Annotated in this window: 50 protein-coding genes and 1 riboswitch; of the genes, 17 read left to right on the top strand and 33 right to left on the bottom strand. The window is 60.2% G+C overall.

Going from position 1 to position 57,298, the window contains the following annotated elements; translation table 11 throughout:
• Together ACIQ1A_RS07640 and ACIQ1A_RS07635 are read left to right on the top strand one after the other, a co-directional pair.
• A partial coding sequence (locus ACIQ1A_RS07640) for a YceI family protein (RefSeq protein WP_395770471.1) occupies positions 1-342 on the top strand: 342 nt, incomplete at its 5' end.
• A gap of 103 nt (positions 343-445) precedes the next feature.
• Positions 446-634 carry a zinc-finger domain-containing protein gene (locus ACIQ1A_RS07635; RefSeq protein ID WP_395770470.1) on the top strand — a complete coding sequence of 63 codons (189 nt, stop codon included), beginning with the start codon at positions 446-448 and terminating at the stop codon, positions 632-634.
• A 1-nt stretch (position 635) separates the two neighbouring features.
• On the opposite strand, the gene ACIQ1A_RS07630 is transcribed toward ACIQ1A_RS07635, so the two are convergent.
• Positions 636-1,538, bottom strand: a complete 903-nt coding sequence (locus ACIQ1A_RS07630; RefSeq protein ID WP_395770469.1) for a lipid A biosynthesis lauroyl acyltransferase — start codon at positions 1,536-1,538, stop codon at positions 636-638.
• A gap of 29 nt (positions 1,539-1,567) precedes the next feature.
• On the opposite strand from ACIQ1A_RS07630, the gene waaA reads away from it, so the two are divergent.
• On the top strand, positions 1,568-2,863 hold the full coding sequence (gene waaA, locus ACIQ1A_RS07625; protein WP_395770468.1) for a lipid IV(A) 3-deoxy-D-manno-octulosonic acid transferase: 1,296 nt from the start codon (positions 1,568-1,570) through the stop codon (positions 2,861-2,863).
• Between the two features lie 10 nt (positions 2,864-2,873).
• Here waaA and ACIQ1A_RS07620 read toward each other — a convergent pair whose 3' ends face one another.
• The 3 genes from ACIQ1A_RS07620 to ACIQ1A_RS07610 all read right to left on the bottom strand — a co-directional run bounded on the left by ACIQ1A_RS07620 (position 2,874) and on the right by ACIQ1A_RS07610 (position 5,641).
• Positions 2,874-4,229, bottom strand: a complete 1,356-nt coding sequence (locus ACIQ1A_RS07620) for a TolC family outer membrane protein (protein ID WP_395770467.1) — start codon at positions 4,227-4,229, stop codon at positions 2,874-2,876.
• 14 nt (positions 4,230-4,243) lie between these two features.
• Positions 4,244-4,897, bottom strand: a complete 654-nt coding sequence (locus tag ACIQ1A_RS07615; protein ID WP_395770466.1) for a protein-L-isoaspartate O-methyltransferase — start codon at positions 4,895-4,897, stop codon at positions 4,244-4,246.
• Between the two features lie 105 nt (positions 4,898-5,002).
• On the bottom strand, positions 5,003-5,641 hold the full coding sequence (locus ACIQ1A_RS07610) for a TetR/AcrR family transcriptional regulator (RefSeq protein ID WP_395770465.1): 639 nt from the start codon (positions 5,639-5,641) through the stop codon (positions 5,003-5,005).
• A 69-nt stretch (positions 5,642-5,710) separates the two neighbouring features.
• Between ACIQ1A_RS07610 and ACIQ1A_RS07605 the strand changes: the two genes are divergently transcribed.
• From ACIQ1A_RS07605 to ACIQ1A_RS07580, 6 genes are all read left to right on the top strand, one after another.
• Positions 5,711-6,823 (top strand): efflux RND transporter periplasmic adaptor subunit, encoded by a 1,113-nt coding sequence (locus ACIQ1A_RS07605; protein ID WP_395770464.1) that lies wholly within the window; start codon positions 5,711-5,713, stop codon positions 6,821-6,823.
• Entirely contained in the window at positions 6,820-9,975 is a 3,156-nt protein-coding gene (locus tag ACIQ1A_RS07600; protein WP_395770463.1) for an efflux RND transporter permease subunit, read from the top strand. The genes ACIQ1A_RS07605 and ACIQ1A_RS07600 overlap by 4 nt, the downstream gene beginning before the upstream one ends.
• A 19-nt stretch (positions 9,976-9,994) precedes the next feature.
• Entirely contained in the window at positions 9,995-10,858 is an 864-nt protein-coding gene (locus ACIQ1A_RS07595) for an alpha/beta fold hydrolase (protein ID WP_395770462.1), read from the top strand.
• Between the two features lie 85 nt (positions 10,859-10,943).
• Entirely contained in the window at positions 10,944-11,651 is a 708-nt protein-coding gene (locus ACIQ1A_RS07590) for an SIMPL domain-containing protein (RefSeq protein ID WP_395770461.1), read from the top strand.
• 254 nt (positions 11,652-11,905) lie between these two features.
• The gene (locus tag ACIQ1A_RS07585; protein WP_395770460.1) at positions 11,906-13,096 is read left to right on the top strand and encodes an alginate export family protein; all 1,191 of its coding nucleotides are present in this window, start codon (positions 11,906-11,908) and stop codon (positions 13,094-13,096) included.
• Positions 13,097-13,184: 88 nt separating this feature from the next.
• Positions 13,185-13,628 (top strand): CopD family protein, encoded by a 444-nt coding sequence (locus tag ACIQ1A_RS07580; RefSeq protein ID WP_395770459.1) that lies wholly within the window; start codon positions 13,185-13,187, stop codon positions 13,626-13,628.
• Between the two features lie 72 nt (positions 13,629-13,700).
• On the opposite strand, the gene ACIQ1A_RS07575 is transcribed toward ACIQ1A_RS07580, so the two are convergent.
• Positions 13,701-15,809 carry a cytochrome D1 domain-containing protein gene (locus tag ACIQ1A_RS07575; RefSeq protein ID WP_395770458.1) on the bottom strand — a complete coding sequence of 703 codons (2,109 nt, stop codon included), beginning with the start codon at positions 15,807-15,809 and terminating at the stop codon, positions 13,701-13,703.
• 271 nt (positions 15,810-16,080) lie between these two features.
• On the opposite strand from ACIQ1A_RS07575, the gene ACIQ1A_RS07570 reads away from it, so the two are divergent.
• On the top strand, positions 16,081-18,195 hold the full coding sequence (locus tag ACIQ1A_RS07570) for a TonB-dependent hemoglobin/transferrin/lactoferrin family receptor (protein ID WP_395770457.1): 2,115 nt from the start codon (positions 16,081-16,083) through the stop codon (positions 18,193-18,195).
• 7 nt (positions 18,196-18,202) lie between these two features.
• Here ACIQ1A_RS07570 and ACIQ1A_RS07565 read toward each other — a convergent pair whose 3' ends face one another.
• From ACIQ1A_RS07565 to ACIQ1A_RS07525, 9 genes are all read right to left on the bottom strand, one after another.
• Positions 18,203-18,592 carry a SirB2 family protein gene (locus ACIQ1A_RS07565; RefSeq protein WP_395770456.1) on the bottom strand — a complete coding sequence of 130 codons (390 nt, stop codon included), beginning with the start codon at positions 18,590-18,592 and terminating at the stop codon, positions 18,203-18,205.
• A gap of 1 nt (position 18,593) precedes the next feature.
• Positions 18,594-19,826, bottom strand: a complete 1,233-nt coding sequence (locus ACIQ1A_RS07560; protein WP_395770455.1) for an NnrS family protein — start codon at positions 19,824-19,826, stop codon at positions 18,594-18,596.
• A gap of 80 nt (positions 19,827-19,906) precedes the next feature.
• Entirely contained in the window at positions 19,907-20,146 is a 240-nt protein-coding gene (locus ACIQ1A_RS07555; protein ID WP_395770454.1) for a hypothetical protein, read from the bottom strand.
• Between the two features lie 115 nt (positions 20,147-20,261).
• Entirely contained in the window at positions 20,262-20,981 is a 720-nt protein-coding gene (locus ACIQ1A_RS07550; RefSeq protein ID WP_395770453.1) for an ABC transporter ATP-binding protein, read from the bottom strand.
• Positions 20,974-22,188 carry an ABC transporter permease gene (locus ACIQ1A_RS07545; protein ID WP_395770452.1) on the bottom strand — a complete coding sequence of 405 codons (1,215 nt, stop codon included), beginning with the start codon at positions 22,186-22,188 and terminating at the stop codon, positions 20,974-20,976. The genes ACIQ1A_RS07550 and ACIQ1A_RS07545 overlap by 8 nt, the downstream gene beginning before the upstream one ends.
• Positions 22,185-23,381 (bottom strand): efflux RND transporter periplasmic adaptor subunit, encoded by a 1,197-nt coding sequence (locus tag ACIQ1A_RS07540; RefSeq protein ID WP_395770451.1) that lies wholly within the window; start codon positions 23,379-23,381, stop codon positions 22,185-22,187. Before ACIQ1A_RS07540 ends, ACIQ1A_RS07545 begins: the two co-directional genes overlap by 4 nt.
• 1 nt (position 23,382) lies before the next feature.
• On the bottom strand, positions 23,383-23,985 hold the full coding sequence (locus ACIQ1A_RS07535; RefSeq protein WP_395770450.1) for a TetR/AcrR family transcriptional regulator: 603 nt from the start codon (positions 23,983-23,985) through the stop codon (positions 23,383-23,385).
• 131 nt (positions 23,986-24,116) lie between these two features.
• Positions 24,117-26,354, bottom strand: a complete 2,238-nt coding sequence (locus ACIQ1A_RS07530) for a nitric-oxide reductase large subunit (RefSeq protein ID WP_395770449.1) — start codon at positions 26,352-26,354, stop codon at positions 24,117-24,119.
• A 78-nt stretch (positions 26,355-26,432) separates the two neighbouring features.
• Positions 26,433-27,179, bottom strand: coding sequence for a helix-turn-helix domain-containing protein (locus ACIQ1A_RS07525; protein ID WP_395770448.1), 747 nt, complete (start codon positions 27,177-27,179; stop codon positions 26,433-26,435).
• Between the two features lie 115 nt (positions 27,180-27,294).
• A riboswitch (TPP riboswitch) is annotated at positions 27,295-27,383 on the top strand.
• Positions 27,384-27,416: 33 nt separating this feature from the next.
• Here ACIQ1A_RS07525 and thiC point away from each other — a divergent pair.
• Complete coding sequence (gene thiC, locus ACIQ1A_RS07520; RefSeq protein ID WP_395770447.1) at positions 27,417-29,276, top strand: phosphomethylpyrimidine synthase ThiC; 1,860 nt, start codon at positions 27,417-27,419, stop codon at positions 29,274-29,276.
• Positions 29,277-29,279: 3 nt separating this feature from the next.
• On the opposite strand, the gene ACIQ1A_RS07515 is transcribed toward thiC, so the two are convergent.
• The 9 genes from ACIQ1A_RS07515 to ppa all read right to left on the bottom strand — a co-directional run bounded on the left by ACIQ1A_RS07515 (position 29,280) and on the right by ppa (position 43,293).
• Complete coding sequence (locus tag ACIQ1A_RS07515; protein WP_395770446.1) at positions 29,280-29,780, bottom strand: GNAT family N-acetyltransferase; 501 nt, start codon at positions 29,778-29,780, stop codon at positions 29,280-29,282.
• Entirely contained in the window at positions 29,780-31,300 is a 1,521-nt protein-coding gene (gene malQ, locus ACIQ1A_RS07510) for a 4-alpha-glucanotransferase (protein WP_395770445.1), read from the bottom strand. The genes ACIQ1A_RS07515 and malQ overlap by 1 nt, the downstream gene beginning before the upstream one ends.
• Positions 31,297-33,405, bottom strand: coding sequence for a glycogen debranching protein GlgX (glgX, locus tag ACIQ1A_RS07505; protein WP_395770444.1), 2,109 nt, complete (start codon positions 33,403-33,405; stop codon positions 31,297-31,299). The genes malQ and glgX overlap by 4 nt, the downstream gene beginning before the upstream one ends.
• Entirely contained in the window at positions 33,402-35,579 is a 2,178-nt protein-coding gene (glgB, locus tag ACIQ1A_RS07500; protein ID WP_395770443.1) for a 1,4-alpha-glucan branching protein GlgB, read from the bottom strand. The genes glgX and glgB overlap by 4 nt, the downstream gene beginning before the upstream one ends.
• Positions 35,572-38,082 (bottom strand): glycogen/starch/alpha-glucan phosphorylase, encoded by a 2,511-nt coding sequence (locus ACIQ1A_RS07495; protein WP_395770442.1) that lies wholly within the window; start codon positions 38,080-38,082, stop codon positions 35,572-35,574. The genes glgB and ACIQ1A_RS07495 overlap by 8 nt, the downstream gene beginning before the upstream one ends.
• 338 nt (positions 38,083-38,420) lie before the next feature.
• Entirely contained in the window at positions 38,421-38,960 is a 540-nt protein-coding gene (locus ACIQ1A_RS07490) for a hypothetical protein (protein ID WP_395770441.1), read from the bottom strand.
• A gap of 413 nt (positions 38,961-39,373) precedes the next feature.
• Positions 39,374-41,461, bottom strand: coding sequence for a molybdopterin-dependent oxidoreductase (locus ACIQ1A_RS07485; RefSeq protein WP_395770440.1), 2,088 nt, complete (start codon positions 41,459-41,461; stop codon positions 39,374-39,376).
• Between the two features lie 80 nt (positions 41,462-41,541).
• The gene (locus tag ACIQ1A_RS07480; protein WP_395770439.1) at positions 41,542-42,687 is read right to left on the bottom strand and encodes a calcium:proton antiporter; all 1,146 of its coding nucleotides are present in this window, start codon (positions 42,685-42,687) and stop codon (positions 41,542-41,544) included.
• Positions 42,688-42,744: 57 nt separating this feature from the next.
• Positions 42,745-43,293, bottom strand: a complete 549-nt coding sequence (gene ppa / locus ACIQ1A_RS07475; RefSeq protein ID WP_395770438.1) for an inorganic diphosphatase — start codon at positions 43,291-43,293, stop codon at positions 42,745-42,747.
• Positions 43,294-43,483: 190 nt separating this feature from the next.
• On the opposite strand from ppa, the gene ACIQ1A_RS07470 reads away from it, so the two are divergent.
• The gene (locus tag ACIQ1A_RS07470) at positions 43,484-43,729 is read left to right on the top strand and encodes a YdcH family protein (protein ID WP_395770437.1); all 246 of its coding nucleotides are present in this window, start codon (positions 43,484-43,486) and stop codon (positions 43,727-43,729) included.
• A gap of 61 nt (positions 43,730-43,790) precedes the next feature.
• Here ACIQ1A_RS07470 and ACIQ1A_RS07465 read toward each other — a convergent pair whose 3' ends face one another.
• From ACIQ1A_RS07465 to ACIQ1A_RS07450, 4 genes are all read right to left on the bottom strand, one after another.
• Complete coding sequence (locus tag ACIQ1A_RS07465; RefSeq protein WP_395770436.1) at positions 43,791-44,168, bottom strand: VOC family protein; 378 nt, start codon at positions 44,166-44,168, stop codon at positions 43,791-43,793.
• 57 nt (positions 44,169-44,225) lie between these two features.
• Positions 44,226-44,900: an exopolysaccharide biosynthesis protein gene (locus ACIQ1A_RS07460; protein WP_395770435.1), complete on the bottom strand. Its 675-nt coding sequence runs from the start codon at positions 44,898-44,900 to the stop codon at positions 44,226-44,228.
• A 70-nt stretch (positions 44,901-44,970) separates the two neighbouring features.
• Positions 44,971-47,016 carry a sodium-translocating pyrophosphatase gene (locus tag ACIQ1A_RS07455; RefSeq protein ID WP_395770434.1) on the bottom strand — a complete coding sequence of 682 codons (2,046 nt, stop codon included), beginning with the start codon at positions 47,014-47,016 and terminating at the stop codon, positions 44,971-44,973.
• 105 nt (positions 47,017-47,121) lie between these two features.
• On the bottom strand, positions 47,122-48,378 hold the full coding sequence (locus ACIQ1A_RS07450; RefSeq protein ID WP_395770433.1) for a 6-phosphofructokinase: 1,257 nt from the start codon (positions 48,376-48,378) through the stop codon (positions 47,122-47,124).
• Between the two features lie 125 nt (positions 48,379-48,503).
• On the opposite strand from ACIQ1A_RS07450, the gene ACIQ1A_RS07445 reads away from it, so the two are divergent.
• From ACIQ1A_RS07445 to ACIQ1A_RS07430, 4 genes are read left to right on the top strand one after another with little or no spacing between them, the layout of a single operon-like run.
• Complete coding sequence (locus tag ACIQ1A_RS07445) at positions 48,504-49,082, top strand: adenylate kinase (protein WP_395770432.1); 579 nt, start codon at positions 48,504-48,506, stop codon at positions 49,080-49,082.
• Positions 49,083-49,090: 8 nt separating this feature from the next.
• Entirely contained in the window at positions 49,091-50,449 is a 1,359-nt protein-coding gene (gene mpl, locus ACIQ1A_RS07440) for a UDP-N-acetylmuramate:L-alanyl-gamma-D-glutamyl-meso-diaminopimelate ligase (protein WP_395770431.1), read from the top strand.
• Between the two features lie 23 nt (positions 50,450-50,472).
• Positions 50,473-51,282: an SDR family oxidoreductase gene (locus ACIQ1A_RS07435; RefSeq protein ID WP_395770430.1), complete on the top strand. Its 810-nt coding sequence runs from the start codon at positions 50,473-50,475 to the stop codon at positions 51,280-51,282.
• 9 nt (positions 51,283-51,291) lie between these two features.
• Positions 51,292-51,711 (top strand): VOC family protein, encoded by a 420-nt coding sequence (locus ACIQ1A_RS07430; RefSeq protein WP_395770429.1) that lies wholly within the window; start codon positions 51,292-51,294, stop codon positions 51,709-51,711.
• A gap of 4 nt (positions 51,712-51,715) precedes the next feature.
• On the opposite strand, the gene ACIQ1A_RS07425 is transcribed toward ACIQ1A_RS07430, so the two are convergent.
• From ACIQ1A_RS07425 to thiE, 4 genes are read right to left on the bottom strand one after another with little or no spacing between them, the layout of a single operon-like run.
• Complete coding sequence (locus ACIQ1A_RS07425) at positions 51,716-52,834, bottom strand: trans-sulfuration enzyme family protein (RefSeq protein WP_395770428.1); 1,119 nt, start codon at positions 52,832-52,834, stop codon at positions 51,716-51,718.
• Positions 52,824-53,453: an HAD-IA family hydrolase gene (locus ACIQ1A_RS07420; RefSeq protein ID WP_395770427.1), complete on the bottom strand. Its 630-nt coding sequence runs from the start codon at positions 53,451-53,453 to the stop codon at positions 52,824-52,826. Before ACIQ1A_RS07420 ends, ACIQ1A_RS07425 begins: the two co-directional genes overlap by 11 nt.
• A complete protein-coding gene (gene hemL, locus ACIQ1A_RS07415; protein WP_395770426.1) occupies positions 53,453-54,745 on the bottom strand; it encodes a glutamate-1-semialdehyde 2,1-aminomutase in 1,293 nt (430 codons plus the stop codon). The genes ACIQ1A_RS07420 and hemL overlap by 1 nt, the downstream gene beginning before the upstream one ends.
• Positions 54,742-55,380, bottom strand: coding sequence for a thiamine phosphate synthase (gene thiE, locus ACIQ1A_RS07410; RefSeq protein WP_395770425.1), 639 nt, complete (start codon positions 55,378-55,380; stop codon positions 54,742-54,744). The genes hemL and thiE overlap by 4 nt, the downstream gene beginning before the upstream one ends.
• Before the next feature lie 45 nt (positions 55,381-55,425).
• Here thiE and ACIQ1A_RS07405 point away from each other — a divergent pair, with 45 nt between their 5' ends.
• Positions 55,426-55,608, top strand: coding sequence for a rubredoxin (locus ACIQ1A_RS07405; RefSeq protein WP_395770424.1), 183 nt, complete (start codon positions 55,426-55,428; stop codon positions 55,606-55,608).
• On the opposite strand, the gene ACIQ1A_RS07400 is transcribed toward ACIQ1A_RS07405, so the two are convergent.
• Both ACIQ1A_RS07400 and ACIQ1A_RS07395 read right to left on the bottom strand, forming a co-directional pair.
• Positions 55,605-56,450, bottom strand: coding sequence for a SirB1 family protein (locus ACIQ1A_RS07400; protein WP_395770423.1), 846 nt, complete (start codon positions 56,448-56,450; stop codon positions 55,605-55,607). The genes ACIQ1A_RS07405 and ACIQ1A_RS07400 overlap by 4 nt on opposite strands.
• Positions 56,451-56,469: 19 nt before the next feature.
• Positions 56,470-56,925 (bottom strand): DUF192 domain-containing protein, encoded by a 456-nt coding sequence (locus ACIQ1A_RS07395; RefSeq protein ID WP_395770422.1) that lies wholly within the window; start codon positions 56,923-56,925, stop codon positions 56,470-56,472.
• Positions 56,926-57,298 lie beyond the last annotated feature (373 nt).

Genomic DNA, 57,298 nt, shown 5'->3' with positions numbered 1-57,298 from the left:
TCCACCGGTGTGGCCAAACTCGACCAGCATCTGCTGGGCGCTGATTTCTTCGATGCCGCCAAATACCCGACGGCCAGCTTCAAGAGCAAGTCGGTGCATGTGGCCAGTGCCAAGGAACTGCATGTCAGCGGCGACCTGACCATCCATGGCGTCACCAAACCGGCCACGCTGACCGTGAAGGTCAACGGCATCGGCAATCATCCGATGAAGAAGATTCCGGCAGCCGGCTTTGATGCCAGCACCGTGATCAAGCGTTCCGATTTCGGCGTGGGCGCCTATGTGCCGGCGGTCAGCGATGAAGTCCGCATCAGCATCACCTTGGAAGCCACCGAGGCCAAGTAAGGCCCCGCGGTGTCGTGTTGCGACAAAACCCGCTTCGGCGGGTTTTGTTTTGCCGATTGCCGTGTGAACGGGTAAAATGGCCGCTCATACAGGAGTCCGCCGCATGACCGCCAACGCCGCCAATACGCCGAAAGAAACCGTGATTGAAGTGACGCGCGCGCAGTTGCCGTTGACCTGCCCGAGCGCCGACATGGCGCTGTGGAACCAGCATCCGAAAGTCGTCATTCCGATCGAGGCCAATGGCACGGCCAAGTGTCCTTACTGCGGCGCGGCCTACCGTTTGGCCGATTGATTCAGTACGGGCTTTGCCCGTCCGGCTGGCGCTTGAAGCGGGCGTGCAGCCACAGATACTGCTCCGGACAGCGGCGGATCATCGCCTCGAACAGCGCCATGACGCGTGCGGTGTCGGCCACCGCATCGTCGCTGGGAAAATCGTCGAGTGCGCGTCCGATTTCAATCTCATACCCGCCCTCGGAGGTGCGTCGGTGGAACAGCGGTACCACGGTAGCGCCGCTGAGTTTGGCCAGTTGATGGGTGGAGGTCAGACTCCAGGCCGGGTTGCCGAAGAAAGGAACAAATACGCTGTCGCCACGGCGTGTTTCCTGATCGGGGGCGAACCAGAGAACGCCGCCCGCTTTCAGATGGCGCAGCACGGCCCGCAATTCATCGCGGGTATACATGGCCGCGGTGTAGGCGCGTCGTCCTTCGCTGACGCTCCACTCGAAGGCGGCCGAATCGAAGGGACGGTACATGCCGCCGATGGCCGCATGCCGGGCGAGGATCTTGACGCAGTATTCCAAAGTCATCAGATGCGCCGAGACCAACAACACCCCTTTGCCGCGGGCTTGGGCGTCCTGAAGATGATTCAGGCCATGAATCGGGGTCAGCGCATCGGCCGGACGAAGATTTCCCCACCAGCCGCGCGCGAATTCAAACAGCGAGAAAGCCATGGAGTCGAAGCTGTCGCGCCAGAGTTTTTCCTGCGCCGCTTCGTCCAGTTCGGGAAAGCACAGGCGGATGTTGGTTCGGGCGATGTGCCCGCGCTCGCGCATCAGCAGGCGCATCAGCCGCGCCAGCAGCCAGGCCAGAGGCCGGTAACAGGCCCAAGGCAGGTGCGCGATCAGCCAACCGCACCCAATGCCGATCCAGGACGGCAGGTGCGCAAACAGGGCGGGGCGGGGAGAGGGCGGCGGCACGTGCAGTGTCCTGGGTTATGCTTATCCAAATGGCTTCCGTATCTTATCCCATCCTTTCGCGCCTGATGTATGCCGCCCTCTGGGTGCTGGCCCTTCCGGCCGTCATCCTGCTGCTGCTTTTCCGCAGTCTGGCGCAGCCGGCCTATCGGCGGCATCTGTCCGAACGTTTTTCAATCTATGCGTCCCCTTCTGGGGTCGCGCCGCTGTGGTGCCATGCCGCTTCCATGGGCGAAGTGCATGCCTTGAAACCCCTGCTGCTGGCCTTGCGCACGGACTTCCCGGAATTGCCGCTGTTGATTACCTGCCAGACGCCGGCCGGCCGTCATGCCGCGCAGGCGCTCGCGCTCGGGTCCTGCACCACGGTGTATCTGCCGATGGATCTACGTTGGCTCACGCACCGGTTTCTCGCCCATTTCCGGCCGCGCGCCGCATTGATCGTGGAAACCGAAATCTGGCCGAATCTTTTTCAGGCCACCCATCGCGCCGGCGTTCCCCTGATGATGGTCAACGCCCGTATCACCGAGCGTTCGTTACGTCGTTATCGCCGGTTCGGCGGTGTGTTCCGCGCTGCCTTGACGATCCCCGAGGCCATTCTTTGCCAAAGCGCTGCCGATGCCCGTCGATTTGTTGAGGCCGGTGCCCGCGCCGAGGCCGTGTCCGTCACCGGAAATTTGAAGTGGGATCTGGCCGTGGATGCCGAAATGATGGCCTCCGGCCTTCGCCGTCGCGCGGCTTGGGCACAAACACCGGTCTGGATGGCGGCCAGTACGCATCCCGATGAAGAAGCGGCGGTGCTGTCGGCGCATGCGGCGGTGCTGGCGCAGTGGCCGATGGCTTTGTTGGTCTGGGCGCCGCGGCATCCCGAACGTTTTGCCGCGGCTGTCGCGGCCGCACAAACGCGGGGCCTTCAGGTACAGCGCCGCAGTCTTCAGCCGGAACCTTCCGCCCAGGCGCAGGTGTTCGTGCTTGATACGCTCGGTGAACTGCGCAGCTTCATGCCCGGCATGGATCTGGTTTTCGTCGGTGGCAGTCTGCAGGCCATCGGCGGCCACAATGTGTTGGAGCCGGCGGCGGTGGGTGCTCCAGTGCTGGTCGGCCCGCATACGGCGCATTTCGCCGACAGTGTGGCGGCGCTCAGTGAAGCGGGCGGTTTGCTTCAGGTGGCCGATGCCGATGCGCTCGTGCAGCAGGTCACTGCGTTGTTGGCCGATCCGGCACGGCGTGAGCGGATGGCGGTTGCCAATAGCGCCTGCGTGGCAGCGAACCGCGGAGCGCTGGAAACAACAAAGGCACGGGTTTCCCCGTGCCTTGGTACTGCAGACTGATTAACCGGAATTACTGCAGTTTGGCTTCAGCGTCTTCGGTCAGGAAGCGGTTGACCGTTTCCACATCCGCCACTTCCAAGGTGCCGGCGGCTTGTTTCAGGCGCAGGGTGTTGACCAGATAGTTGTGACGGGCACGCGAGTATTCGCGGGCAGCGGTGAACAGCTGCTGTTGCGCCAGCAACACATCGACGATGGTGCGCGTGCCGACTTCAAGACCGACTTCGCCGGCTTCCAGCGCGGATTTCGCGGAAACCACCGCCAAGCGGCGGGCCTCCACTTCAGCCAGTCCGGACTCCAGGTTGCGGTCGGCATTGCGAACCTGACGCGCGATCTGGCGCTTGGTCTGTTCCAGCTGCTCGGCGGCGATATCGCGGTTGGCCACGGCCTGACGCACACGGGATTGGGTGGCACCACCGGTGAAAATCGGCACCACCAGCGCCACGTTCACGCCGGTCGAGGTGGAGTCCTTGGCCGAGAACGGTCCGGTATTGCCGTCTTTCAGAGTGCTGTCACTCCAGCTGGCGCTGGCATCGAGATAGGGCATGTGCCCGGAGCGGGCCAGACGGACATCGTCTTCGGCGGCTTTCAGGGCGTTTTCGCGGGCAATCACGTTGGGATTGTTGGCCAGCGCGTCATTGACCAGCTCTTCGGTGGCTTTGCGGGATTCACCGACGGGTTGGAAATCGTTCGGCAAGCCCTTGATGCGCGACTCCGGCAACGGGCCGGTGATTTCAAGCAAGGCTTCGCGTGCATCAATCAGCACGTTGCCGGCCAGAATGGTGTTGGCGCGCGAGGAATCGTAACGGGCACGGGCTTCATGCACGTCGGTGATCGGGGCGAGACCGACTTCCAGGCGCTTTTCGGCCTGATCGAGCTGACGCTTGACCGCGCGTTCTTCGGCACGCGATGCCGCCAGGCTGTCGATGGCAGTCAGCACATTGAAGTAGGCTTCCGAGACGCGGATGATCAAGCTGTCGTTGGCCGAATCCAGTTCCGAATCCGATTGCAGGGCGCGGGCTTTGCTGCCCGAAAGCCGGGCATAGTTGCCGTAGTTGTAAATGCTCTGGCTCAGGCTGGCGCTGTTCTGCTGCTGGGTGCTCGAACTGCTGAAGGTGGTGTTGTTGTTCAGTGTGCCATCGGTATCGTTCTTGTTCAGGCTCATGCGTCCGTTGATCTGCGGCAGCAGATTGGAACGCGACTGCACCACGCCCTCCTTGGAGATGGCGTTCTGCGATTCACTGATGGCCAGCGTCGGGTCGCCTTGGCGCGCCTGGGTGTATGACTGGACCAGATCAACGGCGAAGGCCGGCGAAGAACTCAGTGCCAGTGCGGTGGCCAAAGCCAGGGGGGTCGCTTTGAAACGCATGCGGAATTCCTTCATCAAAGGGAAAAGCGGTCAACCGGCTGGGCACCGGTGAGGTAGGGGATATCGGTTTCGAACAGGCTTTCGGTATCGAAGCCCTGCGCGGTGCGGGTCAGGCATACCGCTTCCTGCACCGGCGACTGGCCGCGGATGATGAACAGGCGGCCACCGGGGCGCAGCCAGTTCAGAAAGGATGGCGGCACCTCGGTGACGGCACCGGTTACGGCGATGGCATCGAACTGCTGGCCCGGATCGAAGGCCAAGGCATCGGCCTGCTCGAAACGGACGTTGTTCAAATCAAGTTCGGCCAAACGGGTTTTGGCGGCGGCAATGAAATCGGCATGCAGATCGACGGTGACCAGAGAGCGGCACAGACGGGCCAGGCAGGCGGTGATGAAACCGGTGCCCGTGCCGATTTCCAGCACTTCATCATTCGGCTGCAGTTTCAGGCCCTGCAACATGCGACCTTCCAGCACCGGCTTGAACATGGTTTCGCCGTGGCCGATCGGCAAGGCGGTATCGGCGAAGGCCAGGTCACGGTAGGCCGGCGGCACGAAATTCTCGCGTGGAATCGCCGACATCGCGGCCAGCACCTGCAGATCGACGATGTCCCAGGGGCGGACCTGTTGTTCGATCATGGCGTGGCGTGCGTGTTCAACATTCATCGTCATTGCGTATATCCTCCGGCAAGAGCGCATATTGTAAGGCTTTTGCCTGTGTGCAGAAAGTGATTATCCCTGTTCGCCGTGGCCTGAAAACGTGCCAAAAGTCATCTTTCAAGACGTTTGCGGACGATAGGCACGAAGGAAGAGAGAAACCACTTCCTTGACATGGGTTTCGCGTTCGGCTTTTTCCGGCGGCGGACACAGGCCCATCATGACCCGCATGTAGACCAGACCTTTGAGCAGGCAGAAAAAATGTTCGGCGGCCAGGCGCGGTTCCGCAATCGCCAAGGCGCCGCTGCGCGAGGCCTGCTCGAGGAAGCTGCGCATCTCCGACAGCATCCGGGCCGGGCCGGCGTTGAAGAACAGGCCGGCATGATCGCCGTCGGCACCGGATTGCTGGATGATCATCCGGTGCAGGGTCAGCGCCTTTTCGTCCATGATCAGGTCGAGAAAGCCGTTACCGATGGCGCGCAGGGCCTGCTCCAGATCGAGGCCGGGCGCGGGTTTGAAGCTGCTGGCCGGAAGCTGCTGCTCGCAGCAGTCAATCACCGACTGCGTGTACAGGTCTTCCTTGTCGACGAAGTGACTGTACAGGGTCAGTTTCGAGACGTTCGCCTTTTCAGCGATTTCCATCATGCTGACGCCGGAAAAACCTTTGGCCGGAAACAGCTCGGCCGCGGCCTGCAAAATGGCCTGGCGTTTTTCCGGATTTTTCGGGCGTCCGAGTTTTTGGGGATTTCGCAGATTCATCACATTAGTGTACCAATTAGTACAATATAATGATAGTATACCAATCAGTACAATAATTCGGATATCCCCATGCGCCGCTTCCCCCTCCGCCCTCTTGGCCTTGCCGCTGTCCTATTGCTGACCCTGAGCGCCTGTTCCAGCGGCCCGGAACCCGATTCCCGGCGCTTGGTGCTGGTCACCCAGGCGCAGCCCAGCGGTGCCGCCTCCCAGGTGTTTGCCGGTGAAGTCCGGGCCCGTGAGGAAGTCACTCTGTCGTTCCGGGTGGCTGGAAAAATCGCCAACCGTTACGCCGACGCCGGAACCCGGGTGCAGGCCGGCCAGATTCTGGCGCGTTTGGACGACGATGATCTTGCCTTGCAAAGCCAAGCCGCCGACGCCTCGGTGCAGGCCCTGCGCGCCGACCGCGATCTGGCGGCGGCCGAGTTAACCCGCTATCGCGAACTGGTCGGCAAACAGCTGGTGTCGCAATCCCTGTATGACAGTAAAAAAGCCCAGGCGCAGGCGGCGCAGTCCCGCTATCAGCAGGCGGTCGCACAATCCAAAGTCAACAGCAACCAGACCGGCTATGCCGTGATCCGTGCGCCTGCCAACGGGGTCATCAGTCAGCGCTTGGCTGAAGCCGGACAGGTGGTTTCCGCCGGCCAGCCGGTGTTCGCCTTTGCCGCCGATGGTGCCCGTGATGTTTCCATTACGGTTGCCGAACAGCACCTGCCGAATCTTCGTGTCGGGCAGCCGGTGAAGCTCGAACTGTGGACGCAGGAAGGTCAGGTTTACGAGGGTAAAATCCGCGAAATCGCCGCCGCCGCCGATGCCCTGACCCGCACGTATGCCGTGCGCGTGGCCTTCGATGATGCCGCTGCGGTGACCCAGCTCGGCCAGAGCGCGCGCGTGTACATGACGGAAACGACCGATCAGGGACTTTCGGTGCCCTTGTCGGCCTTGACTGAAAGCAATGGCAAACCGGCGGTCTGGGTCATCGCCCGGGATGGCCGCCTGCAGAAACGCGGTGTTGCCGTTCGCCGTTACGGCGCGCGCAGTGCCGAAATCAGTGCGGGTCTGGCCCAGAACGAGTGGATTGTGCAGGCCGGCGTGCATCTGCTGCGCGAAGGCGAAAGCGTGCGCGCGGTCGATGCCGACAATCGTCCGGTGGCCGTGGCCGGCACCACCAAGGCTGCGCGATGAGCGTCAATTTATCCGCCTGGGCGATCAAGAACCGCACCTTGGTGCGTTATGCCATGCTGGTGCTGGCCCTGGTCGGCATTTTCAGTTATCAGAAGCTGGGCCAGTCCGAAGATCCGCCATTCACCTTCAAGGTCATGGTGGTGCGCACCTTCTGGCCGGGGGCGACGGCGGCTGAAGTCAGTCAGCAGGTGACCGACCGCATTGAAAAGAAACTGCTGGAAACCGGGCAGTACGAATTCCTGCGCTCGTATTCCAAACCCGGCGAGTCGATGGTGATGTTCATGGCCAAAGACGCCATGACCTCCGACCATGTTCCCGAGCTGTGGTACCAAGTGCGCAAAAAAGTCGGAGATATCCGGCACACGCTGCCGCAGGGCGTGCAGGGCCCGTTTTTCAATGACGAATTCGGCGACACCTTCGGCAACATCTACGCACTCAGCGGCGAAGGCTTCGATTACGCCACGCTGAAGAACTACGCCGAACGCATCGAACTCGAACTGCACCGCGTTCCGGATGTGGCGAAAGTCGAGCTGGTCGGACTGCAGGATGAAAAGATCTGGATCAACCTGTCCAACACCAAGCTGGCCACCCTCGGCCTGTCGATGTATCAGGTGCAACAGGCCATCGATGCCCAGAATGCGGTCAACAGCAGCAGCTTCTTCGAAACCGAAACCGACCGCGTGCAACTGCGCGTCAGCGGCGGATTTAAATCCATCGACGAAATCCGCAACTTCCCGGTGCGCGCCAACGGCCGCAACTTCCGGTTGGGCGAAATCGCCGAAGTGTCGCGCGGATTTGCCGATCCGGCCGCGCCGAAAATGCGCTTCATGGGCAAAGAAGGCATCGGCATCGCGGTCTCGATGCGCAAGGGCGGCGACATCATCGCGCTCGGCGAACAGCTTGAAACGGAATTCCAGCGTCTGCAGAACACCCTGCCGGCCGGCATCAAGCTCGAGAAGGTGTCGGACCAGCCGGCGGCGGTCAAGCATTCGGTGCGCGAATTCGTCCGCGTGCTGGCCGAGGCGGTCATCATCGTGCTGCTGGTCAGCTTCTTCTCGCTCGGCAAGCGTCCAGGCTTGGTGGTGGCTCTGTCGATTCCGCTGGTGCTGGCGATGACTTTCGCGACCATGTACTACTTCGGCATCGGACTGCACAAAATCTCGCTCGGCGCACTCATTCTCGCGCTCGGACTTTTGGTTGACGACGCCATCATCGCGGTTGAGATGATGGCCATCAAAATGGAGCAGGGCTTCGACCGGCTCTCGGCGGCTTCATACGCCTATACCAGCACGGCTTTCCCGATGCTGACCGGAACGCTGATTACCGCCGCCGGATTCCTGCCGATCGCCACCGCCAATTCCTCGACCGGCGAATACACGCGATCCATCTTCCAGGTGGTCACCATTGCCTTGTTGCTCAGCTGGATCGTGGCGGTCATCTTCATTCCTTTCCTGGGCTACCGGCTGTTGCCGGATGCGCATACGCCTGAAACGCCATCAGCCCGCAAACCGTCCCGCTTGAAGCAACGTCTGTCGCTGCTGCTTCCCCGCGTGGTGCAGGGCTGGCTGGCGGATTCCCACGCCGCGCATCAGGACCCCTACGGCACGCCGTTTTACCGCCAACTCAAACAATGGGTCGGCTGGTGCCTGCAGCACCGGCGAACCGTGATTCTGGGCACCATTGCCGCATTCGTGGCTTCGGTACTGTTGTTCCGTTTCATTCCGCAGCAGTTCTTCCCGTCGTCCACACGGCTTGAGCTGATGGTCGATGTGGAGCTGGCCGAAGGCGCTTCACTCATAGACACCCAGCGTGTTGCCGAGCAGCTCGAGCGTGAGCTGGCCAAACGCAAGGAACTGGTCAATTTCGTCAGTCATGTCGGCGCCGGTTCGCCGCGCTTCTATCTGCCGCTCGACCAGAAACTGCCGCAGGCCAATTTCGCGCAATTCGTCATCCTGACCAAGGACATCGAGTCGCGTGAGCGGACCCGGCTCTGGCTGATTGATTTGATGCATGAAAAATTCCCGACCGTGCAGACGCGGGTGTCGCGTCTTGAAAACGGTCCGCCGGTCGGCTATCCGATCCAGTTCCGGGTTTCCGGCGAGCACATCGATGAAGTCAAACGCCTTGCCCATGCCGTGGCCGACAAAGTGCGCGCCAATCCGCATGTGGCCAACGTCAATCTGGACTGGGACGAACCCAGCAAGATTGTCCGTCTGAACATCGACCAGGACCGCGCCCGCGCATTGGGCATCACCTCCACGCATCTGGCCGCATTCCTGCGCGGATCGCTGTCGGGCACCAATGTCAGCACCTACCGCGAGGGCAATGAGCTGATTGAAATCCTGCTGCGTGGTCCGGACAACGAGCGCGCCAATCTCGATCTGCTTGGCAGCCTGTCGGTGCCGGTCGACTCCGGCACCAGTGTGCCGCTGTCGCAGATCGCCACGCTCGAATACACCATGGAAGACGGCATCATCTGGCATCGCAATCGCCTGCCGACCATTACCGTCCGTGCCGACATCTACGACGAAACCGCGCCGCCGTCGGTGACCGCACAGATTCTGCCGGAACTGGAAAGCATCCGCGCGGCACTGCCGACCGGCTATCTGCTGGAAACCGGCGGCACTGTGGAAGACTCCGACCGTGGCTCCAAATCCGTGGCCGCCGGCATGCCGCTGTTCCTTTTGGTGGTAATGACCCTGCTGATGCTGCAGCTGAAAAGCTTCCGCCGTGCCTTCATGGTGCTGCTGACCGCACCGCTGGGCCTGATCGGCGTGACCGCCTTCCTGTTGATTTTCCGTGTGCCGTTCGGCTTCGTGGCCATGCTGGGCACCATCGCGCTGTCGGGCATGATCATGCGCAACTCGGTCATCCTGGTCGATCAGATCGATCATGACATCCGTGCCGGCAGTGCGCCCTATGCCGCCATCATTGATGCCACCGTGCGCCGTTTCCGCCCGATCGTGCTGACCGCACTGGCGGCGGTGCTGGCGATGATTCCGCTGTCGCGCAGTGTGTTCTTCGGCCCCATGGCGGTATCGATCATGGGTGGACTGATCGTGGCAACCCTGTTGACCATATTCTTCCTGCCGGCCCTGTACGCGGCCTGGTTCAAGGTCGAGCGCGATACGCCGGCGCAGTCGGTGCATTGACGGCGCGGGAGACGAAACCATGCAGACCATCGAGATTGCCGTAGGTGCAGACGATCGCCTGATCGGGCATCTGTTTAAGGCTGAACCGGCAAGCCGGAAAGGCCGCAGCGTCATCGTCGGTCCGGCCACGGCGGTGCCGCAGACCTTCTATTACAACTTCTGCCGCTATCTTGCCGGTCACGGATTCGACGTGCTCACCTTTGATTTCCGCAGCGTCGGTCAATCGAAGCTGCGTCCGATCCGGGAGTATGCCGACATCGGATTCTCGTCGTGGGCCGAACAGGATTATCCGGCGGTCATCGACTGGATGCATGCGCAGCACCCGCAGCAGCCGCTGTACATCGTCGGCCACAGCGTCGGCGGCTGGATGCCGGCCCTGACCCGCGCCAGTGGCCGCATCGATGGCCTACTCGGCATCGCGGCTTTGTCGGCCTATTGGCCCTTGATGGCGCGCCCGCACCGCTATTTCCATTGGTTCGCATGGCGCGCCTTGGTGCCGTTGAGCACAGCCGTGTTCGGGTATTGGCCGGGATGGGCCGGGCTCAGCCATGATCTGCCCACCACGCTCGGCCGCGAATTCGCCGAATGGGCGCAACAGGCCGACTTCGTGTTCGATGCCCGCCAATTCGATGCCCGGGGCAATGCCCGTCAATTCAACGGCCATCTGCATCTTTACCAGATCAGCGACGACCCCTGGGGCACGCCGGAAGCGGTACGCAGCCTGATTACCCATTATCCGAATGCACGCAGTGCCGCCATGGAAACCCTGCGTCCGGCGGATTTCGGAGGCAAAGCCATTGGCCATCTGAATTTCTTCCGCAGTGCGCACAAGGACACCCTGTGGCCGCACGCCCTCAAGCAGCTCGAAGCCTTCGGCGGATAAACGCCGCATAACCGGTGCTGCGTGCCGCATCGCCAAGGTGCCCGGCTTTTGCTTTAATAGGCCGACCCGTTACGAGGAACACCTGATGTCCACTTCGACTCCCAAAAGCGCCTGGATTCTTGCCGGCGGCATTCTGTTTGGCCTTTTCCTCTTGGGGCTGACCCTCGGTCAGAGCCTGATCCGGTTCAAGGAATACGAACGCACGGTCACCGTCAAAGGTCTGTCGGAGCGCAACGTGCCGGCCGATACCGCGCTCTGGCCGGTGACCTTCGCGGCCAGCGGCAACGAATTGTCCGCGGTGTATACGCAGCTCGAGAAAGACGGAGTCAAGGTCCGTCAGTTCCTGCGGGATAAAGGCTTCAAGGATGAAGAGATCACGCTCTCGGCACCGAACGTGAATGACAAGGGGCAGTACGCCGATGACAATCGCGGCGGATTGCGCTACTACGCGACGCAGACCGCCACGGTGTACACCAAGAACATCGATCTGGTGCGGGCGATGAACACCCAGATCGCCGAGCTCGGCAAGCAGGGCGTGGGAGTCGGCGGCGGTTATCAGTCCACCGATTATCAATTCTCCGGGCTGAACGCGCTCAAGCCGCAGATGATCGAGGAAGCCACCCGCAACGCCCGCCAGGTGGCCCAGAAGTTCGCCGAAGACTCCAACAGCAAGCTCGGCAAGATCAAATCGGCCAGCCAGGGTCAGTTCAGCCTGGAGGCGCGCGATGCCAATACCCCGCACATCAAGGCCGTGCGGGTGGTGGCGACGGTCGAGTATTACCTCTCGGATTAAGCCGTTCAGGCGCGGACCCGCCGATTGTGGGACAATAGCCCTCAATTCATCCAGAGTATGCCGTCATGAGAAAAGCTCGCGCCCGTCGTCGCGCTGCCCGCCTGAAAGGCCGGTAAGCCCAAGAAACCCGCCGAATGGCGGGTTTTTTATATGCCTGACCTGAGCATTATGATTCGTGGCATAAGCTTGATGTAGGTCAGGGCAGGTGTCAGATGAGGCTCCTAGACTGTCTTCAGTTGTCCATGGAGATGCTCATGATGTACGTCCGCTTTGCCCTCAGTCCCCTGATGCTGGCTTTGCTTGCCAGTCCTGTTTTCGGCGCCGATACCGGCTCAGGAAAGATTCTGTTCGATACACGTTGGCGACTGGAAAGCGTTGACGATGATGCATTCGCCGATTCGGCCTTGGCCAACACGCTGCGTGCGCGTCTGGGTTACCAGACGGCCGTGCATTCGGGCTGGAGCGGTGTCATTGAGCTGGAAGCCACTCAGCATCTGTTCGGCGAAGATTTCAACAGCACCGCCAACGGTCAAACAGCGTATCCGACCATACTTGACCCGGATAACAGCGAGCTGAACCAAGCCTATGTGCGCTATGCCCCGGAGGCGTCAAGCCAGTTCACGCTTGGTCGCCAACGCCTTCAATGGGACAATCAGCGTTTCTTCGGCAATGTCGGTTGGCGGCAGAACGAGCAGACCTTCGACGCCCTGGATGTGCAGCACGCCTTCAAGAATGGCCTGAAATTCCGCTATGACTATCTGGATCGGGCGCAGCGGGTGACCGGAGCCGATCATCCGAATGAAAATCTGGCCCGTTACCAGCTGGACGCGCATCTGCTGGCGCTGAGCGGAAAAGCCGGGCCGGGTACCTTGACCGGCTACGCCCATTTCATCGACAACCAAACCCTGCCGCTGACTTCGCACCGCAATCTCGGCCTGCGTTATACCGCCAAGAAAGAGATGCCGGACGGTATCGGCTGGTTGGCCACGGCAGAATATGCCAAACAGGATGCCTACGCCGATGGCGCTGTGGCCATCGATGCCCATTACCTGTTGCTGGAGGGCGGTCTGGTCTGGAAATCCAATACCTTTAAAGCAGGCTGGGAACAACTGGGCGGTAACGGTAATTACGGCTTTGCCACTCCATTCGCCACCCTGCATGCTTTCAACGGCTGGGCCGACAAATTCCTGAATACGCCGGTTGATGGTCTGGACGATGCCTATCTCAGCTGGAACCGCAAATTCGGCAAGACCACCGCCGTTGCGGCTTGGCACGATTACCAGTCCGATGCGGGCAGCCGTCACTACGGCAGCGAATGGAATGTATCGCTGGCCTATGCCTTCAATAAACACTGGGCCGGCTTGCTCAAACTCGCCGACTATCAGGCGGACACCTTCGCGCGGGATACCCGCAAGCTTTGGGTCAGCGTCGAATACGTATACTGATCAGGCATGTGGTTCGTTTTGAAAAGCCGCCGAAAGGCGGCTTTTCGTTGACGAAATATCGACCATTAAAAAAATAGGTGAATCGAAAATGCATTCCTACATTCTGCTGCTGCATCTTCTCGGGGCCTCAATCTGGACTGGCGGCCACCTCCTGCTAGCGCTGACGGTGCTGCCCGATGCATTACGCCGTCGATCGACGGAAGCGCTGATGCGCTTCGAATCCCAGTTCGAACGCATCGGCATACCCGCGTTGGCTGTGCAGGTGCTTACCGGGCTCTGGCTCGCCCATGACATGCTGCCCGACATCACAATGTGGTTCAATCTTGCCGTGCCCATGGCGCGCCCTATCGCGTTGAAGCTGGCGCTGCTGGCCTTGACCGTAATCTTGGCTGTGGATGCACGGTTGCGTGTGATTCCAAGACTTTGTGCGGAAAGCTTGAATGACCTTGCCTGGCATATCGTTGCGGTCACGCTGATTGCTGTGGTATTTGTGGCAACGGGCGTTGCATTCCGTGCCGGTTGGTTTTACTGATCCGGGTGATATGCCGGAAAAAGAAAACCCCGGCCGCAGCCGGGGTTTTCGGGATGTACTGGCATACCGGACTCAGTAGATATCCTTGCCGGTATTGAATACATTGAATTTACCTGTCGGCGTAATCAAGCGGGGATCCTTGATGACTGCCTTCAGCTTGCGGGTTTTGTCATCAACAACGACCAAGGCCGATTTCTGATCTTTGCCGTTCCAGACTGAGAACCAGACCTCATCACCGGCAAGATTGTATTCAGGCTGTACCACGCGCTTGGGACCTTCACCCAGATCGGCCCATTCGGCTATCGGGAGCACTTCAAAGCCGGCAGCAAGGTTCTTGGTATTGAATACTGCGATGCTTTGGCTGATTTTCGGGTCCGGATTCAACGTGGTGTCGACCCACAGATTATTGGATTTCGGATGGGTTTTGACGAACAGCGAGCCGCCGCCCTGACCTTTGGCCACTTCAACGACTTTCCAAGCGTATTGCGGGTGCTTTTCAGGATCGGTTCCGATCATCGTCACTTTCTCATTGCCGAGTGCCGAAGTGACCCAGACTGGACCATATTTGGGATGATTGAAGTTGGCGCCGCGTCCGGGATGCGGAATTTTGTCGACATCGACAAGAGCAGCCATTTTCTGTGTGCGGGAGTCAACCACGGCAATCTTGTCGCTTTGGTTGGCAGCGGTCAGGAAATACCGGTGCGAAGAATCCCAGCCGCCGTCATGAAGGAAACGTGCAGCATCGAGCGTCGTGATTTTCAGATTGATGATATCGCGGTAATCAACCAATAGAATACGGCCGGTTTCCTTGACGTTGACGATGAATTCCGGGTGCTCGTGACTGGCTACAATGGCGGCGACGCGAGGCTCCGGGTGATACTCCTGCGTATCCACAGTCATGCCCCGCGTGGACACGATTTTTTTCGGCTCCAGGCTCGGACCATCCATGATGACGAATTGCGGAGGCCAGTAGGCACCGGCGATGGCGTACTTGTCTTCATAGCCCTTGTATTTCGATGTTTCCACCGAGCGGGCTTCGAGGCCGATTTTGATTTCTGCAACCCGATCCGGCTTGGCCATCCACAGATCGACAAGATCAATCTTCCCGTCCCGGCCAATGGTATACATATAACGGCGCGAATCGGATGGCCTTGAAATATGCACGGCGTAACCGGTTTTGATGACATTGATGATCTGCTTGGTGTCACCGTCAATCAAGGCGATTTCACCGGAGTCACGAAGGGTAACTACAAAGATATTATCGATGTTGTAGCCGTTCATTTTCTTGGTCGGGCGTTTGTCGACCGGTATCACGACCTTCCAACTTTCCTTCATTTCCTTCATGCCCCATTCCGGCGGGCTGGCGGGTTCATGCTGAACATAGCGGGCCATCATGTTGACCTGCTCGGGACTTAGGTCGCCAGAGGTGCCCCAATTCGGCATGCCGGCCGGCGAACCGAATTTGATCAGAGATTCAAGGTACTGAGTGCCTTTCTTTCGTGTGATATCGGGAGTCAATGGTTTGCCCGTGGCGCCTTTGCGGAGCACGCCGTGGCAGCCGGCGCAGCGCTCGAAATATATCTTGCTGGCTTGTGCGAATTCGGCTTTGCTCATCGGTGGCGCGTCCGGATTGATGATCATCTCCACACCCATTGAGCCTGCGGTAGATGGCGCACCCTGATAGTTCATCACGCCTTCCTTGGTCGAGGGATGGCGCTCACCTTGAGCTTTGTCATCGGAAACCGCAAGCTTGACCCGCTCGGCCTTGACCTGCGGCGCAGTTACCAGTTTCGGCGTATTGCCCCAACTGGCGTAAACATAGCCGACAATGTTGGCGATTTCCTCATCAGACAGATGGCTCATGGCGGGCATGACACCGTCATAATCGACGCCGTTGACCTTGAGCTTGCCCGTGATGCCTTTGAGGATTGACGAGAGTACGGTCGCCGGGGTGTTGGCGCTCAGGAAGTCGGAACCTGCGAGCGGGGGGAACGCCCCGGCCAGCCCCTTTCCATCGGGCTGATGGCAAGCGGCACAGTTGGCCAAATATGCGGCTTGGCCGGCCTCAAGGGCAGCTTTCGGCGGCCGCTCGTTGCTGATGTCACTGGTTGCCACCACGCCGCCGATGACGCTTAGGCCGATTGACAGTACCAGAAGTTTCTGCAAGGGTTTTCTTGCCATGGGATATGCCTCGTTAAGTAAGGAAAATGCACGTCTTTCCGACGTCCTGCGGCCATAGTGCGCCCCACCGATTAGCGATTCCCTGACCTAGGTCAAGTCAAGACCATGTTGCTTTCCAAGATTGACAAAATGCCTGTATCCGGCCAGCCGGATGGCTTACTCTGTGCGGAGATCGATGCCATGGAATCCGTTGATGCGAAAACCGCTCGTCACCGCAGTAGCGCTCATTTTTAGCCAAACCCTCCCAGCCCAGTCCATCCCGGCCGATATTATGGATTCAGTGGTTGTCGTCGGCCAGCGCCGTCCCGAGCCGATTGAGCAAGTTGTCGGCGCGGTCAGCGTCATCGACCACGAGAACATGCAGAAACGCTCGGTGCAGCGCATCGACGAGATGGTGCGTTACGTGCCCAACGTCGAAGTCACCCAGGACAGCAACCGCTTCGGCAACCAGGGCTTCAACATCCGCGGCCTGGAGGGCAACCGGGTCAGCATCGAAATTGACGGCATTCCGCTGTCCGACAGCTTCTCCGTCGGGCAGTTCGCCTCCGCCGGACGCGATCTGGTCGAGCTAGGCGTCATCGATCATGTCGAAATCCTGCGTGGTCCGGCGTCCACGCTGTATGGCAGCAAAGCCCTGGCCGGCGTAGTAGCCTACACCACGCTGGATCCGGTCAATGCCGACTTTTCCGACGGCATGCTGCGCGCCGGAGCCAGCCTTGGTGCGCACTCGCGCGACGACAGCCAGAGCTGGTCTGCAAATATAATGGCCAGCGGATTGGAAAAGCGTTTTACCTTTCTCGCTGCGGCAGGCCAGATCAGCGGCCATGAAATAAGCAACCACTCCGACGCCCCGGAAGACCAAGCCAATCCAGCCGACAGCCATCGCAACAGCGCATTGCTGAAGTTCGGCATGGATTTCGCCTCCGCCGGACGCTGGCAGCTGGCCGTTGATCACAGCGACGGCGAACAGAAAACCGACCTGCAGTCCCTGCTGTTCGGACCGGGCCGGTTTTCCACCACCTACGCACTGACCGCCGATGACGAATACAGTCGCGACCGCGCCAGCGTGCATGGCGCCATCGCTGAACTTGGCGCGCTGCGCGACGTATCGGTGCTGCTGTACCGTCAGGACAGCGACACCCGGCAGTTCAGCGAACAATACCGCCTGACCGACCGGACCACGCGCTTCCCTTCCAAGCGCGAACGCGATTTCCGCCTCGAGCAGACCAGCACCGGCCTGGAATTGAACGCGCAGTGGCGCGGGCAGTGGCTGGGCGCCGAACACTGGCAGATCTTCGGCATCGACGCTGCACGCCATGAATACAGCAGCATCCGCTACGGCACCGAAACCAATCTGCTCACCGGCGCGGAAAGCAATGTGATTCTAGGCGAAGTGTTACCGGTGCGCGACTTCCCGAACAGCGAAAGCGAGGAGTTCGGTGTGTTCTGGCAGGATGAAATCACCCTGACGCCGCAATGGGCGGTCATTCCCGGATTGCGCTGGGAGATGAGCAGAATGCACGGTTTCGCCGACGCGGTCTGGCTGGCCGATAATCCGAATGCCGACATCGCCGGCACCGACAACGACGCACTGACCCCGAAACTCGGCCTGCGCTGGAAGGGCCTGCAGTGGTCCAGCTATCTGCAATACGTCTACGGCTACCGTGCGCCGCCGTTTTCCGATGTCAACATCGGCCTTAACCTGCCGGCTTTCAATTATGTAGCGCTGCCCAATCCCGACCTGAAACCCGAACGCAGCCATGGCCTGGAGCTGGGCCTGCGCTTCGGCGGCGAGTACGCGCAGGGCAGCCTGGCGGTGTTCGACAACCGCTTCGAGGACCTGATCGAATCGCGCGCCAACCAGGGCGTGAACGCCGATGGCCAGCTGGTGTTCCAGTCGGTCAACCGCGACAGCGCCCGTATCGTCGGCGTGGAATTTGAGTTCCAGCTGGGCCTAGACGCCTTCTGGGATGATGCCGATGCCTGGCGTCTGCAGGCCACCGGCTCGTGGTCAAAGGGCGATGATACCCAACGCGACCAGCCGTTGAATTCGATCATGCCGGCACGGATGACGCTCGGTATCGGCTATGCACCCGGCAATGGCCGCTGGGGCGCTGAACTGCTAGGCACCGGCGTGGCTGCGGTGACCCGCGTCGACCGTAGCGCCGCCGATCTGTATGCACCGCCGGGCTATGCCGTACTGGATGCCAACCTCTGGTACGAGTTCGCGCCCGACCTGCGCCTGGTACTCTCGTTCGGCAATCTGGCCGACCGTACCTACTGGCAGTGGGCCAGCATGCGCGGCGTATTGGCCAACGCCGACAATCTGCCGTTCTATACCGCCAGCGGCCGGAGTTATGCCATCAGCCTGAATGGCTCTTGGTGACCTGGCCTCAGTAAAACCAGCCCAACGGCTGGTGGCTGCGCGCCACAGACAACATAAAGGCATAGACGCACAGCGCCGCGATGAAGCACAGCCAGCGGGCTTTCAGGCTGCGTCCGCGCTTAAGCGCGAAACTGCCCAGCACCACGTACACCACAAGCAAGACCAGCTTCACGGTCAACCAGCCAGTGGCGAACACGCCGCTTGGCAGCAGGGTCGCCAGCATCAGCGCGGCCGTCAGCAGCACGGTATCTATGCTGTAACTCAGATAGCGCATCGGCGCCGACATCGCCCAGGCCCTGCCGTTCAGTAGCAGCAGGCCGCGCAAAGCGAAAAGTCCGCCGCTGGCCAGCACGGACACGATATGTACGGTTTTGATCGGCAGGTAAAACGTGATCATTTCAGTCGGCCTTTCCGTCCGCGCGCGGCGTCAGATAAATCCACACCGAACGCAGCACCCACGGTGTAAACGCCAGCAGCCAGAGTAATCCAGCGGCGCTGTGCCAGACTAGGATATCCGGCGCCAGCTCAGCACCGATCCGCACCAGCGCGGTGATCTGGATGACGATGAACGCAAATGCCGCCACGCCGCCCAGTTGCAATGGCCTACCGGAGTGGCCTTGGGTCACCCGCGTCACCATCGCCACCAGCAGGCTGCCGAAGAATCCGATGAACAGCGCATGTGCCGGTGCGCGGCCGAGCACGAACCCGCCGCCCTGCAAAAACCAAAGGCTTTGCACGCTGTACAGCAGCGCGGCGGCCGGCAGCCAGGCAAACCCGACCATCAGCACTCTCAGCAAAGCCGGCATGGTGCGGGCGCGCGGCCACCAACGCCAAAGCAGCCAGGCGCTTAATCCAGCCAGCGGCAGGTCGGCCAGCCACAGCCACGCATAGGCATGCGCCAACTCCATGCCCAGGTGCAGCATAGCCAGCAGCCAGAACAGCGCAAGCGCTCCCATCGGCCGGATCACTTTATAGCCCGGCAGAGCCGCGCTGGCGAAGAACGGCAGCATGCGGTGACAGACTGTGAAATAGATCGGCAACAGCAGTCCGAAGCCGCCGAACTTGATGGCCGCGAACATCCAATGCGCATCGCGGCTGAACAGATAGGCGAACATCAGTCCGATGCCGACGAGGCCCAGCAGCAACGCGGTGAATGCACTGACGGCATGCCATGTGGTCTGCTTCTCGCGCCAGAGTAGCATCGCCAGGAACAGGCAGCCGGCCAACCAGCCGGACAGCGTCAGCAGCAGACCGAGAAACAGCACATGGCCGAAGCCGAACAGTGACACCAGGGTCAGCACCTGCCCGGCCAGTAGACCGAAACCGACCGGAACGTAATGCCATTTGCTATAGGCCGGCAGGCCCATCCAACGCGGAAACACCGTCAGCAGGAAGCCGAACATGAACGACGGCAGCACCTGATACTGCATGATGAACGCGTGCAGCCAACCGGCCGGGATATCCAGCTGTGGCATGGCGGCTAATTGCCAACGGGAATTGATCAACCAGAAGGTCCACCATGCCATGGCCAGCAGGACATTGCCGGCTCCGACGAAGAACAGCAACCGGTGCGGCGCGGCGGCGAGCAGGCGAAGGTCGGGCATGGATGTGGAATCGAGCTTGGCGGTCATGATGGGTTTCCTGTGGATGCTTTAAGGCGCGATGCACTGGCTGTGCCTTGACGCAGGCCAATAACCGGACACATGGCTTTTCAGCCCCCGCATCCACCGCAGCACTCGGAAGGAACGTCTTCAAGCGCCGAGTCGGCAACCGGGAAGCCGGCCTGTGCCATCAACGCCAGCAGTTCCGGACCGTTTAGGCAGCTTGAAAAGCGCAGCAGGGAGGCCGCCTTGTCGAAGTCAAGCAACGCTGCGGGATCGGCCTCAGTCAGCGCCTGCTCGATGATGGCAAGGTCAACAGGAATTTCGTGTGTTCTGATGTTGTATTTCATGCGGCGTGCCTCTTTCCACGTATCCGACATCGTTGCCGAGGGTGCCGTCAGAATGGCATATTGCCGGCTCGGGTGCGTTGATGTAGGTCAGGCGACTGGTTCCAATGGCCCCGGATCAATCGAAACTGCGGCCCTCACCGGCTTCCTCGTACGTCACGCCGTCACGGATGTGGTAAATGCGTTTGAAGGTCGGAATAATCTTTTCATCGTGGGTGACCACGATGACCGCAGTTTCGAACTTGCGGGCCATCTCGTTCAATATCCGGATGACCGACATGGCGCGGACGCTGTCCAGGGGTGCGGTCGGCTCATCGGCGAGAATCACTGGCGGGCGGTTGACCAGGCCGCGGGCGATGGAAACCCGCTGCTGTTCGCCGCCCGACAGCTGTGCCGGCATGGCTTTGGCGCGGTGGGCCACATCCAGCGCCAGCAGGAGCTCCAGGGCGCTCCGGCGCGCATCGGCATTGGTATGGCCGGCAAGCATCTGCGGCAAGGCGACATTATCGGTGACATCGAGGAATGGAATCAGGTAGGGCGCCTGGAACACGAATCCGATCTTGTCGCGCCGCAAAGCGCGCAGGTCCGGGATTTTCCAGCCATCGTGGTAAATCACCTCATCGCCCAAGGTCATCCGGCCGCCGCTTGGATCAATGACCGCCCCCAGGCATTTCAGCAAGGTGCTCTTGCCCGATCCGGAGGGACCCACCAAGCCGACCACCTCCCCCGGCGCCACGATCATATTGACCTGTTTAAGCGCATCCACTGCGGTGTCGCCCTCGCCATAACGCTTGCGCAGGTCTTCGATTCGGATGCCGCGGGCGCTTTGATCATCCACCGATAGCCTCCGCCGGATCGACTTTCAGGGCGGCATATATCGCCAGGATACTGGCCAGCATGCATATCACGACCACCGCCACGAAACCGCGTACGGCATCACCGGGCTCCAGCAGGACGTATTTCGGAAAGAACGGCGCCCATGCGGTGGCGACGACCTTGCCGACCATGAAACCGATGAAACCTAAAGCGACCGCCTGCTGCATGATCATCGAGGCGATGGTGATGCTGTGCGTGCCGATCAGTTTCAGCACCGCGATCTCGCGGATCTTGCCCATGGTCAGCGTATAAATGATGAATGCGACGATGGCCGCGCTGACGATGGCCAGGATCACCAGGAACATGCCGATCTGTTTCGCGGATGTCGCGATCAGCTTGGCGATCAGGATTTCCCGCATCTGTGCACGGGAGTATACGGTGAGCCGCACGCCCTGCCGAATCGATTCCGCCACCGCTTCGGCATCGGTGCCAGGTTTCAGTTGCACCAGCACGGCGTTGACGTAACTGTTGCTGCTTTGCGTGGCGGTCACCGCATCAAGCAGGTCCGGATTGCCAGGCCGGTTGAACGCCGGATTCTGCGCCGTGCGCGCCCGCTGCTGAACGATGGCGTCGTTGTCCTTCAGGAACTGCGCCTGCTGCGCGTCTTTAAGCGGTATGAACAACATCGGATCGCCGCCCGAAGACACCATCCGGCGCGTCAGTCCGACCACGGTGTAGTCATTGCGGCGGATGCGGATGCGGTCACCGAGCGCGAAGCCGGCGGATGCGTCGGCCAGTACTTCATAGTGACTGCGGATCAAGCGCCGTCCGGCGATTAGGTAATCCGGCTGGCCGGGCTGTCCTGCAGCTCCCGGCTCGATGCCGACCACCATGGCGCGCACGTCACGCTGGCCGTCGGTCCTCATCTGGCGCACCTGCATGGTCAGGTAGGTGGCATTGGCGGCGCGATCGACGCCTTGGATGCCGAGCACGCTACGGTAGGCGTCATCGTAAATGCTTGAGGACTCGGCATAGGGACCGAGCGTGTCCTGCTGCACCACCCACAGGTCGGCGCCGCTGTTTTCCAGAAGTACATTGGCGTCGTCCACCATGCCCCGGTATACACCGGCCATGGTCAGGGTAACGCCGATCAGCAGGCCAAGGCCAACGCCGGTGAACACGAACTTGCCCCAGGCATGCAGGATATCGCGACCGGCCAGACTAATCACTGCCTGGCACCCTGGATTTCATCGATCACGTCTATGCGGCTGTTGGCACTCAAGGATTTTCTGCTGTATAAAATGATGCTTTCACCGCCGCGCAGTCCTTCAAGCACCTGAACACGGCCCTTAAGATCGACCGCGCCCAGTTTGACAGGCATAAAGCGCAAATCGCCATCTTCCAACAACCACACGCCGAGCATGCCGTCAACGCGGCGCACGGCCGCATTCGGAATAGCCGGAGCCGTCGGCAAAGTGTTCAAAACAACATTGACTTCGGCTATTTCACCAATGGCCGGCAATATCGTAGGTAGAGGAATAAGGGACACCTTTGCCAGCAACTCTTCCGTGACGGCGTCCGCATAGGACTCAACCCGCGCCACACGGCCGGCAAACGGCGCCTCAGGCTGCGAGCGCAGTGAAATCTGCGCGGCCAATCCTGCCCGCAGGCCCTGCGCGCGCTTTTGATCGAAACGGACGTTCAGCCATAAGCTGGCCGGATCGACAACTTCCAGCACCGATTGGCCGGCCACCACCGTTGTGCCCGGATCGGCCTCGCGGCGGATCACGACGCCATCCACCGGCGCTATCAGCTGCAGACTGTCGCGCAGCTGTTTCTGGCCAAGCCGGTCGGCACGCAGACCGGCCAGCTCCTGTTGCGTGGCTTCCAGGCCGGCGTGCGCCGCCGATACGGATGCAGCCGCCATGCGTTGTTCCTGGCGCTTGCTTTCAACCGATTCGGCGCTGACCATGCGCGACTTGCCGAGTTCGCTGTATCGTTTTGCCTGGGCGGATGCAAACCCGGCACGCGCTTCGGCTTCACGCACCTGCGCCTGCGCCCCCAGAACGTTCGCCTGGGCGCGCTTGATGGCTGCGTCCTGGGCGCGCAGACGCTCATCGAAATCGACGGGGTCCACTTCACCCAGTAGTTGCCCCGCCTTGACGGTATCACCTGGTTGAACAAGCACGGATTTCAAGCGCCCGGCAGCGACCGATCCGATCTTATGGACATAGCGCGCTTCAACCAGACCTATGCCTGTCAGTGCCGGCGCCAGTTCAATGCGTTCCACCTGCACCGATGTCACCGGCACCGGCGCAAGCGGACCGGAGCGCAATGCGACAAACAGGAACAGTCCGAACAGCGCCAGCAGAAAAGCCGACAGCCATAATGTTTTGCCGCGGTTGCCGAGCAAAGATTTCATGTCAGACCCTCAATCCGCGCAGATACAGGGCTAAAACGCCGGGCGCATTGCGCTGAATATGCAGAATATCGCCTGCCATCATCGATTGCATCACCAGACCCTGGATGCTGCCGATGAACAACATGACAGCGGCGCGGGCATCAAGCTCCGGATCCACTTCGCCCTGCGCTTTGGCACGCTCGATCAGACCGTGCAGGCGCGCGGCGTACATTTCAAGCAGCTGCTGCGCGAGTTGCTTGGCCGGTGACGGCCCGGGCTTTTGCAGCACGCCGAACAGCATGCGTGGCACGCCGGGATGCTCGGATACAAACTCGATATGCGCCGTGAACATCGCCTGCAATGCCGCTGTCGGCGAATCCAGCCCCGACGCGGCCTGCTCGATGCGTGCCATCAACTGTTCAGCCACCCAGCCCAAAACCGAGCCCCAAAGCGCTTCCTTGCTCGGAAAATGCCGGAATAAAGCGCCTTGCGTCACCTGCATGTGCTCGGCGATGGCGGCGGTGGTGATTTCGCCCGGATCCTGCCCGGCGGCGAGATCGATGACGGTCTGCACCGTCAGAGCGCGGCGCTCATCAGCGGATAGGTTTTTAGCGCGGGTGTTCATGCATTCATCCATAAGATAGTAATTACTTACTATCTTATGCTATTAAAGATAAAATTGCAAGTGTGGCCATTCGGCAATCCATAAAAAAAGGGCCGCTTGCGCGGCCCCGGGGAGGCGATTGTAGCGTTAATTTACCTTTTGGGAACAACCCAGAGACGAAGTACGAACCAGGCCAGAAGTACGGCGCCAATCGAGAAGATCGTATCGCCGGGTACGCGCATCCAGATCAGCAGGTCGATGATCGGCCGGCCCATGAATTCCGCCGAGCGTGCATACCAATACCCATGTTCAAGTGCGGCATTGAGTTGCAGCAGACCCAGCGGCAGCAGCGTCAGCAGAGCCATCAGACTAAGACCGATGTTCAGCGTCCAGAAACTGTTGCGCAACAGCTTGCCATTCCATTCGACATCCGGTTTCAGTCCACGGATACAGAACAGAAGTAGGCCGATGCCGAGCATGCCGTATACCCCGAAAAGTGCAGTATGTCCATGCAGGGGGGTCAGATTAAGACCCTGCATATAGTAAAGAGCCAGCGGGGTGTTAATCAGGAACCCGAATAGACCGGCGCCGACAAGATTCCAGAACGAAACCGCAATGAAAAACATGATTGGCCACTGGTAACGCGCCATCCACGGCGTTGCCTTGCTGTGTGACCAGGTTTCATAGGCTTCAATGCCGATAAGTGCCAGAGGGACGACTTCCAAGGCAGAAAACGATGCGCCGAGCGCGACCACGGCGGTCGTGGTGCCGGTGAAGTAGAGGTGATGGAATGTGCCCAGAATGCCGCCCGCCATGAACACAATGGTGGCGAATAGGACATTGATGGTGGCGGATTTGCCGCGAACCAGTCCGAGTTTGACGAACAGGAAGCTCATCACCGCCACTGCAAATACCTCGAAGAAGCCTTCGACCCACAAGTGAACAACCCACCAGCGCCAGTACTCAACCATCGACAGATGGGTATGCTCGCCCCACATCAGACCGGCGGCATAAAACATGCCGATAGCCACGGTGGACAGAAACAATAATCCGACGATGGATGACATTTCGTCCTTGCGGCGCAGCGCCGGCCATAATGCACGCCCCATCAACAGCAGCCAAACCATCAGTCCGACAAACAGGAAAGCCTGCCAGAATCGACCGATATCGACGTACTCCCATCCTTGATGTCCGAACCAGAAGTTGTTGGCCAAGCCGAGCTTCTGCATCACGGCGAACCATTGACCGGTGAAAGCGCCGACCACGATGATCAGCAGACAGGTGAACAGGAAGTTGACACCAGCGCGCTGGAATTTCGGTTCAACACCAGAAATGGCCGGTGCAATATATAAACCGGTGCCGAGCCAGGCCGTGGCAATCCACAAAACAGCAAGCTGGGTATGCCAGCTTCGTGTTAGCGAGTAAGGTAGTACTTCGGCCAGATTGAAACCATAAAAGTTCTGGCCTTCAACCTGGAAATGTGCAGTAAAAGCACCGAGCAGAATTTGCACCAGGAATAGTGCCAGAACCACCCAGAAGTACTTTGCGGTGGCCTTCATCGAGGGTGTAATAGTCAATCCGCGTAACGGATCGGTTGCGGGCGGTGTCGGCGAACCTTCACGTCCGTGATAGACCGCGTAATGCCATCCGAGCAGGGCAATACCTGCAATCATGAACAGCACACTGAATACCGTCCAAAGGAAGGTGCTTGATGTGGCCTGATTTCCGACGGTCGGGTCATACGGCCAGTTATTCGTATAGCTAACCTCTTGACCGGGACGATTGGTTACCGCCGCCCAGGATGTCCAGAAGAAGAAAGCACCCATTTGCCGGCGGTGCTCAGCCGTATCGACCGTGCCTTCCTTCATGGCATAGGTTTCACGCAGGGAGGCTCCGGCTGGATCACTGCTGAATACCGATTCGTAATGGTTGGCAACCGTGGCGATGGCTTCGGCACGTTCCTCACTGATGGTCAAGGTCCCCGTGGCGACATCGAAGCGATTGCTACGGATATCCGGCTGGAGTTCAGCCTTGAGTTTGGCCTGTTCGCCTGCGCTGAGTTCGCCGAAGTCCTTACCATATTGAGCCTTGGCGCGCAGGTCCAGCCAGGCTTCGGATTCCCTGTGTAACCAGTCCGCGCTCCAGTCTGGTGCGACTAATGCCCCATGTCCCCATATTGAACCCAGCTGTTGACCGCCAATGCTCTGCCAGACTGTGCGTCCGGTCTCGATATCACTGCGGGTGAAAACCGTCTTTCCGCCTTCCGATACAATCTTTTCGGGGATGGGTGGCTGCTGGCGGTGGATTTCACCCCCCATCCAAAGCAATACGCCGAAGCCGATGGTCAAAAGCAACCCCAGCCCGATCCATAAACGTTTCGTGGTATCCATGACACAGTCCTCTCATTAGGGATGCGTCATGGTCTCCTTTCAGCCGAGGTGGCCGCATTGATGTAGGTCAAGCTGAAATCAAATGCGCAGAACCGGCTTGGCCAATGCTTCCAGCTCAGCGCGTTTGGCGAGATGAAATTCGCGCCGATCCACTTCAATCAGGCCGCTATCCTGCATGCGACGCAGTACCCGGCTGACCGTCTCAGGAGCCAGACGCAGGTAGTTGGCCATATCCGTCCTATTCATGGTCAGCAGCAGATGGCTCGCTGAGAAGCCACGTGCAGCGTAGCGCCTTGAAATCGAAATCAGGAAAGCCGCCAAGCGTTGTTCGGCGCTGTAATCGCCAGCCAGCAGAGAAGCTTTGTTGATATCCTGACTAAGAAGTCGAAACAGATGCGCCTGCAGGCCCGGCATTTTTCCGGCCAGAACCGCCATTTTTGGGAAAGAAAACCGGCAGAGCATCACGGTATCCAAAGCCACCACATTACAGGGGTATTTGTTTTGGTGAATGGCATTGAGACCGACGACTTCTCCAGGCAGAAAGAAGCCTAGAACCTGCGCATCGCCATTGCTGTCAATTACGGTGGTCTTGACCGTGCCTGCACGGACAGCTGCGATAGCTTTGAAATCATCGCCTTCGCGGAAAATCACATCCCCCTCATGGAAAGGACCGATGTGCTCAACAAGAACGTGCAAATCCATCAGCGCCGACTTGTCATAGCCCTCCGAAAGGCAGGCCTGAGAGAATGCGCAGGTGCTACAGAATTTCAGGTGGCTGCCATCATCGGCCGGCGCCGGTTGCTTACGGTAAGGCGTATAGTTCACGATCGACACCACGCAAATCTGGATTTAAAGCGGAGACGGCGGTTTGTCGACGGTTTTTGCATACGCCAATTATAGCCAAGATTGAGGCGTAAACTGCCACTTTATGGTCTAATACGCACTCAAGCAGGGGTGCCGGACGGCTGAGACATACCCTTAGAACCTGATGCGGTTAGCCCCGCCGGAGGGAGCTTCGGACTCGATCATCGGGCCGCCTGCGTTCATTGCCCGAGGATTTCCATGAACGCGCAACTCAATCCGCTGCAACAGCAGGCCCAGACCCTTTCCGAATCGGTAACCGCGCCGATTCCCGGCTCCCGCAAAATCCATGTCGAAGGCTCACGTCCGGACATCCGCGTGCCGATGCGCGAAATCGCGCTGTCGCCGACCCCGAAACTGTTCGGTGAAGACCTCAACCACCCGTTCTGCGTATACGACACCTCCGGTCCGTACACCGATGCCGGCATTGCCATTGATCTTCTCAAGGGCCTAGCGCCGGTGCGCGCGGCTTGGATCGCCGAGCGTGGCGACAGTGAAATCCTCGGTGGTCTGAGTTCCGAGTTCGGCCGCTCCCGTGAACACGATACCGCGCTCGACGGCGTGCGTTTCGGCAACCGGCCGCCACCGCGGCGCGCACTGGCCGGGGGCAATGTCAGCCAGATGCATTACGCCCGCCGGGGTATCATCACCCCGGAAATGGAATACATCGCCATCCGCGAAAACCAGCGCATCGATGCCATCAGCGAAGCGCATCTGCTGCGCCAGCACCGTGGTGAAAATTTCGGTGCCAGCATTCCGCAGAAAATCACCCCCGAGTTCGTACGCAGCGAAGTAGCGCGCGGACGTGCGGTGATTCCGGCCAACATCAACCATCCGGAATTGGAGCCGATGATCATCGGCCGCAATTTCCTGACCAAGGTCAACGCCAACATCGGAAATTCGGCGGTGTCTTCCGGCATCGCCGAAGAAGTGGAGAAGTTGGTCTGGTCGATCCGCTGGGGCGCCGATACGGTAATGGATCTGTCGACCGGCAAGAACATCCACGAAACCCGCGAGTGGATATTACGCAATTCGCCGGTACCGATCGGTACCGTGCCGATCTACCAGGCATTGGAGAAAGTCGATGGCCGCGCCGAAGAACTGACCTGGGACATCTTCCGAGATACCTTGATCGAGCAGGCCGAGCAGGGCGTGGACTACTTCACCATTCACGCCGGCGTCTTGCTGCGCTATGTGCCGATGACCGCCAGGCGCGTGACCGGCATTGTCTCGCGCGGCGGTTCAATCATGGCCAAGTGGTGCCTGGCGCACCACAAGGAAAATTTCCTGTATACGCATTTCGAAGACATCTGCGAGATCATGAAAGCCTACGACGTCAGCTTCTCGCTCGGTGATGGCCTGCGCCCCGGCTGCATTGCCGATGCCAATGACGACGCCCAGTTCGGCGAACTCGAAACACTCGGCGAACTGACCCAGATTGCCTGGAAACACGATGTGCAGACCATCATCGAAGGCCCCGGACACGTGCCGATGCACTTGATCAAAGAAAATATGGACAAGCAACTACGCGAATGCGGCGAGGCGCCGTTCTATACCCTCGGACCATTGACCACCGACATCGCGCCGGGCTACGACCACATCACCAGCGCCATCGGCGCCGCCATGATTGGTTGGTACGGCACCGCCATGCTCTGTTACGTGACCCCGAAGGAGCATCTCGGCCTGCCCAACAAGCAGGACGTGCGTGAAGGCCTGATGGCCTACAAGATCGCCGCACACGCCGCTGATTTGGCCAAGGGCCATCCGGGCGCGCAGGCACGCGATAACGCACTGAGCAAAGCCCGTTTCGAGTTCCGTTGGGAAGACCAGTTCAATCTCGGTCTGGATCCGGAACGCGCGCGCGAATACCACGACGAGACCATGCCCAAACAGGCGCACAAGGTCGCGCACTTCTGCTCGATGTGCGGCCCGCATTTCTGTTCGATGAAGATCAGCCAGGACGTGCGCGAATTCGCCGACCAGCAGGATGTGGCCAAAGGCATGGCTGAGAAATCCCAGGAATTCCTGGCACAAGGTGCCGAGGTCTACCGTCCGGAATAAGCCTTATGGCCGGACCGGTGCGGCCTGTAGCGAAACCCGTTTCTTGCCGCCGTCCAGCGCTTGCGTGCCGATTTCGGCAAAACCGAACCGGTCGTGGAAGCGCCGCGACGGCTCGTTCGGTGGCTCGATGTTGTACTCGCAGGTCAGCACCGGAACACCCTGCGCACGTGCCTGATCGAACAGCGTTTCGTAGAGGCGGGTGCCGAGTTTCAGTCCGGCGTGTTCAGGGGCAATCACGATCCGGTCCACGTACAGAAACACCGGATAGCGAGCCGCGAAGAAATCATAATTGGGATTCGCATAGCCGGCGCGTTCGCGCATGGCCAGCAGGAAACCGGCCACGCAATCATCGACGGTGATCACCCAGTTGCAATTCGCCATCGTCCGCAATTCTTGAAGCCGCAAAGCATCCATCGCACTGGTGTGCTGAACGGCAACATTATTCAGCGCCAGAATCGCGGACGCATCGTCTGCGCCGGCATTGCGGATGCGGATATCCGTCATCAGGGCAATGGCAGTAGTGCGACCGGCGCCCGTCCGCTGGCGGCGCTGATGAGGCCGAGCACGCGTGCCGGCTCGCTGCCCAACCAATCCCAGTGGAAACGCCAGGTCCAGTTGTGTGCGCCGATGGTGCCGGGCACGTTCATCCGGTGCGTTCCATCCAGGCCGAGTACGTCCTGCAGCGGAAATACCGCGATATTCGCCACTGAATTGCAGCAGGCACGGATCATCGCCCAATGCGCGTTATCGGCATCGGTGGCCAGATAACTGCCGGCATAGATGCGCTCGCGTTCACTGGCCGAATCCCACCAGCCGCGCACAGTGTCGTTGTCGTGAGTGCCGGTATAGGCCACGAAATTCCGGCCCCAGTTATGCGGCAGGAAATCGTCGGTACCGTCGGTGCCGAAGCCGAACTGCAGGATTTTCATGCCCGGAAACGCGAAGCCGTCACGCAGCGCGATCACGTCCTCGGTAATCAGGCCGAGATCTTCGGCAACGATCGGAAGCTTGCCGAGCGTACGCTCGATGGCCTCGAACAGGGCCTTGCCCGGACCGGGAATCCAGCGGCCCTCTTCGGCGGTCGGGCAGCTCGCGGGAATTTCGTAATAGCCGGCGAAGCCGCGGAAGTGGTCAATGCGAAACACGTCGGCTTGGTTCAAGGCCCGTTTCAGGCGCGCGCTCCACCAGGCGTAATCCTCTTCCGCCATTTTTCCCCAGCGGTAAAGCGGATTGCCCCAGCGTTGTCCGGTCGGTGCCATCGCATCCGGCGGACAACCGGCGACCACGGTCGGCTGGAAATGCTGATCCAGCGTGTACAGGTCCGGACGCGACCAGCAGTCGGCGCTGTGGTGGGCGATGAAGATCGGCAGATCGCCCATGATGGCGATGCCCTTGCCGTTGGCATACTGCTTGAGTGTCGCCAGCTGGGTATCGAAACACCACTGCACGAACGCCCAGAACGCGATTTCATCGCGCAGACGTGTGCGCGCTTCGGCCAGTGCGGACGTTTCGCGACGGCATAATGCCTCCGGCCACTGCCACCAGGCCTTGCCGGCATTTTCGGTTTCCAGCGCCATGAACAGCGCATAGTCATCCAGCCAGGAGGCTTCGCGGCTGCGCCATGCGGAAAACGCCGCCTGTTCACTGGCATTGTTCTTGGCCACAAAGCCGGCGAATGCGGCGCGCAGCTGGGTCAGGCGCCAGGGCACTACTTGTGCGAAATCGACGCGCAATGCGTTGAAACCATCCTTCGGCATTTCCGGTTTGTCCAGCCATTCGGCCATCAGCAGAGGTTCCAGTGCGACCATCAACGGCGAACCGGCGAAGGCCGACACGCTCTGGTACGGAGAATCGCCGGGGCCGATTGGCGTGGTCGGCAGCCATTGCCAGATTTTCTGTCCGGCCGTTGCCAGCCAATCGACGAACCGGAACGCATCCGGTCCGAAGTCGCCGATGCCGTTCGGGCCGGGCAGTGAGGTGACATGCAGCAGTACACCGGCTTGGCGTTGTTGCAGATCGATCATGGATGAAACTCCTGTGCAATTTGGGCGCGCGCGAGAATGAGCAGAGAGTGCGCGGGAACGGTGACATGATAAATCGGTTCGTGCGAGGCTGGAGCTTCCGGCGTCGTGGTATCGAGCACAATCCGCCACGGACCGTGCGCAAGCCGGACGCTACGCTCGACATCCTGCGGGTTGAACACGACGCAGGAATCCGGCACCGCTTCCGCGCCGTCCTGTACTTGGCAGGCGAACACGCTATCGCTGCGGTCGTGCCAGTCGTGCAGCTGCATGCGTTCGCCGGCCGCGCTGTACCAGTGCAGCTGCGGTGTGCTGCCGGTATCGCCTTCGTCGGCGAACCAGCGCGGATAGCGCAGCAGCGGATTGATGCGGCGCAGTGCCGCCAGTTTCGAAACCAGCAGGGCCGTGCCCGGATCGCGGTCGCCGGCAGACCAATCCAGCCAGCCGGTGGGATTGTCCTGGCAGTAAGCGTTGTTGTTGCCGGACTGCGAATTGCCGAATTCATCTCCGGCACACAGCATCGGTGTGCCCTGCGCCACCATGACCGTGGCCAAAAGCGCGCGCCGCACGCGGATCCGGGTTTCGTGGATGGCGGTATCGGCACTGTCGCCTTCGGCGCTGAAGTTGGCGCTGACTTCATTGGCGTGGCCGTCGCGGTTGTTTTCACCATTGGCATGGTTACGTTTTTGCGTGTAGCTCACGGCATCGTTGAGCGTAAAGCCGTCATGTGCAGCGACGAAATTGACGCTGGCAACCGGTTGCCGGCCGCCATGGTGGAAGACATCGCTCGAGCCGGTGACCCGGCGTGCGAATTCGCCGCGGCTGACGCCGGTTCCGAGCCAGTACCCGCGTACCGCATCGCGGAAGCGGTCATTCCATTCCAGGAATTTTCCGGGAAAACGGCCAAGCTGGTAACCGCCCGGACCGGTATCCCAGGGCTCTGCAATCCAATGCACGCCGGCCAAAACCGGATCCTGCCGCAATGCCGTGAAGAACGGCGCCGAGGCATCGAAGCCCTGCCGGGTGCGGCCGAGCACCGGTGCCAGATCGAAACGGAAGCCGTCAACACCCATCACTTCGACCCAATACCGCAGCACATCCATCACGAACTGCGCCACACGCGGATGTACCACGCGCAGAGTGTTGCCACAGCCACTGTGATTTTCGTAACGGCTGCGGTCATCGGGCGACAGTATGTACCAGCTGGCATTATCGAGGCCGCGGAAACTTAAGGTCGGGCCGTCGGCACCGCCCTCTGCAGTGTGATTGAATACCACATCAATGACCACTTCCAGACCATGCGCGTGCAGGGTCTGCACCATTTGCCGGAATTCCTCGCGTTGCATTTCCGGTGTTTTGGCGGCGCACAGACGCGGATCCGGACAGAAAAAACCGATCGGATTGTACCCCCAGTAATTGACCAATCCTTTCTCGGCCAAGTGACGCTCGCTGAGCGCATACTGCACCGGCAGCAGCGAGAGGGTGGTCACCCCCAGTTTCTTGAAATGTGCGATGGCCGCCGGATGCGCGAGCGCCGCGAAACTGCCCCGCAGCTCTTCCGGAATACCCAGTAGCTGCATGCTGAAACCTTTGACATGCAGTTCGTACAGCACCAGATCCGCGGCGGCATGCCGCGGCCGGTTGCCGCTGCCCGGTGCCAGCCCTGGATCGACCAGCACACGGCTTTTCAGCGCACTGGTGCCGTTGTCGCAGGCGTCGACAAGGCGGTCGCCTTCTGGGTGGTCGCGCAGGCATCCGTGATGTTCGTCCTGCCAGTCGAAATGGCCCTCGATGGCGCGTGTATAGGGATCAAGCAACAGCTTGTTGGCATTGAAACGCCTTCCGTTTTCCGGCCGGTAGTCGCCATGCGCGCGGTAGCCGTAGTGCAGTCCGGGCGTCGCGCCCTCGAGGAAGCCGTGGAAGATGCCGTCATCCGGACCATGCAGCCGGTAGCGTTTGAGTTCGGTTGCGCCGTCATTGGCATACAGACACAATTCAACGGCTTGTGCGCGTTGCGAAAACACCGCGAAGTTGATGCCGCCATTGCCGGCATGCGCGCCCAGTGGCGCATCCCTGCCTGGCTCCAGTTGCTCGGGCAGCGCATTCATGGCGAGGGCACCAGAAACACGGTCGACAGCGGCGGCAAGGTCACCATCAGTGAACGGGCGTGACCGTCGGAGGCGATGTTTTGGATTTGCAGCACGGCACCGATGTTGCCGGCATCACTGCCGCCGTAGTGGTGTGAATCGGTGTTCAGCGCTTCCTGCCAACGCGCTGCCACGCCTTCCGGAAGGCCGATGCGGTAACCCGGCCGCGGAACCGGCGTCATGTTGGAAAGGACGATCACGGCATTGCCGTTACCGTCAGAGCGCAGCCAAGACAGCACCGAGTTATCGGCATCGCCGCCATTAAGCCATTGGAAGCCTTCGGGCTCGCAGTCCGTGGCATGCAGCGCCGGCTGGTCGCGGTACAGCGTATTGAGATCGTGGACCAGGCGCTGGATGCCGGCATGACGTGCATCCTCCAACAGCGACCACGGCAGGGCCTGATCATGATGCCATTCGGTGGGTTGTGCGAATTCCTGACCCATGAACAGCAGCTTCTTGCCCGGGTGGCCCCACATGAAACCGTAATAAGCGCGCAGGTTGGCAAAGCGCTGCCAGTCATCGCCCGGCATCTTGGCCAGCAGCGAGCCTTTGCCGTGCACGACTTCGTCGTGCGAAAGCGGCAACATGAAATTCTCACTGAAGGCATACACCAGACTGAAGGTGATTTTGTCGTGGTGCCAACGCCGGTGTACCGGATCTTCATGCATGTACTGCAGGGAATCATTCATCCAGCCCATGTTCCATTTGAAATGGAAACCCAGACCGCCGGCATGCACCGGTGTGGTCACGCCAGGGAATGCGGTCGATTCCTCGGCAATGGTGATGGCACCGGCACTGCCGCCGATTTCGGTATTGATGTGCTGGAATAGCGATATCGCTTCCAGATTTTCACGGCCACCGAAGGCGTTCGGCAGCCATTCGCCGGACTTGCGTGAATAGTCGCGGTAAAGCATCGAGGCGACCGCATCGACGCGCAGACCATCGACGCCCCAGCGCTCGATCCAATAGCGGGCGCTGCCGCTCAGGAAGTTGCGGACTTCATTGCGCCCGAAATTGTAGATGGCGGTGTTCCAGTCGTGGTGCCAGCCCTCGCGCGGGTCGGCATATTCGTAAAGCGCCGAGCCGTCGAACTGCGCCAGACCATGGCCGTCGATCGGAAAGTGCGCCGGCACCCAGTCCAGCAATAGCCCCAAGCCATGTGTGTGGCAAGCAGCGACAAAGCGGCCGAAGCCCTCGGGCGGACCGAAGCGGGCACTCGGCGCGAACAGGCCGAGGGTCTGGTAGCCCCAGGAACCGTCGAACGGATGTTCGCTGATTGGCATTAGTTGCACATGGGTGAATCCCAGTGATGCCGCATACGCCGGCAAGGTTTCGGCCAGTTCATCCCAGCTTGCGAATCCACCATCGGCGCCCTTGCGCCAGGATCCGGCATGCACTTCATACACACTGATCGGCGCGTCACGTTGGTTTGCAGCGATGCGTTCTAGCGGTAGCGCGCTCGGTTCCGGCAATGCCGCGACCCGGCTCGCGGTGCCCGGAGGCAGTTCTGCAGCACGCGCATAGGGGTCGGCCTTGGCCGGCAACAGGCCACCATCGGCGGCAGTGATTTCGAATTTGTACAGATCGCCGAGGGCGGCATGTGGAATGAAGATTTCCCAGACGCCCGCAGCATGACGTAGACGCATCGGGTGCCGTCGGCCATCCCAGGCATTGAACATACCGATCGTACTGACACGACGCGCATTCGGCGCCCAGACCGCGAAACGCACGCCATCAATGTCATCAACACGTTGCAGGTGTGCACCGAGCACGGCGTAGGGTGCAGGGTGGTTGCCATCGCGCAGCAGCTCAAGATCGCGCTCGTCGAGTTGCGGCCCGAACGCGTAGGCGTCGGCCAGCTCGGTTTCGCCATGTGGCCAGCGGATGCGCAGCCGGTAGGCGAAGGGTTTACGGCGGCGCGGAACAGCGCCTTCAAACAGACCATCGGCGTGGCGCATCGGGAGATGGCAAAGCGGTTTTCCAGTTGCTGCATCGATGACGCTGACCTGCTCCGCGCCCGGCAGCAGGGCTCTCAACCAGAGCCGGCCATCGGCATCGGCATGCAGACCGAGCACGGCGAAGGGGTCGGCATGACGCGCCGCAAGCAGGTCGGCGGCGTCACGAGCCTCAAGCATGCGGTGTGCCGGAAGCCAGGCTGTCTGCCGACCAGACCCGCGTGACATACTCGCGGATGGTGCGGTCGGCGGAGAAGCCGCCCATGCCGGCGATATTGCGGGCGACCGCGGCCTGCCAACGTGCAGGTTGTGCGTAGAGGGCATCCACGCGCTGCTGCGCGGCCACGTAGTCGGCGAAATCGGCGAGCAGGAAGTAGCGGTCGCGTCCGATCAGATCATCGATCAGGGCTTTGTAGCGTGTCGGTTCGCCGGGGCTGAATACGCCGCGGCCAATGGCGTCGAGCACGGCATGCAAGGCCGGATTCTGCTGGGCGATCCACAGCGGCAGATAACCGAGGTCGCGCAGTTTTTCGATGCCGTCGGCGCGGTGACCGAAAACGAACACATCCGATTCGCCGATGGCTTCCGCCATTTCGATGGTGGCACCATCCCAGGTGCCGATGGTCAGCGCGCCGTTCAGAGCGAACTTCATGTTGCCGGTTCCCGAGGCTTCGGTGCCGGCGGTGGAAATCTGTTCGGAAAGATCGGCCGCCGGAATGATGGCTTCGGCCAGGCTGACACCGTAATTGGGCAAGAACACCAGTTTCAGCCGGCCCTGCAGACGTTCATCGGCATTGATGACACGGCCGATATCGTGTGCCAGGCGGATGATCTGCTTGGCGGTGTGATAAGCCGACGCGGCCTTGCCGGCGATGATGACCGTCCGCGCCTGCCAGCCCTTGCCATCCGGGCCGGCCGGATCGGCGAGCATGGCCTGGTAGCGGGCGACCACATGCAGCAGATTCAGCAACTGGCGTTTGTATTCATGGATGCGCTTGACCTGCACATCGAACAGCGAACGGCTGTCGACGCGGATGCCGGTTTCGCACAGGATGCGTTCGGCCAGCCGCGCTTTGTTGGCGAATTTGATGAGACCCAGACTCTGGCCGAGTGCCGGATCGTCGGCCTGCGCACGCAGGGCTTTCAATCCGTCCAGATTACGGCGCCAGTCCTTGCCGATGCGGGCATCGAGCAGCGTGGACAGACCGGGGTTCGCCTGCTGCAGCCAACGGCGCGGAGTGACGCCGTTGGTGACATTGTGGAAACGTTCCGGGAACAGTCGGGCGTAGTCCGCGAAGATGGTATCGACCATCAACTGCGAATGCAACGCAGCCACACCGTTGACGCGGTGCGAAGCGACCACTGCCAGCGCCGCCATGCGCACATGACGGACGCCGCTTTCATCAATCAAGGAGACACGCTTGGCCAGCTCCTCGTCGTCCGGGAAGCGTGCGCGCACATCGGCCAGGAACCGGTAGTTGATGTCGTAGATGATTTCCAGATGCCGCGGCAGCAAAGACTCCATCAAGGCCACCGGCCAGGTTTCCAGCGCTTCCGGCATCAGGGTGTGATTGGTGTAGGACACGGCCTCACGGGTGATGCGCCAGGCATCGTCCCATTTCATGCCATGGTCATCGACCAGCAGGCGCATCAGTTCAGCCGGCGCCAGCGCCGGATGGGTATCGTTCAGATGGATAGCGTTGTGTCGTCCGAGCGAATCGAGCGTGCCGAATTCGGCCAGATGGCGCTGTAACAGATCCTGCAGCGAGGCGCTGACAAGAAAGGCCTCCTGGCGAAGCCGCAGTTCGCGTCCGGCACCATGACTGTCATCGGGGTACAGCACCCAGTTCAGGGATTCGGCTTGCCATTCCGGTTTTGCCGCCGCGGCATAGTCTCCGCGCACGACCGCCTGAAAATCCACGGCCTGCGCGGGCAGAGCCTGCCACTGACGAAGTGTGGATACCCGTGCACCATGATGTGCCGGGACGATGAAATCGAAAGCGCGCGCACGCACACGTTCGGCCGGCACCCACTGCCGGCCACTGCTGCGGTCGGTTTCCAGACGGCCGCTGGTACGGGTGGACTCCACCCGGCCGCCAAATCCGATGCTGTATTCGATGGCGGTACGTTCGATATCCCAAAGCCCGCCATCGCGTAGCCAATCATCCGCGGTCTCTACCTGTACGCCATCCGGTGTGGCCTGTTTGAACATGCCGAAGCGATAACGCAGCCCATAACCGAAGGACGGCAGTTCCAGCTCGGCAAAGGCATCCAGAAAGCAGGCTGCGAGTCGGCCGAGGCCGCCATTGCCAAGCGCGGCATCACTTTCACCTTCCAGGACATCGGTCCACTCGATACCTTGCTCGGCCATGATGCTGCGGAGCAGGGGTTCGATTCCGAGTGCCGCCAGGGCATTGCCCAGCGCCCGCCCCATCAGGAATTCCATGGAGAGGTAATGTACGCGCCGGCAGGGGGCCAGTTTGCCGCGAACGGCATCGGCTTTCTGGGTGTTTGCCCAACGCGTCGCCAGTTCGTCACGGCAGGCTTCCGCTGCCATGCGCAATGCTGCACGCGCATCCAGAGGCCCGGGCTGTTGCGCGGCAAGCAGCTTGAAGCGGGTCAGCACCGCGTTTTGCAGGGCGTCACGGGTGTCGGTATCCAGCGGGGATGTCGTGTCATTCATAAGTTGGCAGGCGGGCTGTTCATTATTGTGGGAATAACGCCACGCCGGCGTCATTGAAACCACAGCCAGTGTAGAAGCCATGCCCCTGTGGGGCAAGGAAAATGCAAACGTATTCATGACCTCGGATTGCAGGTAAGTCCATGAAAAAAGGTGTATTACTGCAATTTGAGAGGATGCTCAATCGGCTCTGTTTGGCGCCTGATTAAGGTATGCGAGCCTGTTTTCCATAATGATGTAAGAAATTACAGCACTAAGTTCTAAAGAGGCTACCTCCATCGCCATGCTTAGCTCGCGGTTTTGGCTGATTGCATGGGATGTCTTGAGTGATTCGGTATGAATCAGCGGCAGGTTTCGGCCAAGGCGGTCAGGCGTTCCGAGAGTAGACCTTTCTGTGCGAAATCCCATTGCCCCCGCAACTCGATGTCGGCGACCCGCCAGTGGTCGTCTTCGCGTGCCAACAGAAGGGCGTCGGTCCAGTTGACCGGTTTGGCATTGAGCTCCGAAGTCCCGTAGCTCCAATGCATTTCGGCAATCGCATGGGATGTTTCCGTCGTGATTTTTCCAACACCGCCGCTGCTTGCGCCTTCAAACAGCGAGGTGAGCAGATCGCCCTGCACCAACGGGGGCTCACTGTTGCCCACTTTCGCCAGATGGCATTCATGCGCTTGGATGGCGGCCTCAAACTGTGCCCGGAATTCCCGGGTCAGCAGCGGTGCCAATTTTTCCATTTCGACACGGCTCGGCATACCGGGCGCATGGTCCCGGAAGTAATAGGCCCGGAAATCCTCGGCGGAAGTGCGAGGATCCGAGGGCCTGTCCGACACCTGTCCGCAGCCGGTCAGAGCAAGCAGCACCACTATCAGCGTATGGGTACGCATGATCAGGCTTCCAGTTCGTTGGTGGGCCCGGGCTTCAGCAGTGCACGGAGGCGGTAGCCGCTAATCAGAAGAAGCATGGTCAGCATAGGAATTCCCTTTGGAAGGACAGCACATGGAATACGTGCCGCACCCTAATACACTTTCCATCTTACGGATTCGGTATCCGCGCTTGTGGCGGAAATGTGAAATTTGTCCCTGCATGTGCCAAAAAAATCCCGCCATGACGGCGGGCAAGAGGGGATAGGACGTACTCAATTTCCAATAGCCGGCGCGTTGCACCGGGCTCATGAAAACAGGATAGGCACGCTCCCTGTGAAGCGTTTTGACTCAAATCAATCCGGCCACCCCGGCCGGATTTCCGTAGTGATGTATGTCAACACGAGAAGTGCATCCGGTGTACTGCACTTCTGGGCTCAAAGGGCTTCCACCCAGACCGGGACGCCATTCAGCGCGGCGTTTCCGGACGGCCCATCAAGTGCGGTCCGGCCGGTGAGGTCGTTGTAGCTGGGGCCGGTCAAGGCCTCGGCACGGCGCAATTGAAGGCCAACACGTTGGTGACCGAAGCCATGCGGCAGGCACACCACGCCGGGACGAACGGCATCGCTGACCTTGACCGCAACGGCGATGCTGCCGTTCTGCGAGCGTACCCGCACCGTGTAGCCATCGCTCAGTTTGCGCCGATCCAGATCATCGGCATGCATCCACAGCTCATGCCGTGTTGGCCCCTTCACCAACCGCGGCGCATTGTGCATCCAGGAATTGTTGCTGCGGATGTCGCGTCGGCCAATGAGCAACAGGGCGTCTTCGGCCGGCGGCTGCATCGGCACTGCCGCCAAGTCAGCCAGTGCTTTCATGAACAGCAGAGGCGCCGCTTCGATGCAGGCGCTTGCGGTTTCAAGGCGTGCCAGCAGGCCGGGCCGCAGTGGTCCGAGGTCGAGTCCGTGTTCGGCGGCCTCCAGTTCGGCCATGCTCAGACCGGAGCTGCCACGCGCCAGCCCGGCGGCGATGAGTGCTTTCGGCGGCGGCAGCGTCCGCCATTCGCGTCCGCTGGCAGCCGCGAAGGCGGCGCCGAGACCGTTGATGATTTCCCAGTCGGCGCGCTCTTCCGGCGCGCGTTCCTGCACGGGTTTGTTCAGGCGCGCCACCCGGCGCACGGCAAAGGCATTGAATACCGAATCGTAATGGTCTTGGGTCAGGAAGGATGCCGGTGGCAGAATCAGATCGGCATGGCGTGTGCTTTCATTGATGTAGATATCGATACTGAGCATGAAATCCAGCCCAGACAGTGCCGCATCCAAGGCAACGCCGTCGGGCGTGGACAGCACCGGATTGCCGGCGCTGGTAATCAGTGCGCGGATCTCTCCCGTGCCGGGCGTGCTGATTTCCTCGCACAGGGCCGATACCGGCAGCTCGCCGGCGAATTCCGGCAGTTTGCGCACGCGGCTGTGCCAACGACCGCGCGCGCCGGGCGAGGTGCCGGGGCCGGTAATCGGCAGTACCGCATCATTCACCAGCGCTCCGCCGGGTTTATCCAAATTACCGGTATACAGATTGATCAGTTGCAGCAGCCATTGGCACAGGCTGCCATGCGCTTGTACCGAGACACCCATGCGGCCGTAGGCGACGGCGCGTTCTGCGTGGTAGAACTCGGACGCCATGCGGGTGATGGATTCGGCCGGAATGCCGGTCCGTGCTTGGACTTCGGGCACGTTGAAGGCGCCGATAACTGCCATTGCGGCCTCGAAGCCCTGCAATTGACCGGAGTAGGCCGCCAAGCGAGGCATCCCGTGCGCCTGCAACGCCTGCAGGAAAGCCACCAGGAAATAGACGTCGGCGGCAGGGGTAATGAAATGATGTTCGCTGGCGAGCTCGGCGGTTTCGGTGCGACGAGGATCGATGACCACCAACTTGCCACGTGCCGTCAGCGCCTTGATGCGTGCCCGCACGTCTGGAACCGTCATCAGGCTACCGTTGGAGGCGATTGGATTGGCGCCGAGCATCAGGAAATAATCGGTATGATCGATGTCCGGAATCGGCAGCAGAAATTGATGGCCGTACATCTGCGCGTTGACCAGCTGGTGCGGCCATTGGTCGACCGAGGATGCGCTGAATACATTCGGGCTGCGGATCAGTTTGAGCAGGGATGGCAAATAGGCGATGTGTCCGAAATGGTGCACGTTCGGATTGCCGAGATAGGTGCCGATAGCGGCGGCACCGTGTTCGGCTTGAATGGCAGCCAGTCGTTCACCGGCAAAAGCAAAGGCCTCGTCCCAGCCGATTTCATGCCATTGCCCGTTCTCGCGCCGCATCGGACGGCGAAGGCGGTCGGGATCGTTTTCCAGATCGAGAATGGCATTGCCCTTCGGACAGATGTGACCGCGGCTGAACGGATCGGCGTCGTCACCGCGAATGGCCGCAAGCCGGCCGTCTTCGTACTGCAGCTCGAGGCCGCAGATGGCTTCGCACAGGGGGCAGGCGCGGAATTTGGATTGGCGGGCCATGGCATCAGTCTCGCTATGTAAGTCAATTCCAGATTAGGTCTTCAAACCCCAAGAGGCAAGCAGCGGTTTGGTTGTATTCCCTAGGCATCGAACATCAGCATCAGATAGGCGGCGAACATCAGGATATGCACGGCCCCCAGCATGGCATTGGTACGACTATTCGAAAAAGTAATTGTGCTGACTGAAAGCAGCAGCGCAAGCAAAATGGTGTTAACCGGACTCAGGCCGAGCATGATAGTGCTCTCGGTCACTAGTCCAATCATCAAAACGGCCGGAACGGTCAGGCCGATGGTCGCCAACACCGAGCCCAGCAGGATGTTGACGGCGCGCTGCAGCTGGTTGTTGAGCGCGGCTTTGACCGCACTCATCGCCTCTGGGGCGAGAATCAGCAAGGCCACCACGAAGCCGTTGAGTACATCCGGTGCCCCGAGCACATCGGTGCCGTACTCCAGCGGCAGCGCGAGTTTCTTGGCTAGCAAGACCATCGGCAGGATGTACAGCAGCAGGAAAATGGCATGGTAGGTGGTGGAGCGAGTCTCATGATGGCCATGAATCAGGTCATCCTCGCGCCGGTGGGTTTCCGCTGGCGCTGTGAAGTAATCGCTGTGCCGACTGGTCTGTACACCGAGAAAAATTCCGTAGATACCAAGCGACATCGCACTCAGGAAAATGCTCTGGAATGCGGATAGCGTGCCGGCTGAGGTGCTGGTGGTGAAATTGGGCAGGATCAGCCCGAGCACGGCCAGTGGAATAATCAGTGCGAGGAAAGTCCTGGCGCCCTCGAGGTTGTAACTTTGTTCGTGGTGCTTGAGGCCGCCAACTAATAATGAAACACCAGCGATGCCACCGAGTAGAATCATCACCACTGAGAACATGGTATCCCGCGCCATAGTCGGGTTGCCGTCACCCGAAAGCATCACTGCAGAAATCATGAGTACTTCCACGCCGATGATCGAGAGCGTGAGCACGAGCGTACCGAAGGGCTCCCCGAGCAGTTCGGCAAGGCTTTCGGCATGACGGACAATTGCGAAAGCCGACATCAGGATGACCGTTAGCAGCCAGCCGAGCATGCCTGCGAACCAAAGCGGATCATGCAGGTTCGAAAGCCAGACATTGCCGTACTTAGCGAACAACAGCATGCTCAGCATGCTGAGCACCAGCGGATATTCGCGCCGGAGCAACGCGCCGAGAGCCGAGCTGCTTTCTGGGTCGATTGAGGTTCTCATGACTTCATTCTAGTACGCTGGGCTGAAAAAAACCGCCTTCCGGCGGTTTTTTCAGACTTAGAAATTCGGTTTTTCCGGCGCTTCCTCGAAGCGGGTCACCGATTCAAGAATGATGCGTTTGGCTTCCTCTGCGTCGCCCCATCCGTCGAGTTTGACCCATTTGTCTTTTTCAAGGTCCTTGTAGTGCTCGAAGAAATGGCCGATGCGGTCGAGCCAGTGCTGCGACACCTGGCCGATGTCATTGATGTGGGAGTAGCCGTCGAATACCTTGTCGATCGGCACCGCCACTAGCTTCTCGTCGGACCCGGCTTCGTCCTTCATGCGCAGGACGCCGACGGGGCGGCAGCGGATGACCGAGCCCGGGACCAACGGCAGCGGCAGAATGACCAGCACATCGGCCGGATCGCCATCGCCGCACAGGGTGTGTGGAATGTAACCGTAATTGCAGGGGTAGCGCATCGGCGTCGACAGGATGCGGTCGACGAAGATGGCACCGGTGGCTTTGTCCACCTCGTATTTCACCGGCTCGGCGTCTTTCGGGATTTCGATGATGACATTCACTTCATTCGGAACGTCTTTACCGGTCTGCACCAGATCCAGGCCCATGGCTTACTCCTTCAGTTTCAAGGCGTGCATCATACCGCAGACGGACTGAATATTCACTCAACAGGGCCGATGTGTCCAGGGGTTGCTATGCCGGGATGGCTGGCTATGCCGGTGGCTTGACCTCAATCAAGGGGTGTGGCCGAATTTGCGGTAAACTGGCTCCATCAGTACCTACAACAAGGAGTTTTTCATGCAGTCGTCCATGCTTTCGCATTCCCTCGCTATCGAATTTCCGGAGCTCAGCGAGAAAATCCATGCGCTTAAGGTCAGCAATCACCATTTTGCACGCTTGCTTGCCGAGCATGATGCCATCGACCAGCGCATCATCCGCGATGAGGAAAAAATCGAGCCATTGAATGATGAAACTCTGCACGAACTCAAGCAGCAGCGTCTGAAACTGAAGGACGAGCTCTATCAGATGGCCACGGCCGCCTGAACCCCGGCGATTGAACCAAAAAAGGCGCCTTCCGGCGCCTTTTTCATCTGGCGGATCGCAATCAGCCCGGACTGTAGCAGAACACGTTCAGTTTGTTGCCATCGAGATCGCGGAAGTATCCAGCATAGAATCCGCTCATGCCTCGCGGCCCCGCCGGGCCGTCGTCGGTGCCACCGAGCGCGAGGGCTTTGGCATACAGGCGATCGACTTTTTCATTGCTATCCAATGCCAGCGCCACCATGCTGCCATTGCCAACGGTGGCCGGCTTTCCGTCGAATGGCAGACAGATTCCGAGACTGGGTGCTTCCGAGCTTACTGCCCAAGCGATGAAGCGATCGGATTCCATGAAACGAGTGGCTCCAATTTCAGCCAACAAAGCATCATAAAAGGCGGCGGCACGGGGTAAATCGTTGGTACCCAAAAGGGCATAACCGATCATGTGGCATTCCTAAGAATAGATTGTTCCGGGACAGACACTTTAGCAAAAACCGGATGTTTAAGCGCCGGGAAAACCGCCGCTCTGCGCAATCCAGCGTCCGATCAACAGTACGGTAGCAATGACCGCCGACAGGCCTATGATGAAGCCGATTATTCCGGCAATGAAGGAAATCAGCATCAGCAGCCCGTCGCGCTCGACCATGGCGAAACCGAAAAGGGCGATGGCAATCCCTGGCGGCACGTTGGTGAACGGTCCAGGCAGCAAAATCACCGAGGCCAGAATGAAACAGCAGACCGCGGCAATCCGGTTCACGGCAGATCCGGTCAATACGTGCCAGCGCGGTTTGGCGAAACGCTCCAATCGCAGTAGCCATTTTTCTTTGCTTTGGATACCGGCCTGAACGGTATCGGCCGAGAATTGCTTGCCATCGAAACGTTTCGGCATGGTCGGCCGATGTCGGCCGAGTGCCTGTTGTGCGGAGAACAGCAGAATCGGGACGGCCATCACCGAACACAGGCCGGTGGGTAGTGCGGCGGCCAACATTCCGAACAGGATGTAAACAAATCCGAAGCCACGTTGACCCATAGCGTTCAGCAGGTCGCTCAAATGGATATGTCTTCCGCGATAGCCGTCCAGTAGATGGATTAATGCGGCATGCAGAGGGCCATCATGGGCGGGTGCGGATTGTGCGGGTGGCGTGGACTCCATCGGCACAGTATGGCGTAGCGTCACCAGGAGTGGGTGAACCCTTCATGAAAAACCCCGCCGAGGCGGGGTTTTTCATCAAACGGATAGGGCCTGATCAGGCCAGGAACGGAATCAGCAACAGGGCCACGATGTTGATGATCTTGATCAGCGGGTTGATGGCCGGGCCGGCGGTGTCCTTGTAAGGATCGCCGACGGTGTCTCCGGTGACCGCAGCCTTGTGGGCCTCGGAACCTTTGCCGCCATGATGGCCTTCTTCGATGTACTTCTTGGCGTTATCCCAAGCACCGCCGCCGGTACACATCGAGATGGCCACGAACAGGCCGGTCACGATAGTACCCATCAGCAGGCCGCCGAGGGCATCGGCGCCGAGGGTCATGCCGACCACGACCGGAATCAGCAACGGCAGCAGCGAGGGCACGATCATTTCGCGGATGGCGGATTTGGTCAGCAAATCGACGGCTTTGTCGTACTGCGGCTTGCCGGTACCTTCCATGATGCCCGGAATCTCGCGGAACTGGCGACGCACTTCCTCGACCACCGCGCCGGCGGCGCGGCCCACGGCCTGCATGGCCATGGCACCGAACAGATAGGGAATCATGCCGCCGATCAGCAGGCCGATGACCACCTGCGGGTTGTCGATGGAGAAGTTGACCGGTGCGAAGCCTTCGCCGCGTTCGGCCAGCTTGTGCGAGTAATCGGCGAACAGAACCAGTGCGGCCAGGCCGGCCGAACCGATGGCATAACCCTTGGTGACGGCTTTGGTGGTGTTGCCGACGGCGTCCAGAGCATCGGTGGTGACCCGGATTTCCTTATCCATGCCCGACATTTCGGCGATGCCGCCGGCGTTATCGGTAATCGGACCGTAGGCATCCAGCGCGACGATCATGCCCGCCATTGACAGCATGGCGGTGGCGGCCACGGCCACGCCGTAAAGGCCGGCGAGGTGGTAGCAGCCGTAAATCGAAGCGGCTACAGCCAGCACCGGAGCGGCAGTCGATTTCATCGACACCGCCAGACCGGCGATGACATTGGTGCCGTGGCCGGTCTCGGAGGCTTTGGCCACGTCTTGCACCGGTGCGAATTCGGTCGCGGTGTAGTATTCGGTGATCACCACCAGCGCGGCGGTGAGTCCAAGGCCGATCAGTGCGGACCAGAAGATGCCGTTGGAGTGTTCCAGGCTGAACATGGAGTCCGTCACGAAATAGAATGCGACGGCCGCCAATAGGCCGGAAACGCCAAGGCCGCGGTACAGCGCATTCATAATTTTGCCGCCGTCGCGGGTCTTCACGAAGAAGGTGCCGACGATGGACGCGATAATCGAGACCGCACCCAGCACCAGCGGATACATCACGCCATTCCAGCCGTAGTCGGCGAAGAAAATGCCGGCGATGAGCATGGCGGCGATGATGGTCACGGCGTAGGTTTCGAACAGGTCGGCGGCCATACCGGCGCAATCACCGACGTTGTCACCGACGTTATCGGCGATGACGGCTGGGTTGCGCGGGTCATCTTCCGGAATACCGGCTTCGACTTTACCCACCAGGTCGGCGCCGACGTCGGCCCCCTTGGTGAAGATGCCGCCACCCAGACGGGCGAAGATGGAAATCAACGAGCTACCGAAGGCCAAACCAATCATCGGCTGCATCGCAGCCTTGACCGTATCGGCGGTCTGTTCGCCGCCGGATTTGATCAGCATGAAGTAACCGGCCACGCCCAGCAGACCGAGACCGACCACCAGCATGCCGGTGATGGCACCGCCCTTGAAGCTGACGTTGAGGGCATCATTCAGGCTGCGGGTAGCGGCCTGTGCGGTGCGCACATTGGCGCGCACGGAAACGAACATGCCGATGAAGCCGGCCACGCCCGAGAGCACGGCGCCGATGGCGAAGCCGACGGCGGTGGACCAGCCCAGCTGCGGCACGAGACCGATCACCAGGAAAAGAATGACGCCGACGATGGCGATGGTGCGGTACTGGCGCCGCAGGTAGGCGCCTGCGCCCTCCTGGATGGCGGCCGCGATGGCCTGCATTTTATCGTTGCCGGCATCCTGTTTGAGGATCCAGCTAGTAGTGTAAAGCCCGTAAATGATGGCCAAGGCCGCACAGGCCAGAGCGAGTTCCAATCCGTATTGCGCTAACATTCCATACTCCCTTATTCATGAAGGATCGGGCGGTCTTTGCCGCCGCCCCAAGAGTATGCCAGAGCCCGGGAAACTTAACTAGGGCTGAATGAATATGGGGTCCGCCTATTTCACCCACGCCTTCAGCTTTTTCTTCACCAAGGGCAGTTTCGGCTTGAAATGCAGTGGCAGGCCGTTTTTCCCGAGCGGGACCGCGGCTTGGCCCTGAATCAACGGCGACAGGTAACGGCGGCAGGCGGCGGTGATTCCGAAGCCATCTTTGCGGATGAACGCATCCGGCATCTTTTTCTCGACATTGGCAATGCGGCTCAGCGGCACCGGATCGATGTGCCACCGGTAGGGCGCATCGGAGGTGCGGATGATGGCCGGCATCACGCCGTTGTTGCCGGAAAGCGCCAGCTCGACCGCGGCCTTGCCGACCGCCATGGCCTGGTCGAGATCGACCTGCGAAGCCAGATGGCGTGCCGAGCGTTGCAGATAGTCGGGTACGGTCCAATGCACTTTCATGCCGAGCGCATCCTTGACCATGCCCGCCAGCATCGGTGCGGCGCCGCCGAGCTGGCTGTGGCCGAAGGCGTCCACGCTGCCCTCGGCCTGGGCCAGGAATTTGCCGTCCGGCGTTTTCACGCCCTCGGAAACCACCACCACGCAATAGCCGATTTTGGCTACGGTGTCCTTGACCTTGGCGAGGAACACGGCTTTGTCGAAGGCGCGCTCCGGGAACAGGATGATGTGCGGGGCGTCTTTGGCGGTCTCACCGGCCAGTCCGGCGGCAGCGGCCAGCCAACCGGCGTGGCGACCCATGACTTCATAGACGAAGACTTTGGTCGAGGTTTCAGCCATGGCTTCCACATCGATGGCCGCTTCCAGGACTGAAACCGCGGTATAGCGGGCGGCCGAACCGAAGCCGGGGCAACAGTCGGTGATGACCAGATCGTTGTCGACCGTTTTCGGAACCGCCACGCAGGTCAGTTCATAGCCCGATTGTTGCGCCAACTGCGAAATTTTCAGGGCGGTATCGGCCGAATCATTGCCGCCGTTGTACAGGAAATAACGGATGTCATGTGCCTTGAATACATCCAATAGACGCTGATACTGGGCGGCATCCTGCTCGAGTGATTTCAGCTTGTAGCGGCAAGAACCGAAAGCGCCGCCGGGCGTGTGCGCCAACGCTTTGATTTCACTGGAGGTAAGCGCCGCTGTGTCGAACATCTGTTCGCGCAAAATGCCGAGAATGCCGTTCTTGCCGGCATACACCGGTATTTTTCGGGCGTGCGCCTGTGCAAGGACCGCGCTGGCGCTGGCGTTGATGACGGCGGTAACGCCGCCGGACTGGGCGTAAAGTAATCTGCCTTTCGACATAAACATCCTTTAAAATTGACGAAACAGACGGCAACGGTTAGGGTGTCATTATGGCAAATTTTCGCCGTGGCAGCCGGCTTTCCGATTGGCGCCCGTCCATCATTTCAATGACTTTCTGAGGTTTTATGCGATTGGTTCTTCTCGGTGCCCCCGGTTCGGGCAAAGGCACCCAAGCGGCGCGATTGAAGGAATATCTGAACGTCCCGCACATTTCCACTGGCGAGTTGTTGCGTGCTGCCGTGGCCGCCGGGACCCCGCTCGGCTTGCAGGCCAAGGAAGTGATGGAGGCGGGGGGACTGGTTTCCGATGATGTGGTGCTCGGCATGCTCGAGGAGCGTCTGCTCAAGCCGGATACCGGGAACGGCTTCATCCTCGACGGCTATCCGCGCAACTTAATTCAAGCCAATGCGCTCGGCGCCTTGTTGATGAAACTGAATCAGCCGATTGACATCGCCGTGCAGCTGGATGTCGATACCGAATTGTTGGTCGACCGCTTGGCCGGCCGTGCCAAGGCCGAAGGCCGTGCCGACGACAGCCCGGAATCGGTGCGTAAGCGCCTGGGTGTTTATGAAAGCCAGACCGCGCCGGTGGTCGATTACTACCGCAACCTCGGCAAGTTGGCGCATTTGAACGGCGTCGGCACGCTCGATGAGGTGTTCACCCGCATCACCGAGGCTTTGGCCGGAACGCCGGAAGTCGGCTGAAACCCGCCATGAATCTGCATATCCTGGGCATCTGCGGCACCTTCATGGGCGGCGTAGCGGCATTGGCGCGCGAACTCGGTCACCGCGTGCAGGGCTCGGATGCCAATGTTTATCCGCCGATGTCGACCCAGCTCGAGCAGCTCGGCATTGGTCTGCATTCGGGATACGATCCCAACGACATCGCTGCCGATGCCGATTGCGTAGTCATCGGCAATGCGCTGTCGCGCGGCAATCCTGCCGTCGAGCATGTCCTCAACCGGCAGATCAACTACCGCTCCGGCGCGCAATGGCTTGCGGAAAACGTCCTTCCCGGCCGGCATACGCTGGCGGTGGCCGGAACCCACGGTAAAACCACCACCACGTCGATTCTGGCGTTTCTACTGGAAGCAGCCGGCCGTGATCCGGGCTTTTTGGTCGGCGGCGTGCCGGAGAACTTTGGTGTGTCGGCACGTATTGGTTCCGGAAAGGAATTCGTCGTTGAAGCCGATGAGTACGACACCGCATTCTTCGACAAGCGTTCCAAGTTCGTGCACTACGGCCCGCGTGTGGCCATCCTCAACAATCTGGAATTCGACCATGCCGATATTTTTCCGGATCTGGATGCAATCCAGCGCCAGTTCCACCATCTGGTCCGTATCGTGCCGGGCGAAGGCCGCCTGATCGTCAACGGCGAAGATACCGCGTTGTCCGAAGTGCTTGCCATGGGTTGCTGGACGCCGGTCGAGCGTTTCGCCATCGATGCCGAGGCCGAATGGCAGGCCGAACTGGTACAAACCGACGGTTCTGAATTCATCCTGAAACATCTCGGTCGGGCGCTTGGCACTGTGCGCTGGAATCTGCTCGGACGTCACAATGTGATGAACGCATTGGCGGCTTTCGCCGCCTGTCATGCGGTCGGCGTCGCTGTGCCGGATATTATTCCGGCGCTGGTCGATTTCGTCAGCGTCAAACGCCGTATGGAAGTCATCGGCACCGCGGCCGAGGTCACGGTGTATGACGATTTCGCGCATCACCCGACCGCCATCGCCACTACCTTGGAGGGCTTGCGAGCCAAGGTCGGTGCCGCTCGCATTGTGGTGGCCATGGAGCCACGTTCCAATTCAATGCGTCTCGGCGCACATTCGGCGCAGATTGCGCCCTCGCTGGCCGATGCCGATGCGGTGGTGTTTCTGCACCGGCCGGAACTGTCTTGGGATGCCGAGGCGGTCGTGTCCGCACTCCGGGGTGAGGGCCATAAGGTCGCCAGCGTCGATGCTTTAATCGATACGCTCAAGGCGTTGGTGCGTCGCGGTGACCATGTCGTATTCATGTCCAACGGTGGTTTCGAAGACGCGCCACGTCGCTGTCTGAAAGCCCTGAAATCCTGATATTCCGCCATTCCGGAGGTCGTATGTCCTTACAGGGAAAAACCCTTTTCATCACCGGCGCCTCGCGCGGCATCGGTCTGGCCATCGCCCGTAAAGCCGGCAGTCTCGGTGCCAATGTGGTGGTTGCCGCCAAATCGGCGGCCGTCAATCCGAAGTTGCCGGGAACCATCTTCACTGCCGCCGCCGAGGTGGAAGCAGCCGGTGGTAAAGCGCTCGCCATCCAATGCGATATCCGCGACGAGGCCAATGTCGAAACGGCCATGGCGCAGGCGGCGGAACATTTCGGCGGCATCGATGTGCTGGTCAACAATGCCAGCGCCATCTGGTTGCGCGGAATTCTGGATACACCCATGAAACGCTTCGATTTGATGAGCCAGGTGAATTCGCGCGGTACGTTTCTGTGCGCGCAAAAGGCGCTGCCGTATCTGCTGAAGTCCGAAAACCCACATATTCTGACCTTGGCGCCGCCGCCAAATCTCGATCCGAAATGGTGGGGTTCATTTACTGGCTACACCCTGGCGAAAATGGGCATGAGCTTCGTCACCCTTGGTTTGGCCGAAGAATTCAAGGGACGTGTTGCTGTCAATGCCCTATGGCCAAAGACGGTCATCGCAACCGATGCCATCAACATGATTCCCGGTGTGGATACCAACGCCGCCCGCAACGCTGAAATCGTTGCTGATGCGGCCATGGCTATTTTGCTTCAGAAGTTCAGTGCCGCCACCGGCCAGTTCTATATTGATGAAGACCTGTTGCGCGAAAACGGAGTTACGGATTTCGAGCAGTACGCCGTAGTTCCGGGAACGCCGCTGCTTCCCGATTTTTTTCTGTAAGGGATTGCCATGAAGTACCTGCACACCATGGTCCGTGTCAGTGATTTGGACGCTTCACTGCGGTTTTACTGTGAAGGTCTTGGGCTGAAGGAAGTCCGGCGCATGGAAAACAGCGTCGGCCGTTTCACGCTCGTGTTCCTTGCCGCCGATGAGACGCCAACAGCCGAAATCGAGCTGACCCATAACTGGGATCCAGAAGCCGAGTACGGCAGCTCCCGCAATTTCGGCCATCTGGCCTTCCGGGTCGATGATCTTTATGCGGTTTGTGCGCGATTGCAGGCGATGGGCTACACCATCAACCGACCGCCGCGCGATGGGCATATGGTGTTCGTACGTTCGCCTGACCTGATTTCCATCGAGCTACTGCAGGAAGGCCATCTTCCGCCGCAGGAGCCGTGGCTGTCGATGCCCAATACCGGCAGCTGGTAATCGGTCAGAGCAGGGCCTGCTTCAGGTCGTCAATCAGATCGTCCGGATGCTCCAGACCGACCGACATGCGGATCAGATTATCCGCTGAGACCGGATGCGGTCCTTCGATTGAGGCGCGGTGTTCGATCAGGGATTCAACGCCGCCGAGCGAGGTGGCGTTGGTGAAGATCCGCACGCGCGAGGCAAAACGCAAAGCGGCATCGCGGCCACCGGCGAATTGCACCGAAAGCATGCCGCCGAAATCGCGCATCTGTTTTGCGGCCACTTCATGCCCGCGGTGGCTGGATAGTCCCGGATAATGCACCGCCGAGACTTCCGGTTGCGCCTGCAGGAATTCGGCAACACGCCGGGCATTGCTGCAATGCCAAGCCATGCGTGCCGGCAGTGAACGCGCCCCGCGCAGGATTAGCCAGCTGTTGAAGGGCGAGGCGATGTTGCCGGTGATATGGCGGCGATGCGCGGCCTGTTCATAGACTGAATCGGCCTGTGCGAATACCAGTGCGCCGCCCATGACATCGCTGTGGCCGCCGAGGTATTTGGTGGTGGAATGCATTACCGCATCAGCGCCGAGTGCCAGCGGCTGTTGAAGCGCCGGCGTTGCAAAGGTGTTGTCGCAGACCAGGCGCGCGCCGTGGGCGTGTGCGATCTCGGCCAAGGCCGCGATGTCGGCGATGGCCAGCAAAGGATTGGAGGGGGTTTCCGCCCAGATCAGCGCCGTTTCCGGGCGTAGCGCCGCACGCACTGCAGACAGGTCCGACATGTCCAAAGCGGTGGCGGTGATTGCCCGCTGGGGCAGGAATTCGTTGAACAGCGTGCGCAGACCGGTGTAACAGTCATTGGGAATCAGCACATGCGCCCCGTTGGCCAAACACTCCAGATAGCCCTGCATGGCCGCCATGCCCGAGGCATAAACCAAAGCGCGCTCGCCGCCTTCCAGTGCCGTCAGGCAGATTTCAAGACGATCCTGGGTCGGGTTGGTTTCGCGTTGGTATTCGTAGCCGGCGCGGCGTTCGCCGGCGGCGCCGTGTTTGAAGGTCGTGCTCAGGTGCAGCGGAGGGGCGACCGCACCGGTTTCGGCATCGGCTTCGGCGCCGGCATGGATGGCAAGGGTTTCAAAGCGCATGGGTTTCTCCGGTGCTCAGGCCACGGTTGGCCAGTTCCTGTTGGAAGTGATTGTCGTCCTGATAGACGAAGGCGTCCAGTCCAGCCTGGCGGGCACCATCCACATTGCCCGCTTTGTCATCCACGAACAGGGTCGAGGCTGGCGAAAAACCCAGACGCTGCAGGCACAGCAGAAAGGCTTCCGGATCGGGTTTGCATCGTCCAATGCTGCCGGAACAGATGAAGCGTGTGCGGAACACCGGCATCAGCTCAGGCACGATGCGTTCGGCATGTTGGGCCAGCCAATGCCCGTTGTTGCTGAAGATGCCGAATTGCACCTGTCCCGCCAGACTTTCGCAGATATCCAGCAGGGGTTGACGCACGCATGTTCCTGCGCGCCGGGCGGCGATGAAATCCGCGCTGGGAATATCCAGACCCCATTCGCTGCGCAGACGGTCCATGTAATCATCGAGCCCGAATTCGCCGCGGTCGGAACGATTCTCCAGACCGCTGTCGAACACGGCGCGCTCAATCATTTTTGCATCGACGCCGGCGGTTTCAGCCAAAGCGCGGCAGCGGCGTTCGTGGCTGTAGTCCGCCAATACCTCGTCGAGATCGAGCAGCAGCAGTTTCGGCGGCATCAGGCGGCGGCGATTTCGGCGAAAACGACGCGTGCTGCGGACAGGGTCTGTTGTATTTCGGCATCGCCGTGCTTGGCTGACAGAAAGCCCGCTTCGAATGCCGAGGGTGCGAAATACACACCCCGCTCCAGCATGCCGTGGAAGAAACGGTTGAAGCGGCTGCTGTCGGAGCGCATGGCATCGGCATAGCCATTGATCGGGCCTTCGCAGAAATACAGACCGAACATGGCGCAGACGCCGGTGGTGGTGAACGCAATGCCGACCTCGGCGGCGGCGGCCTCGAGTCCGTCGCACAGTCGTCGAGTGTTTTGGGCAAGTCCCTCGTAGAATCCGGGTTCCTGAATCAGTTTCAATGTGGCCAGACCGGCCGCCATCGCTACTGGATTGCCGCTGAGCGTGCCGGCTTGGTAGATTGGACCGCTCGGTGCGATCTGGCTCAGCAGATCACGGCGTCCGCCGTAGGCGCCGACCGGCATGCCGCCACCGATGATCTTGCCGAAGGTGGTGAGGTCCGGGGTAATGCCGTACAGCGCCTGGGCGCCACCGAGCGCGACCCGGAATCCGGTCATCACTTCATCGAAAATCAGCAAGCTGCCGTATTGCGTGCACAGGTCGCGCAGATGCTGCAGATAACCCTCGGCCGGCAGGATGCAATTGGCATTGCCCACGATCGGCTCGACGATGACGCCGGCGATGTCTTCGCCGAGTTCGGCGAACAGGCGCGTCGCGCCCTCGAAATCGTTATAGGTCAAAGTCAGAGTCAGGTCGGCCAGGGTTTTCGGCACGCCAGGCGAATTCGGCACGCCGAGCGTGAGCATGCCCGAGCCGGCCTTGACCAGGAAGGAGTCGCCATGGCCATGATAGCAGCCCTCGAATTTCACAATACGGTTGCGGCCTGTGGCGCCGCGCGCCAAGCGGATGGCGGACAGCGTGGCTTCGGTACCGGAATTGACCATGCGCACCATTTCGCAGCTCGGCACGAGGCGGGTGATGGTCTGTGCCATGGTCACTTCCAGCGCATTCGGCACGCCGAAACTCAGGCCGTCACGCATGACGCTGTCCACGGCGGCAATCACGGCCGGGTGCGCGTGACCGGCAATCATCGGGCCCCACGAACCGATGTAGTCGATGTAGCGGTTGCCGTCCACGTCAATGAGGTAGGCACCCTCGGCGCGTTTGGCGAAGAACGGTTCGCCGCCGACCGATTTGAAGGCGCGCACCGGCGAATTGACGCCACCGGGCATCAGGGGCAGGGCTTGCTGGAACAGGGCATGGCTTTGATCGTGGTTCATGGGTCAACCTGGCTGAAGGAGTGATGGTAGGTGGCGAGTGCCGCGGACGGATCCGGGGCGTCGAAGACACCGGAAATCACCGCAATGAAATCGGCACCGGCATCGCGCAATTGGGCACTATTATCGGGTGTTATGCCGCCGATGGCGACTGTCGGCTTGCCCAGGCTCCGGGCATCGGCGAACAGATGCAGCGGTGCCTGCGGCGCCAAGGGCTTGGTCGGCGAGGGAAACACGGCGCCGAAGGCCAGATAATCGACATCCAGCACAGCCGCGGCGCGTGCCCGTACCATGTCGTCGTAGCACGATACGCCGATCAGCGCCTGGTTTCCCAAGGCGTCGCGCACCGCTGCCGGGTCATCATCATGCTTGCCCAGATGCACGCCATCGGCACCGAGGGCAGCGGCCAGCCGCCAGTCATCGTTGATCAACAGCGGCACCCCGACTTTCCGGCAACATTCCAGCAGGGCACCGGCCTGTTGGCGTTTCAGGAAGGCGGGAGCGTCTTTATTCCGGTACTGAAACAGGGCCACAGGCTGCATCAGCAGTTCCTCGCAGAGGGCAAGCAGACGGTGGGTGTCGTCCAGGTCCGGCGTGATCAGGTACACGCCGCGGCGGTTTTCCAAGCGGGAAGGCATCAGGCTGAAATATAATGGCGGCAGAACTTCATTCTAGGTGCTTTTATGTCGGACAACGCGGAATTTCGCAGCTGGATCTGCATCGTGTGCGGATTTGAATACCATGAGGCCGAAGGCTGGCCGGATGAAGGCATCGCGCCCGGCACCCGATGGGAAGACGTGCCGGAAGACTGGTGCTGCCCGGACTGCGGTGTCGGCAAGGCCGATTTCGAAATGGTGATGGCTTAATTCAGACGCTTCTGTAAAGCCGAGCCCTCAATCAGAAGATTGCGGACGGCATCGGCATCGTCGGCTTCAGGGCGTAATTGCAGGTAGCGCGTGAAGTCCGCATCGGCGCCTTTGCGGTAGCCGATTTCCGCATAGGCTATTCCCCTGTCGCGCAGGGCATCCGGAAGATCGGGTGAAAGCTTGAGAATCCGGTCGGCACTGCGTGCGACCCGCTCGTGATCTCCTTGATGTTGGTAAATCGTCTGTAGGTTGCGCAGCATCCGCATCAAAATCGTACGGACGCTGGCGGGCGCCAGAATCTGAAACAGCTGTGAATCGCTGGGCGGCTGGCCGTCCAGATGCGGAGTGACGCGCTCCCGCAACTCTTCGATGCTGACCGGGCGGCCCTGATTGAACGGATCCAGCACCAGAATGCCATCGTCAACCGGAAGCCTCACCAAAAAATGTCCGGGGAATGAAATTCCCTCGAGGGGCAGGCCAATCCGGTGCATGACGGCGATATGCACTACGGCCAGCGAAATCGGAATCCCCAGCCGGCGGTCAAAAACCTGATTCAAGTAACTGTTGCGCGGATCTTCGTAGTCCATCGCGTTGCCGCTAAAGCCCAGTTCCTTGTAGAGGAAGTGGTTGATGGCGGTCAGTTTCGAGGGAATATCCAAGCCGTCGCTCAGCGAGCCGCTCAGGCGGCGGCCATACCCGTCAACCATGGCCAGATAGGCGTCGGTCTCGAGTTCCGGATATTCATCGCGGGCGATCAGCAGGGCGGTTTCCAGCAAAGGCAGTTGGGTATCCTTCAGGTTTGCAAGCTGATTCCAGTCCGGCAGTCCGTCATTAATGGCCATCTGGGGCTCCTTTTTTGGATTATTGAGCGGGTTGCACGCCATTCAAAAGCAGGGGGTCCCCCGGCTTCAGGCCCAGCTTGCTGGCCTGTCCGGCATTCAGTTCCAGCACATAGCGTGCCGGGCCGGCGCTTGGGAAGGCCGGACATTGCAGTTGGTCCCCGCAGGGCGGCACCCCCAGTTGGGCGGAAACCAGCTTAAGCTTGCTGTCGAAGTAGAGGATGTCGAGCGGAATGTAGGTGTTTTTCATCCAATACGCCAAGGGCTCTTCATTGTCATGGATGAACAGCATGCCGGCGTCGACGGGCATGTCCCTGCGGAACATCAGGCCGCGCTCCCGCAGCTCCGGCGTGTCGGCCAGTTCGACCGTGTAGCGTTTGCCTTTCAGCTCAACGGAAGGCGCGTCGGCAAGCTCTGCACAGCCGGTGGCCGAGAGCACAAGGTTGAACATGAGGCCGAGCAGGAGAGCATTGCGCATAGCGGGTTTTCCGAAGGGTATGTAGGACAGAATTCCCTGTTTGTGCCCCTGTCGTCAAGCACTTGAGTGGTGCATGGCTCGTATTGGTGGCTCCTTCAAGATTGTCGGTGGGCCGGTAACTGAACTGCAGGTTAACTTTCCTGGAAAGCGGTTGACGGTATTTCAGATTCTTGTCATAATGTTTAACTCACTTCGGGGCAAATGCTTCGTAGTGAACGCATCAAATCAGATGGAAATAAACTTCCAAATGTTGACGCGGCCCAAAAGGTCTGCCATACTGTGCGACCACTTTGAGACGAAATGTTTCAAAGGCTTCAGCCTTCGGGCGCGGAGCAAACCGTTCTTTGTAAATGTGCGCAGGAAATTTGTGCGG

It is taken from the genome of Arenimonas sp. (assembly GCF_044353605.1).
Taxonomy (GTDB): domain Bacteria; phylum Pseudomonadota; class Gammaproteobacteria; order Xanthomonadales; family Xanthomonadaceae; genus Arenimonas.
Note: the sequence above shows the minus strand (reverse complement) of the source record. Positions and strands in the feature narration are given on the sequence as shown.

Bases quoted from the DNA above. Each gene is read 5' to 3' on its own strand.
- ACIQ1A_RS07635 (WP_395770470.1), top strand. From the start codon at position 446: ATGACCGCCAACGCCGCCAATACGCCGAAAGAAACCGTGATTGAAGTG.
- waaA (WP_395770468.1), top strand. From the start codon at position 1,568: ATGGCTTCCGTATCTTATCCCATCCTTTCGCGCCTGATGTATGCCGCC.
- ACIQ1A_RS07620 (WP_395770467.1), bottom strand. From the start codon at position 4,229: ATGCGTTTCAAAGCGACCCCCCTGGCTTTGGCCACCGCACTGGCACTG.
- ACIQ1A_RS07615 (WP_395770466.1), bottom strand. From the start codon at position 4,897: ATGACGATGAATGTTGAACACGCACGCCACGCCATGATCGAACAACAG.
- ACIQ1A_RS07610 (WP_395770465.1), bottom strand. From the start codon at position 5,641: ATGAATCTGCGAAATCCCCAAAAACTCGGACGCCCGAAAAATCCGGAA.
- ACIQ1A_RS07605 (WP_395770464.1), top strand. From the start codon at position 5,711: ATGCGCCGCTTCCCCCTCCGCCCTCTTGGCCTTGCCGCTGTCCTATTG.
- ACIQ1A_RS07600 (WP_395770463.1), top strand. From the start codon at position 6,820: ATGAGCGTCAATTTATCCGCCTGGGCGATCAAGAACCGCACCTTGGTG.
- ACIQ1A_RS07595 (WP_395770462.1), top strand. From the start codon at position 9,995: ATGCAGACCATCGAGATTGCCGTAGGTGCAGACGATCGCCTGATCGGG.
- ACIQ1A_RS07590 (WP_395770461.1), top strand. From the start codon at position 10,944: ATGTCCACTTCGACTCCCAAAAGCGCCTGGATTCTTGCCGGCGGCATT.
- ACIQ1A_RS07585 (WP_395770460.1), top strand. From the start codon at position 11,906: ATGATGTACGTCCGCTTTGCCCTCAGTCCCCTGATGCTGGCTTTGCTT.
- ACIQ1A_RS07580 (WP_395770459.1), top strand. From the start codon at position 13,185: ATGCATTCCTACATTCTGCTGCTGCATCTTCTCGGGGCCTCAATCTGG.
- ACIQ1A_RS07575 (WP_395770458.1), bottom strand. From the start codon at position 15,809: ATGGCAAGAAAACCCTTGCAGAAACTTCTGGTACTGTCAATCGGCCTA.
- ACIQ1A_RS07570 (WP_395770457.1), top strand. From the start codon at position 16,081: ATGGATTCAGTGGTTGTCGTCGGCCAGCGCCGTCCCGAGCCGATTGAG.
- ACIQ1A_RS07565 (WP_395770456.1), bottom strand. From the start codon at position 18,592: ATGATCACGTTTTACCTGCCGATCAAAACCGTACATATCGTGTCCGTG.
- ACIQ1A_RS07560 (WP_395770455.1), bottom strand. From the start codon at position 19,826: ATGACCGCCAAGCTCGATTCCACATCCATGCCCGACCTTCGCCTGCTC.
- ACIQ1A_RS07555 (WP_395770454.1), bottom strand. From the start codon at position 20,146: ATGAAATACAACATCAGAACACACGAAATTCCTGTTGACCTTGCCATC.
- ACIQ1A_RS07540 (WP_395770451.1), bottom strand. From the start codon at position 23,381: ATGAAATCTTTGCTCGGCAACCGCGGCAAAACATTATGGCTGTCGGCT.
- ACIQ1A_RS07535 (WP_395770450.1), bottom strand. From the start codon at position 23,985: ATGAACACCCGCGCTAAAAACCTATCCGCTGATGAGCGCCGCGCTCTG.
- ACIQ1A_RS07530 (WP_395770449.1), bottom strand. From the start codon at position 26,354: ATGGATACCACGAAACGTTTATGGATCGGGCTGGGGTTGCTTTTGACC.
- thiC (WP_395770447.1), top strand. From the start codon at position 27,417: ATGAACGCGCAACTCAATCCGCTGCAACAGCAGGCCCAGACCCTTTCC.
- ACIQ1A_RS07515 (WP_395770446.1), bottom strand. From the start codon at position 29,780: ATGACGGATATCCGCATCCGCAATGCCGGCGCAGACGATGCGTCCGCG.
- malQ (WP_395770445.1), bottom strand. From the start codon at position 31,300: ATGATCGATCTGCAACAACGCCAAGCCGGTGTACTGCTGCATGTCACC.
- glgX (WP_395770444.1), bottom strand. From the start codon at position 33,405: ATGAATGCGCTGCCCGAGCAACTGGAGCCAGGCAGGGATGCGCCACTG.
- glgB (WP_395770443.1), bottom strand. From the start codon at position 35,579: ATGCTTGAGGCTCGTGACGCCGCCGACCTGCTTGCGGCGCGTCATGCC.
- ACIQ1A_RS07495 (WP_395770442.1), bottom strand. From the start codon at position 38,082: ATGAATGACACGACATCCCCGCTGGATACCGACACCCGTGACGCCCTG.
- ACIQ1A_RS07490 (WP_395770441.1), bottom strand. From the start codon at position 38,960: ATGCGTACCCATACGCTGATAGTGGTGCTGCTTGCTCTGACCGGCTGC.
- ACIQ1A_RS07485 (WP_395770440.1), bottom strand. From the start codon at position 41,461: ATGGCCCGCCAATCCAAATTCCGCGCCTGCCCCCTGTGCGAAGCCATC.
- ACIQ1A_RS07480 (WP_395770439.1), bottom strand. From the start codon at position 42,687: ATGAGAACCTCAATCGACCCAGAAAGCAGCTCGGCTCTCGGCGCGTTG.
- ppa (WP_395770438.1), bottom strand. From the start codon at position 43,293: ATGGGCCTGGATCTGGTGCAGACCGGTAAAGACGTTCCGAATGAAGTG.
- ACIQ1A_RS07470 (WP_395770437.1), top strand. From the start codon at position 43,484: ATGCAGTCGTCCATGCTTTCGCATTCCCTCGCTATCGAATTTCCGGAG.
- ACIQ1A_RS07465 (WP_395770436.1), bottom strand. From the start codon at position 44,168: ATGATCGGTTATGCCCTTTTGGGTACCAACGATTTACCCCGTGCCGCC.
- ACIQ1A_RS07455 (WP_395770434.1), bottom strand. From the start codon at position 47,016: ATGTTAGCGCAATACGGATTGGAACTCGCTCTGGCCTGTGCGGCCTTG.
- ACIQ1A_RS07450 (WP_395770433.1), bottom strand. From the start codon at position 48,378: ATGTCGAAAGGCAGATTACTTTACGCCCAGTCCGGCGGCGTTACCGCC.
- ACIQ1A_RS07445 (WP_395770432.1), top strand. From the start codon at position 48,504: ATGCGATTGGTTCTTCTCGGTGCCCCCGGTTCGGGCAAAGGCACCCAA.
- mpl (WP_395770431.1), top strand. From the start codon at position 49,091: ATGAATCTGCATATCCTGGGCATCTGCGGCACCTTCATGGGCGGCGTA.
- ACIQ1A_RS07435 (WP_395770430.1), top strand. From the start codon at position 50,473: ATGTCCTTACAGGGAAAAACCCTTTTCATCACCGGCGCCTCGCGCGGC.
- ACIQ1A_RS07430 (WP_395770429.1), top strand. From the start codon at position 51,292: ATGAAGTACCTGCACACCATGGTCCGTGTCAGTGATTTGGACGCTTCA.
- ACIQ1A_RS07425 (WP_395770428.1), bottom strand. From the start codon at position 52,834: ATGCGCTTTGAAACCCTTGCCATCCATGCCGGCGCCGAAGCCGATGCC.
- ACIQ1A_RS07420 (WP_395770427.1), bottom strand. From the start codon at position 53,453: ATGCCGCCGAAACTGCTGCTGCTCGATCTCGACGAGGTATTGGCGGAC.
- hemL (WP_395770426.1), bottom strand. From the start codon at position 54,745: ATGAACCACGATCAAAGCCATGCCCTGTTCCAGCAAGCCCTGCCCCTG.
- thiE (WP_395770425.1), bottom strand. From the start codon at position 55,380: ATGCCTTCCCGCTTGGAAAACCGCCGCGGCGTGTACCTGATCACGCCG.
- ACIQ1A_RS07405 (WP_395770424.1), top strand. From the start codon at position 55,426: ATGTCGGACAACGCGGAATTTCGCAGCTGGATCTGCATCGTGTGCGGA.
- ACIQ1A_RS07400 (WP_395770423.1), bottom strand. From the start codon at position 56,450: ATGGCCATTAATGACGGACTGCCGGACTGGAATCAGCTTGCAAACCTG.
- ACIQ1A_RS07395 (WP_395770422.1), bottom strand. From the start codon at position 56,925: ATGCGCAATGCTCTCCTGCTCGGCCTCATGTTCAACCTTGTGCTCTCG.